The sequence below is a fragment of the Marinobacter halodurans genome, assembly GCF_004327985.1.
GTDB classification, from domain to species: domain Bacteria; phylum Pseudomonadota; class Gammaproteobacteria; order Pseudomonadales; family Oleiphilaceae; genus Marinobacter_A; species Marinobacter_A halodurans.
Map to the genome: position 1 here is coordinate 1 of NZ_SJDL01000007.1, position 57,456 is coordinate 57,456.

Sequence of the window (57,456 nt, forward strand, 5' to 3'; positions counted from 1 at the left end):
CGGGTCTTGCGCTTCTTGATCTGGTATTCGGCTTCGGAGAAGGTGATCTGATCCATGGCAACAATGAATTCTTTGCGGTTGACGAAGGCCGTATTATCGCTGATTTCGAGACTTATTCAGAGTCTCCTTAGAATCCCACTCTCACGAGTGAGTCAATGGATTGGCTCAGCCAGACAAACAAATGGACTTGACCCATGCCACGCAAGACACGGATGTATCTGCCGGGAATTCCCGTCCATGTGGTCCAGCGCGGCCATAACCGGGATGCCTGCTTCTTTGCGGAAAAGGACTTTCGCTACTATCGCCAGGTGTTAGGAGAAGGTATGAAGCGCTACGGCGCGAAGCTCCACGCCTATTGCCTGATGACCAACCACGTTCACCTGCTGATCACGCCGGACGAGACCGATAGCATTTCTCGGTTGATGCAGCATGTCGGTCGCCAATACGTGCAGTACGTCAATAGGACTTACCGTCGTTCGGGCACGCTCTGGGAGGGCCGGCACAAAGGTGCCCTTGTCGATGCCGAACACTACCTGCTGAGCTGTTATCGCTATATCGAACTGAATCCGGTTTCGGCGTGTATGGTGGAGCGGCCAGAGGAATACCCGTGGAGCAGCTATCGCTTCAATGCGCTGTTGGAGCCGGATAACCTGATCTCGCCGCACCCGCTGTTTGAGTCGTTGGCGAATGATAAATTCGAGCGCGCGTCCGTTTACCAAGACCTCTTTCGCTACCACTTGCCTGAAAAGACCCGTAACGATATCGCTGCGAGTGTCTCGGCGAGTCGGATACTGGGCAGTGGTCGGTTTAAGGACCAGGTTGAAGCTGCAATCGGGCGTAAGGTTGGGCAGGTCGCAAAATTAAATCGATCTGACCCCCGGGCGATGAACCGACAAGTGCGCTCGATCCGGAACTGGTCGGTGACGTGCTGAAGGTTATCCAGCGACTGGCCGAAGAGCATGACCTGACAATGTTGCTGGTGACCCACGAAATGGACTTCGCCAGGCGAATTTCCGACCGGGTCTGCTTTTTCGATCAGGGCACGGTGTGCGAGGAAGGTAAGCCGGAAGACATATTCACCGCCCCCAGGAACGATCGGACCAAGGAATTTCTGCACGCGGTCCTGCATCCAAACGAGTGATCTTCAGGGCGAATACTTGTTGATCAACTATGCTTCGCTGGGGCCTGACAGGAAACCGTCAGCTCAAAATCAACAAGGAGGATCCCGGTTTATGTCCCTGCGCGTTATCCAATATGAAGCCGCTGTTGAGCGTTTGTCCTGGCGCGATGCCATTGATGCGCTGCGTGCGGGCCATCGGGCGGAAAAGGCCGACGTTGACGATATCTTCCTGGGGCCGGCTAAAGGCACGCTGCTGAACCGTGCAGCCTATCTTCCGGGGCAAGGCTATGGCGTGAAGGCGGTGACGGTCTTCGACGAGAATCCATCGCACGGGCTCGATACCGTACAAGGTGCGATGCTGGTCTTCGAACCGGAGCACGGCACTTTGCGCGCCATTATCGAGAGTCGCCTGGTTACGGAATACAAAACGGCGGGGGACTCCGTACTCGGCGCCCAGCTGCTGGCCCGCCCGGACAGTCGCCATCTGGTCATAGCCGGCGCCGGGACCCTGGCGCGCGGCCTCATTCGGGCCTACACCGCCGGCCTGCCGTCGCTGGAACGGATTTCGGTATGGGCGCGGCGTCCTGAACAGGCGCAGCAGCTCGCCGATGAGATGCGCGATCATTCGATCGAGGTCGTGACCGCTGCGGATCTCGAATCCGCCGTTGCCTCCGCCGATATCGTGACCACCGCCACCATGGCGCGCAACCCGATCCTGAAAGGCGCCTGGGTGCGTCCGGGCACGCATGTGGATCTGATTGGCGCCTATAAAGCCGACATGCGCGAAGCCGATGACGCGTTGATCGCTGACCATTCACTCTTCGTGGACAGCCGTGACACGACCATCGGCCATATCGGTGAACTCAAGATCCCCATCGCCAACGGTGTGATCACCGCCAACGACGTCAAAGGGGATTTGTATGACATGATTCATGGCGGCATCGGTCGTGAATCCGATCAGGAAGTGACCGTGTACAAGAACGGCGGTGGCGCCCACCTGGACACCATGATTGGGATGTATATTGCGAGCGTGATGGATTAAAAGCGGTGCAACGTTTTTCCCGGGAGCGTTATAAGCGATTTTGGTTGAGAGGGGCCGCTACCCTATGGCGCTGTGCCGCTACATCGTGCCGAGCTTCATTCTCGCCGCGATGGTTAGGGCGCGTAGAGTTTTCACAATGTGTTCACCAATTTTTACAGCGTTTTTCTCGATTTATTGCAGGATTGAGCCACACTTTACGTCTAGAGCGGACGTTCGTTAGGGACTGACAGCGCTCCAAGCTTCTCCCATAACGTGATTTACATAAGAATGCGCTCAGTCAAAACCTATTTGTTTCAGTTTTCGCTCGTGGCCAGCGTATTGATCGTGGCCATTTTTGGGGCTTATCGATATTGGGGCGAGTACCCCCGGGAATTGGCTGCCGTCGAGGCGCACCAAAAACGTGAACTGGAGAGTTTGAGACAGGCCCTCGACCAGGATAAGCAACGGCTCCTTGCCAACGTCCAGGACTGGGCGCACTGGGACGATACCTACGAGTTTGTCCAGGCTCCGGCATCCCACGAAAGTTACGTCAAAGGCAACATCGTTAAAGGCACGTTTCTCGTCTTCAATCTTGTCGGCATCGGATATTACGATAAAGATCTGAATAAAGTGCTCCAGTGGGGGTTCGATGTCGGGAACGAGCAGTTTGTCCCTTTTGAACAGGTCCTGCCCAGGGAGCTTTCAGAGCTTATTGGGACTGGAGAGGATGTCGATCCAGGGGGCTCCGTTACGGGATGGGTTCGAACAAACCAGGGTCCGGCCGAATTTGCCATTGAGCCTATTACGAACTCTGACGAGACCAGTGCGCCGGCGGGCTACCTCCTGTTCGCGCGTCTGGTTTCCCGGGATCAGTTGGATGCGTTACAGGCGATTACGCGACTGACGATTGATATGCGCCCTGTTGAACAGGGGGATGCCATTACGGCAATACCTCTTCTTGAAAATAAAGAGCTTGTGGAGGGGGTCCAGACAAAACGCCAACGGCTGCTAACCGACCCGAGCGGTGCGCCTGTTGCTGTGTTATCCATCGAACATGACCCCATAGCAATGCCCAAAGCCATCGGCCCAGCGCAGATATTCCTGCTTGGAGGGTTGCTGATGGTGCCGGTCCTGGTCCTGACGGTTACTGAACGGACGCTGGTGAGGCCGCTGCGCCGGAACGTATTGCGGATAGAGTCGATGGTACGCGATGAGACTCTTGAGCTATTACCGGAGGTGATACCGATTATTGAGCTGGAGCAGATTCGCGGTGCTTTCAATCGACTGGTGCGGCAGGCGCAGAATCAGCAGGCGCACCTGACGGAGCTCTCAATGACCGACGCCTTGACGGGGATCCCAAATCGTCGTTCGTTTGACTGGACGGCAAACGGTCGCTGGCGCCAGGCCATGAGGTTGAGGCAGCCCTTTTTGTTCGTGCTGATCGATCTGGACTATTTCAAGGGGTACAACGATGAAAAGGGGCACGCGGAGGGGGACAGGGCATTATGGAACATCGCCCAGATATTGATGAAGTTTTCCAGGCGTTCCGGTGATTTTTGCGCCCGCCTGGGAGGCGAAGAATTCGTCGCTGTCGTTTTGGGACTCTCAGAGAGCGATGCCCGCTCCTGGGTAGAAGAGTTGCGTTTGGCTATTGAACAACTCGGGATTTCGCATCCCCGCTCCCAAGTGAGTGCTGTATTGACCGTGAGCATGGGCGCTGTCTATATCGCTTCACCTGACGGAGATGATGTCATAACACCGCTGTCCGACATCATTCGACAGGCTGACCTTGCGCTTTATGTGGCAAAAAAAGAGGGACGAAATCGCATTACATTTCGGATCCTTGAGTTGGACAGTCTCGTCCACCAGTGATGATCAGGGCCGGACTGATCACAATGACATCGATCTGACCGCGGCGACTCATTGTGCCGGCCAGAAGCGGGCATGAATAAGCCTCTCTACCTTGTTTGCAACGGCGCGAAAATAGGCCGGTTTCGCCACTTACTCCGGCAGCGTTTCACCAGACCCGCCCATTTCGGCGGGCACATCCTTCATTTTTGGCAGCCCGTCCCGGATCGGCAGCACCGACTCCTGGTAATGCACATGCAGCGCCGGCTCAAACTTCAGGTCCGGAAGGTTGGCAACGTATACATCCACCAGCCCCCACTCCGGGTGATCGGTGAAAACATGCCCGCCGCATTGCTTACACCATTTGCGGTAGCTCTTCTCGGTAAGATGGAATTCACCAACCTGGTCGGCACCCGACAGGATCTGGAAGCTCTCGTTTGGCCAGAGTGAAAAGGCGTTCACCGGTCCTGCGGACCAACGGCGGCAGGAATCGCAGTGGCAATACCCCATGGCCGCTGGCGCCCCGGATACTTGAAATTTAACGGTTCCGCAGAAACAACTCCCCTGATACTGAGTCATGATCGTTCTCCCAACGCTAACCCCTTAACGTATAGCCTACCAAAGGGCGGCATACATACCAGTCGTTCTGGGAGTTATGTTCCTGAGCGTCGTGAAAACCGGGACCGATTTATTTTCCGGCCAGGTGCAGTGAGCTATCTGGCCTGGACATTCGGGAGGCATGTCCAGGGCGCCTATTTATTCAGCAGTGATCGTATCTGAACTTCATATACGTGATCCCGGGGCTGAGAACGAGCCGCCACGCCAGCTCGACGTCGTCATGGTATTCGGGGTCGTAGGCTTTGACGGTTTCAATGAGGCATTCCAGCCAGAGGTCATAGAGGTGGGGTTTGATGTCCAGTGCACGGGCGCTGTGAATGTAGGCGGTTCTTCGAAGTACATCGTCAATGGCGCCGCTGGCGTAAAAGGCGACCAGGCCGAAAAACGATTTTTTCAGCATACGGCGTTGCCTGTCCATATCGGTATTCTGGAACAGTCGACGTACTTCGGCGGACGATCCGAGAAATCGCTGGTAGAAGGCTTCAAAGAACTCGGTGTTATCAGGCGTAAACGCGAGGACGCGGTCAAAGCTCTCGTCAAAGATGTCTTCGAAAGTCATGGCCGCCTCCGCTGATCGGTAAGGTTCATGCTCTCTCCTTAAAGCATAGCAGTCCGGTGGTCCCAGAACGATGCGTTCGGATGACAATCGACACGCCTGGTTTCTATCCCTGAGGCCTGCCGCTTCGTCGTGCTGTACTGTGTCCGCGCCGCACTGGTTCGACCGGCTGCGCAATGGGGCCCTGGCCAGTTACCGCTTAACCCTGATCGTTGCGGGTGCCCTCCAACTGCCCGGAATTCCGTTACTTGCGACGATCTCTCAGCCTTCTATGCTAAAGGAATACATTGAAAGCAAGTCTCACGGCTCCTGTTGGATGTACGGTGTAACAGGAGTGTATCGGTGCCTATTCGCTTGCAGTCCAGCCCAATCCACCTGGAGAGCGCAAGATGAAAGGGAAAGCGAGCAGCCGGTTGATCACCTTTCTGGCCGTTGTCCTGTTTGGTACGGCGGCACTGTTTTACGGGGTTGACTGGAACGCCTCGTCTTCGCAGGAGCCGGCCGATCAGGCCGCGCCTCTGCGCATCAGCACCTACTATTGGCCGGGGATGTTCTGGATCGATATTGCCCGGACCAAGGGCTGGTTCGAAGAGGCGGGCTTGAACGCCGAGTTGGTGGATTACAACGACGATTACTACGCCAGCCTGGACGACCTGCGGGCTGGCGGCATCGATGCCGCCGACCTGTGGCTGTTTGACCTGGTCCGGCTCAATCAACAGGGGGCCAACCTGGTGCTGGTGTTGGCTGCCGATGAGTCCAACGGCTCGGAAGGCATTGCCAGCCGCGAAGGCATCACGGCTGTGGAGCAACTCGAAGGCCAGCGCATTGGTGTGCCCCTGGGCACGGCCCTGGTTTACGAACTGGACGTGATCCTGGCCCGATTCGGCGTCAGCCTCGAGGACGTCACCCTGGTGGATGTGGCGGCGGAAAAGGCTGCCGAGGTGCTGTCCCAGGACAGGGCCGATGCCGTGATGACCTGGGAGCCCTACCTTAGTGAAGCCGGTAGGGTGGGCCGGCGGCTGTACGACAGCTCCAAGCTGCCAGGCCTCATGGCGGCCGGGATAACGTTTCGCAAGTCTTTTGTGGATAGCCGGCCCCAGGATATCCAGAAGATGGTCGAGGTGTGGCACCGCGCTACCCGTTTCATCAAGGACCATCCCGAGTAGGCGTTCGGCATCATCGCTGAACGCTACGGGGTCTCCCGGGAAGAGGTGGCGGAATTTGCCGGGGACAACCGTATCCTCGACCTGCGGGACAACCTCAATGCCTTTACCTACGCCTCCGGCCTGCAGTCCCTGTTCGGCTCCACACGCAAGATCAACCGTTTTCTGCTGAAGCGTTCCGCGGAAGGCGCAACGGCGGTGGAAAGCGGCAATATACTGAATGGCGAGTTCGTGCGTGAACTGGCGCGGCAAGAGCAGGTGGATTTTTGAACCGGCTACCCTTCGGACAAAAACTGGTACTGATCACGGCGCTGGCCAGTGTCACCGCCTGGCTGCTGTTCGGCGGTGCGCTGTTCTACGTGAGCCAGCAAAGCATCGAGGAACAGGTCGCCGAGTTTGACACCAGCCTGGCAAAAGATCTGATGAGCAAGATCGATCGCAGTCTCTTTACGGCCTACCAGGGGATACAGGTCCTGTCCCAGGACGCCAAGCTCAAACAGCTTCTGCTGCAACCCGATGGCCAACGGAGCGAGCAGTCCGACTATGAACTTTCCGACCACCTGGAATACCTGAGCCTGCTGACCGGGCCCTGGCGTACCGTTACGGTGTTCGATCGCCGCGGACGGGTGGTGACGTCGAACATGCCTCTGCAAGCCCAGCAACAGCTGCTCAGCCACCCCGAACTCGAGGAGGCGTTGCGTGTGGCACGGGGCGGCGCCATCTACAGCTCCAACCTTCGCCTCGTGGGTCCCGATAACGCCCCCTCCCTGATTTTCGCGGCGCCCATCAAATCCCAGGCGGTCGAGGGTGCCGAAGTCCTCGGGGTGATCGTGGGCCAGTATGCCTGGACGGTGATCAACCAGATCCTGGACCGGGTGAATCCCAAACTCAGCGTGCAGGTGATCCGCGACGACGGCACGGTGATCGCCACCCGCTCGCAGTCGAGCCAGCGCATCGGCAACCAGGCGCCGGCCTGGGCTCGGGCCACCGCATTGGACAACGGCGTCACCGCGCTGGAGACCTCACAACACAGCGACGGCCTGCAGATCGTGGCACGCCAGAATGGCTACCTGAGCTACGAAGGCAAACAGTGGCTGTTGGCGCTTCAGGTGCCCCGATCCGTTACCATGGCGCCGGTGCAGGCCCTGCTGGGTAAGCTGTCGTTGGTGGCGCTGGGCGGGATCGTGGCGCTTTGCGCCGTGCTGTACCTGGCCAGCGCATACCTCACCCGGCCGATCAAAGCCCTCAGCCGGGCCGTGGAATCGTTCTCCGGGGGTGACATCAGCAGCCGCGCCCCGATCACCAGCAACGACGAGCTGGCCGACCTGGGGCGCACCTTCAATCACATGGCCGAGGACATCGGCTTCTACATTGAAGAGCTCCGGGAGAACAACCGCGAGGTGCGGGCCTTCGCCTACATGGTCTCTCACGACTTGCGCAGCCCCCTGGTCAACCTGCAGGGCTTCTCGTCGGAGATCGCCTACTCCCTGGAGGAATTGCAACCGCTGCTGGAGCCGGCGCTTACCCAACTGCCCGACAACGACCGCCGCGAGGCCGATGAGATCGTCAAGCGCGACATCCCCGAGGCCCTCCAGTTCATCCGCAGTTCGGTCACCCGGATGGACAGCCAGATTCAGGCGGTGCTGACACTCTCGCGCATGGGGCGCCGGGAAATGAACTGGGAAGAGGTGGACACCCAGGCCCTGGTCTCCAACGTGCTCGAATCGCTACAGCATCAACTGGAAGCCAAGGACACCGAAGTCACCGTGGACCGGTTGCCGGTCGTGGAAGCGGATGCCATGGCCCTGGAGCAGATCTTCGGAAACCTGGTCGATAACGCCGTCAAGTACCTCGACGCGTCACCCGGGCACATCGAGATCTGGTGCACCCAGGAGCGGGACAAGGTGACATTCCATATCCGCGACAACGGCCCCGGTATCGACCCGGCCAACGTGCCCAAGGTCTTTGAACTGTTCCGGCGTGTCGGCAACACCGAGGTGGCCGGCGAGGGGATGGGGCTGGCCTACGTGAAGACCCTGGTACGCCGGCACGGCGGGCGCATCCAGTGCAAGTCGCAGTTGGGTGAGGGCACCCATTTCAGCTTCAGCCTGGCCAGGCGGCCGAGCGCCCTGGTCCGTAAATTTGAATAACCCCGCGGCAAGGCCCGGGAACAGGAGCCGAACCATGAACGCATTGACGATTGCCATCGTAGAGGACGATGAGGGCCACGCCCGGCTGATCGAGAAGAACCTGCGCCGCGGAGGGTTTGCCAACCCCACCGAACGATACCCCAACGGCCGCGTATTCTGGGACTATCTGACCACCGTTGCTTCCCAACCCTCGCAGTACCTGGTGCTACTGGATCTGAACATGCCGGAACTGGACGGTTATGAGGTGCTCAAGCGCATGAAGTCGGACCCCCGCTTTCACCGCATTCCCGTGATCATCCTGACCACCACGGACGATTCGCGTGAGATCGAACGCTGCTATGAGGCCGGCTGCAACGTCTACATCACCAAACCGGTGGAATACGAACGCTTCTCCGAGGCGGTACGCGAACTGGGGCTGCTGCTCAACGTGATGGCAGTACCGGAAAACAGGCCCGATACGGGCCAGTAGTATTACTGACGGTGATTCAAGACCCCATGCAAGATTTCAAGGCAAGCATCCTCTACATCGAAGACGACGAAGGGCTGGCCCGGCTGCTGGAGCGCCGCCTGCGTCGGCAGGGCTATAGCCTCGAGTGGGTCACCAACGGCCAGGCCGGTCTGGAGCGGATAGAGGAACAGGCGTACGACGTTGCCGCCATCGACTACGAACTGCCTGGCATGAATGGCCTGACCATCCTGGAACGCATGCAGGTGATGCCGAATGCCCCGCCGGCAGTGATGATCTCGGGGGCCGGCGACATGCAAACCGCCATCTCGGCCATGAAGATGGGGGCGGCCGATTACGTGGTCAAGACCGTGGACGGCAACTACCTGGACCTGCTGCCCGGCATCATCGACCGCATTCTGGACAATCGCCGTCTGCAACAACAGGCCCAGGCCATCCAGAGGGAACTGGAGGAAGAGCGCAACCTGGCCGCGGCCGTGTTCCATACCTCCGCCGATCCCATGCTTATCATCGATGCGCAGACCCATATCAGCCGCTGCAACGGCGCCTTCGAAGCCCTTTTCGGCTACACCCCGGATGAGATGGTCGGCCGCCCGTTGGATGCCATCGCCTCGGAACATCACGACGCGGCCTTCTTCGAGGCCCTCTGGCAGGCCGTTGCCCGGAAAGGCTACTGGCGAGGCCCCCTGTGGACACGCCACAAGGACGGCTCCCTGTTGGCCGAACAGATGACCGTGTCTGCCATTACCGGCGCGTCCGGCCAGGTGGGCCACTATGTGGCGGTCTACTCGGATATGACCGAGCAGATGCGCCGGGAAGAGCGGGTTCGCCACCAGGCCTATCACGACGTGCTCACCGGCCTGGCCAACCGCCACTTGTTGATGGACCGGCTCAAGCAGGCCATCGAGGCGGCCAAACGCGACGATCAAGGGTTCGCCCTGATGTTCATCGACCTGGACGGCTTCAAGCCGGTGAACGACAACTACGGTCATCGCACCGGCGATGAAGTGCTCAAGGCCCTGACCCGGCGACTGACGGAGCGCTGTCGCTGCAGCGATACCGTGGCCCGCTACGGGGGCGACGAATTTGTCGTACTGCTCCGCAATACCGTCGACCGCGACATCGCCGCCGCCCTGGCCCGGGAATTTATCGACCGGCTGGGCCAGCCGGTTTCCGTAGTGGGTACGGAACACCAGGTTGGCGCCAGTCTCGGCATCGCCTTCTTTCCGGAAAGCGCCCAGAACGCCACTGACCTGCTCAAGGCGGCGGATGAAGCCATGTACCGGGCCAAGGACGCCGGCAAGGCCTGCTTCCGCTTCGCTACGCCAGGTCCATGAACGGGGTAGCGGCCACTTCCCGGCAATGGCCGTCCGGATCCCGGAAATAGCCCGAGTAGCCGCCCCAGAACACCTCCTGCGCCGGCTTGACGGGTCCGGCGTCGGGCCATCTTGCGGTTTGCCCCCGCCTTGCCATTTTTATCGGATAGAGAAGAAAATAAATCTGTTCCGGTTTTAAAGAATATGCGATCGGGTATCGTTTAGTGTGAGCGCGGCTCCATTGTATTAAAAATATCTGATCGCATATAGAATTGACAAACGACCACCTTTAACCGAAGAATATATCAGTTCTAATATTTTTTGGGTTGCTGCTGTGAAGGTAAATATTTCAAGTGTTAAAGAAGCTGGCATGCTTGTCCGCGCCGTCCGTAAGAGTGAACGAGTCCGAATGGATGACTTGGCCGGAGCCGCCGGGGTTGGCTATGTCTTTGTCAGTGAGGCCGAACGTGGAAAAGAGACGATTCAGTTCGGTCGATTCCTCCGGCTCCTGGATGAACTCGGCATTCGGATGGAGTTCGATGTGCCCGAATCGGCCATGCCAATCTACCGCAAGCTGCAAGAAAAAGGTCGGAAGGCGTCGTCCATAGAAGATAAAGGGCCGGCCAGCAGGTCCGGTATATGAGACAGCTGAACGTTTTCTTTAATACGTTCCTGGTGGGCATCCTGAAGGAGGAAAACGACCTTTGGCAGTTTCAATATACAGAGGAATGGTGCGACCACTCCGACGCATTTGATCTCTCTCCGGCTCTCCAGAGGCCCCAGGGTCTCATTCGGGATGGTGCTTCGGATCGGCCGGTCCAGTGGTATTTTGATAATCTCCTGCCCGAAGAAAGGCTTCGGGACATCGTGGCGAAGGAAGCCAATATCCCCTGGGAAGATTCGTTTGGCCTATTGGCACACTACGGTGCTGAATCCGCCGGGGCTTTGGTTTTCTTACCGCCGGATGTGGATAACGCCCTGCCAACCGGCAAAAAACTGTTGACCTACGAGGCGCTCAGTCAGCGCATTCGATCCTTGCCCCAGACTTCGCTTCAGAAGGATTCACCCAAGCGGATGTCGTTGGCGGGTGCGCAGCACAAGATGCTCGTCATTGTCGAGGGTGAGGCTATCTATGAGCCGGAGGCGGGGACGCCTTCGACTCACATTCTCAAACCCGATCATCCGGATCAGGACGGGTACCCTGCCTCCGTCTTGAATGAGTATTTTACGATGCGTCTGGCGGGGGCGTTGGGCCTTGATGTGCCTCCCGTTAAACTGCTTTGTGTGCCGGAGCCGGTATATATTGTCGAGCGCTTTGACCGGCGGAGGGGGGCGCAAGCATCCACACAACGGGTTCACGTCATCGATACGTGCCAACTCCTGAACCGCGCTCGCAGCTTCAAGTACAGTGGTGCGAATATCGAATCCCTGACGCGCTCGATATCGCAGTGCCGCTCGAAAATTGCTGCGCGGCGGGATGTGTTCCGGTGGCTCGTTTTCAACGTGTTAACCGGCAACAGCGATAACCACCTCAAGAATCTCTCCTATATCGTGGATCAGGAAGGTATCGGGCTTGCCCCTGGGTATGACCTGCTGGCTACGGCTGTGTATGACACGCCATCGATCGCCGACAACCGGGCCCAATGGCCCAATACCGAGCTCGCACTTCATGTCAGCGCCGCTCACCGCACGTTCGGACAAGTGACGCGTGAGGATGTGTTGAGCGCGGGCGAGACGATGGGGTTAGCCCGGAAAACGGTCGAGAGAGAACTGGATCGGCAACTGGATGCTGTTTTACCCAGCGCAGATCGATTATTGGAGGAGATCGAAGCTGAATATAGGCACTTGGCAACACAGTCGCCGGATCCAGAGATCGCTCGTCGGCACTGGGGCATACAGGAAAAAGTTCTGCGCAGTATCCGTCACATCATTATCAAGGACATGCACGAGCGGTTAAGTTGAACCATTCATGAACGCTCCCTTTAAGCTGCGGCCCTACCAACAGGAAGCGGTCGACGCCACGTTGCGGCATTTCCGCCAGTCCGATGAGTCGGCCGTGATTGTGTTGCCAACCGGTGCCGGTAAGAGCCTGGTCATTGCTGAGCTGGCCCGCCTGGCCAAACGCAAGATCCTAGTGCTGACCCACGTCAAAGAGTTGGTGGAGCAGAATCACGCCAAATACCAGAGCTATGGGTTAACGGGCGGCATCTTTTCCGCCGGGCTGAAACGCAAGGAGAGCCGGCATCAGGTGACCTTTGCCAGTGTGCAGTCCGTCGCGGCGAACCTGGATCGGTTCCGGGGCGAATACTCGTTGATCATCATCGATGAATGCCATCGGGTCAGCGGTGACGACACCAGCCAGTATCAACGGATCATCGAGCTGCTGCGGCAGCAGAATGATGCCCTCAAGGTGCTCGGACTCACCGCCACCCCCTATCGCCTGGCCATGGGCTGGATCTACCGCTATCACTACCGGGGCTTTGTCCGCGGAGGCGAGGATAAGCCGTTCCAGCATTGCATCTACGAGCTGCCGCTGCGCTACATGATCAATCGGGGCTACCTCACCAGGCCTGAGCTGGTGAACGCGGCGGTGGCGCAGTACGATTTCTCCGCGCTGCCACAGGACCGCTTTGGCGAATACGCCGAGAAGGACGTCAACCAGCTGCTTCGCAAACATCGGCGTGTGACCCGGGCCATTATTGAACAGGTGGTGGAACTGGCCGGGGAGCGCAAGGGGGTGATGATCTTTGCGGCCACGGTCGATCATGCGCGGGAAATCACCGGCTACCTGCCGGCACACCAGACCGCCCTGGTTACCGGAGCGACCGATCTGTCTGAACGAGCGTCGCTGATCCAGCGTTTCAAGCAGCGCCAGTTGAAGTACCTGGTCAACGTGTCCGTACTCACCACGGGCTTTGATGCGCCCCATGTGGATTTGATCGCCATTCTTCGCCCGACCCAGTCCGTCAGCCTGTACCAGCAGATCGTGGGCCGTGGTCTGCGCCTGGATGACGGCAAGCAGGATTGTCTGGTGATTGATTACGCGGGCAACAACGTGAACCTGCATCACCCGGAAGTGGGGGAGCCGAAACCGAACCCCGACAGCGAGCCGGTGCAGGTCTTCTGCCCGGCCTGTGGGTTTGCCAATATCTTCTGGGGCAAAACAGACTGTGACGGCCATGTGGTCGAGCATTACGGCCGCCGCTGCCAGGGGCTGCTGGAACCTGCGGAAGCCGATGGACCGGCCGCGCCGAACGGGCGCCCGCAACAGTGCGACTACCGTTTCCGGTTCAAGGCGTGCCCCTACTGCGGTGGCGAGAACGACATTGTGGCCCGCAACTGCCAGCAGTGCCGGAAAGCCATCATCGACCCGGATGATCAGCTCCGGGATGCCCTGAAACTCAAGGATGCCATGGTGATCCGTTGTGCCGGGATCACGTTAAGCGCCTATAACGGCAACGCCGACAGCAAGAGTGAGAGCAAACTGAGGATCACCTATCACGGTGAAGACGGGGAGGAACTCAGCGAGTCGTTTGATTTGAGCAAGCCGTCCCAGCGCTACATCTTCAACAAACTGTTCGGGCGCCGGGTAGCCAACAGCCAGGCCCCGAGAGAGTTCAGCACGACGGGTGAGGTGCTTGAGAGCCAGGCCCTGTTGCCGGCACCGGATTTCGTCATTGCCCGTCATCAGAAGCGGTATTGGCAGGTGCAGGAGCGGATCTTTGATTATCAGGGGAGCTATCGGAAGGCGAATGAGGTGTAAGACCTGTAAAAGGTGAAGCTTGCAACAACAAGCTGCCTACGGCTGCTTGATTACAGGCGTAATCAGTGGGGCCAAGCGCATATTGATTGACCAACGTTGATCCGCTGCCCTGTTTGAAGCCGGTGACGGGCGACCGCCAATCATTGCGAACGACCCTCAACGAACGCCTCTCATTCCAAACAATTATTTCCTGCTTGGCATATGATGGATGTTCGACGTTGGTGAATAGGCCAACGATTAACCTGGAGTCCATGATGAGCAAGAAACCCGTAAGAGCGACGTTAACGAGTGCCATGATCGAGGAGCAGACGGCCGCTTTTTTGAAGTCCGGCGGGACGGTTGAGTATGTCGACAAGGGTAAGAGCGGGCGATTCGACGCTAAGGGATCAAAGCAGATTGATCTGAAGGCGAACTGATCATCGCGGGGCAGGTCGATTCAATGAACCGGGCCGGAGAATTAATGGGGCGGAACCTCATGCCTGCTGCCTGATGACCAGCCCTGTGTCCTAGTGTCCCGTTTGGTTAATTCGTTGACCTATTGCGCACCAGCAGTGCGCCCTTCGGGAGCGCCTGAACGCTTTGATAGCGGTGTTGCGGCAGCTCGATTTGGAACCACCAAACCTTCGCTACCGCGCCTTGCTCTCAAAGCGTTCAGGCGCTCAGTAGATCAGCGAATTAACCAGACGGGACACTAGGGGCTTTTGATATAAACGATGTTCTTGTCCCGGACGCTTATCTCGAACAGTTCACTGGCCCGGATGAGGTCACTCAGCTTTTTGTACCCGTAGTTCACCGGGGAGAAGGAGCTGTTGTTGGAAATGTACTGGCCCACCTTGCCGAGATGCGCCCAACCGTCGTCATCCGCTGTCTGTTCCACGGCGGTCCTGAGCGTCCGCACCAGGACGGAGTCGCCCCGGAGCTGGTTGCGCCCCCATTTGGTTTCCACGGTTGATTTGGGGATGCCGTCGACGTTGACGTGATCGGCTACCTCGCTGTCTTCGCGCAAATTTTCCGTGTAGATAAACTGCGAACAGGCGTTGACGAAAGGCATGGGTGTTTTGCGCTCACCGAAGCCAAACACAGGGAGTCCGGCCTCAAGGATGCGCATCACCAACGGCGTGAAATCGGAGTCGCTGGTCATCAATGCGAAGGCATCGACATTACCGCTGTAGAGCAGGTCCATGGCGTCGATGATCATTGAGGCGTCGGTGGCGTTCTTGCCGGACGTGTAGGCAAACTGCTGAACGGGCCGAATGGCGTTGGCGTGCAGCTTGTCGATCCAGCCACCCAGTTGCGGTCCATTCCAGTTTCCATGGGCATGACGCACATTCACAGCGCCATACTTGGCCAGCTCCTGAAGCACCCCTTCGATGGACTGGTGGCTGACGTTGTCACAGTCGATCAGGAGGGCGATTTTATAGTTATTGTTCATGGTTCCTGAGCTTTCCCTATCCCGGATGGTGTCAGTGCATGGTACCACGCGAGACCAGGCCATGGCCCGCGCATGGGCCGGTGGGTGTTGTCGGGCGTGCCAGGGGTGAAAACAGCGCAGTCGTCATAAAAGGGTCAAATCCGGGCCATATTCCGGTCATCTGCGTTTTCCATAGTAGGCGCGACTTTTTGCGTCCCATGGAGAATGTCATGACCGGATGGAACCGATTTCGCTCGTTGTGTGTCGTCGTTCTGGCCTTGCTGTCCACCAGCGTGCCGGCTGCCCCCTATACCTGGAATTATCCCGCCCCTCTGAAAACGCCGGCCGCCGGCACCAGCAACGGCAAGCTGGTGATGTTCGATGTCTCGCACGGCGGCACCGAAGGGAATGCCGACTGGGTCATCGATGGCGGTTTCTCGGACTTCGCCGATGCCCTGGTGGCTGAGGGCTACACGGTGCAGGAGTATCGGGGTGTCGACAAGAACGGCGATGGCGTGATCCAGTTTGTCGACGATTACACAACGCCGGACAGCGCCGCCACAAGCGCCAACGAAGCCGTTATTACGGCGGCGGGTATCAGCGCGGCGGATGTGCTGGTCCTGGCCGAGAGCAATCGACCGTTTACCCGGGCTGAACAGTCGGCATTGGCGGATTTTGTAGCCAGTGGCAAAGGCGTGTTCTTCATTGCTGACCACTACAACGCCGATCGAAACCTCAACGCCTGGGACAGCACGGAAGTGTTCAACGGCTACAACCGGGCCACCGTCAGTCAGTTCAACGTGAGTGGTGCCTATGGTGACCTGCGTAATCCCGGCCAGGCGGGGAGTGGCTGGTTGGCACAGACCTTCGGCGTGCGGTTTCGTTTCAACGCCATCGACTGGCTCTCGGGCGTCAGCGGTATTGTCGGCAGCAGTCAGGGGGAGGGGATTACCCAGGGTGTGAGCCCGATCCTGATGGCGGGAGGATCCACCCTGGCGATTACGGACCCCAGTCGTGCCAAGGGGCTGGTCTATTTCTCGAACGCGGACAGCCCGGCACGTTGGAGTCACGCGGTGGATTCCGGTGTCTATTTTGGCGGCCGTGACGAAGGGCCCTACGTGGCCATCTCCAAGTCCGGCGCCGGTAAGGCGGCGTTTATTGGGGATTCCAGCCCCATCGAGGACGATTCACCACGGTATCGGCGGCAGGACTCCGGCTCCAGCAAAACCACCTATCCCGGCTGGACCGACGCTGGCAATGCGGCCGTCCTGGCTGTCAACCTGGTGAACTGGCTGGCCCGGCCGGAGAGCTACACCCACTTCGACAGCAGTGCCCATCCGGCCGGCGAGGCGACACCCCATCCGATGGCCACTGAAGAACAGACGGATCCTGACGGTGGCCAGCCCTGGAGCACCCCATCCGGGGGCTACAACCCCTGGGACCCCGCCACATTTGCCGACGGCGCCTACGGCGCGCCGGATCCCACCGGCGGCGGAACCTCTGAACCGGGCGGTAACGCCATCAGCGTGACGGAGGCGCTGGCCCAGCCCAATGGCACGGCGGTGACAGTGGCCGGTACGATCACCCAGGCCATCAACGGTGAGTACGCACTGGAGCTCGCCGATCCGCAGGATGCCGCAGCCACCCTCTACGTCAAGCTCGATAGCCCGTACCGGGAGACCTTCAGCCCGCAGAACGATCCTTCGCTGGTGGGCCAGACCCTGCAGGTGTCGGGAACCCGCGACGATTACATGTCCCTGCCGAGTATCGAGTTCGTGTCTGACATGCAGCTGGTGAGCGGCAGCAGCGGCAATAACGCCGGCTGCGGCTCTGCCGATGCGGTGTCGGTCGATACTGCATACGCCAGCGCCATCGGTACACCCCTGACGGTGATCGGCACCGTCGTGCGGGGCATCAACGATCCCTACGCCCTGGAATTGGCCGATCCGGACGGTTCCACCTCGGTTTACGTCAAGCTGGAGTCCGACCAGCGCGCCTACTACAGCCCGGCGAACAACCCGGCGGTGGTGGGCCAGGTGCTGGAGGTGGAAGGCCAGCGCGACGAATACATGAGCACGCCAAGCCTGGAGTCGGTCACCCGGCTGACGTTGCCCAGTGGCTGTAACTGACAGCCTTCTATGGGGCGCTCTCTCCTGAAGCGGGCCTCAACCTGAAAGTCAGCATAAAAAGGAACTTGAATGCGTCACTTTGTCCGAACTCTGTCTTTGTGCCTGATCGCCAGTTCCGCAGTGCTAAGCGGCTGCAATTCTGATGATGAAACTGTGGCCGGCGACGCCACCGTCGATCTGCGTCTGATGGAGACGACGGATATCCACGCCAACGTCATGGACTACAACTACTACAGCGATGTGCCGGATCCCAAGATCGGCCTGGTGCGCACGGCCACGCTGATCCGCCAGGCCCGTGCGGAGCTGAGCGAGCCCGGCAACAGCGTGCTCGTCGATAACGGCGACCTGATCCAGGGCAGCCCCATGGGCGACTGGCGCCAGGCGGAAGGGCTTGCGCCGGGCGAGGTGCATCCGGTCTACAAGGCGATGAACCAGTTGGACTACACCGTCGCCAACTACGGCAACCACGAGTTCAACTACGGCCTCGACTACCTGGCGGAGAGCGTCAACGATGCCGACTTCCCGTACATCAGCGCCAACATCTTCAGGGACGACGGCGACGACAATCCGGACAACGATGAGCCCTATTTCAGTCCCTACAGGCTGGTCGATAAAGCGGTCCAGGATCGCGAGGGCAATGTGCATGAGCTGACGGTCGGCTTTATCGGCTTCGTGCCGCCCCAGATCATGCAGTGGGACAAGGCCAACCTGGACGGCCATGTCACGACCCGGGACATCAAGGCGATGGCTGAGCGCTACGTGCCGCAGATGAAGGCTGAAGGCGCCGATGTGGTGGTGGCGATCGCCCATTCCGGCATCAGCACCAAGCCATACGATCCCGCTGCAAAGACGGAGAACAGCAGTTGGTACCTGGCTGACGTGCCGGGGATCGACGCGATCATGATGGGACACAGCCACCTGGTGTTCCCGTCCGGGACCTTTGCCGATACACCGGACGTGGACATCGACAAGGGCACCATCAAGGGCGTGCCCGCCGTTATGCCGGGGTATTGGGGCGATCACCTGGGTGTGATTGATCTGACGCTGGCCTACAGCGCGGACGAGGACCGCTGGACGGTGACCGACAGCCAGGTCGAGGCGCGCCCGATCATGGTGGATGGCCAGTCCGTTGTGGAAGCGGACGGCACGATCACCGCCGCCGTTGCCAGCGACCATCAGGCCACGCTGGACTACATGAGCACGCCGATCGGTTCGTCGACCGATGACATGTTCAGCTTCCTGGCCCTGGTGAAGGACGATCCGTCGATCCAGATCGTCAGCGACGCCCAGAAAGCCTATGTGGAAGACCTGATCCAGGGCGATGTGAACCTGCAGGACCTGCCCGTGCTGTCAGCGGCGGCCCCGTTCAAGGCCTGTGACCGTAACGGTGACTGCAGCGAGGAAAGCAGCTTTACCACCGTGCCCCAGGGGCAACTCACGCTGCGCAATGCCGCGGACCTGTACCTGTACCCGAACACGCTGGTGGCGGTGAAAGTCAACGGGGATGAGTTGCGGGGCTGGCTGGAGTGCTCGGCGTCACAGTTCTACCAGATCGATCCCAACAGCAGTGCGCCCCAGGAGCTGGTCAATTACACCGGCTTCCCGACGTACAACTTCGATGTGATCGACGGCGTCACCTACGAGATCGATGTGACCCAGCCGCCCCGGGATGACCGGGACTGCAATGTGATCAACGACGGAGCCCATCGGATCCAGAACCTCCAGTACCAGGGCGTAGCCGTGACGTCCGATCAGGCGTTCATCGTGGCCACCAACAACTACCGCGCCAATGGCGGCGTTTTCCCGGGCACCGGCAGCGATCACATTGTGATCAATTCCCCGGACGCGAACCGCACGGTCCTGGCCAACTACATCCGCAACAACAGCCCGGTGACCCCGACCGCCGATGGCAACTGGTCCTTTGCCACGATCAGCAGCGGTACGTCGGTCAAGCCGGTTTTCCGGGTGCCCAATACCAACCGGGCACTCAATTTCGTGGCGGATAAGGCGCCGAACGCGACCTTCCTCGAGGTGAATGCCAACAACGAGCGTGTCTACGAGCTCAACCTGCAGTGAGCCGGGGCGTGGCGTCCGTCAGACAACCCGGGGCGATGTGGCTCCGGGATGTCTGCGAGCCCCAGCTCCCGGGGTGGGTTAACGCTGTCCGGGCGCTGGGGGATTGGCAGGGCTGCCACCCGGACAGGCCGAAGTGGCAGGGTGCTTCCGACCGTCTCAGCCGCAGGCTTTCTCCAGCGCCTGGGTCACGTCGGCGATGATGTCGTCCACATGCTCGATGCCGATCGACAGTCGTACCAGATCCTCGCTCACGCCGGCGCTGGCCAACTCCTCGGGGGTGAGCTGGCGGTGGGTGGTGCTGGCCGGGTGGCAGGCCAGGGATTTGGCATCGCCGATGTTGACCAGCCGGTAGATCAGTTGCAGGGCATCGATGAAGCGTGCGCCGGCATCGCGGCCGCCCCTGATGCCGAAGCTGAGTATGCCCGAGGCACGCCCGCCGCAGATCTTCTGGCAGGTGGCGTGGCAGGGGCTCCCGGTCAGGCCGGCGTAGTTGACCCATTCCACGTCGGGGTGCTGCTCCAGGTATTCCGCCACCTTCTGGGCGTTTTCGCAGTGTCGCTCCATGCGCAGGGCCAGGGTTTCCAGCCCCTGCATGATCAGGAACGAGTTGAACGGTGACAGTGCGGCGCCGGTGTTGCGCAGCGGCACCACCCGGCAACGGCCGATAAACGCGGCCGGCCCCAGGGCTTCGGTGTAGACGACGCCGTGGTAGGACGGATCCGGCTCGTTGAGCATGGGGAACCTGTCCTTGTGGGCGGCCCAGTCGAACTGGCCGGAATCCACCACCACGCCTGCCACGGTGGTGCCGTGACCGCCGATGTACTTGGTCAGGGAATGGACGACAATGTCCGCGCCATGTTCGAACGGACGGCACAGGAACGGCGTCGCCACGGTGTTGTCGACGATCAGCGGGATGCCGTGCTTGTGGGCAATCTCGGCCCAGCGCTGGATGTCCACGATATTGCCTGCCGGGTTGCCGATGGATTCGCAGAACAGCGCCCGGGTGTTGTCGTCGATCGCCTTTTCCACCGCGACGAAATCATCGTGCGGGACGAACCGGGTCTCGATGCCCTGGTTCGGCAGCGAGTGGGCAAACAGGTTGTAGGTGCCGCCGTAGAGCTGGCTGGTGCTGACGATGTTGTTGCCCACTTTGCAGATGGTTTGCAGGGCGTAGGTGATCGCCGCCATCCCGGACGCCACGGCCAGCGCGCCCACACCACCTTCGAGTTGGGCCAGTCGCTCTTCCAGCACCCCGTTGGTAGGGTTCATGATGCGCGTATAGATGTTGCCCTGGACCTTCAGGTCGAACAGGTCGGCGCCATGCTGGGTGTCGTCGAACGTGTAGGAGGTGGTCTGGTAGATCGGCGTGGTGGCCGCGTGGGTTGTCGGATCACCGCTGAAGCCGGCGTGCAGGGCAAGGGTTTCGGGTTTCATTTGTTCTTCTTTTTTTCCTGGCTTGAGGAATTCCTGATCGTTGTCGTGGGTCAGTATGGCACGGTCCGGAAGAAGTCCTGAAAGGCGGGATCGTTTCTGTGACCACGATCCTGATAACACCAGGACATCGGGGGGAGGGGCGTTCAGTGTGGTTCGAGAATGGGGCTCCCCGCCCTCATCCTCAATAGACATCCTCCAGGTAGCGCCCCTGCGCCTTGAGTGTCCTCACGTCCACGTCGAGGGGCGCCAGTATGTCATCCAGCGCTTCCATAACCCCCGATGCCATGTCCCGCCCGCCACAGACCAGGATCTGGCCGCCGGACGTCATGAGATCGCGTAACCGTGAGGCGTCGGCATGGAGTTTATCCTGCACGTAGCACGCCTGTTGCGTCCTGGAAAATGCCGTGTTCAGCGCGTGCAGCCGACGGTCGGCCAGGTAGTCGTGGAGCGCATCCCGGTACAGGAAATCCGACTGGGGATTGCGGCCGCCCCAATACAGGTACATGGGTTGGTGCGACCGGTTCCTGCGGATAAAGCCGGCCAGCGGGCCGATCCCGGTGCCGGCTCCGATCAGGACCACCGGCGATTTGCCCGTGGCCGGGCGAAACTGCGGGTTGTGCTGAATGAAACTCTCGACCGTGTCGCCCACCGCGAGTTGCAGAAGGTGGCCGGAACACAGGCCGTGCTCATGCTTGCGAACGCAGATTTCGGCAACGCCATCTTCGGTTGAGGAGGCCAGTGAGTAATACCGGGGCAACTCACTGCCGGGAGGCACGATGCCCATCAGGTCGCCCGCCTCGAAGGTGCCGGAGCGGGACCGGTCACCGGAAGGTGTGATGCGATCCGACGGCCTGAATCGCAGTACGCTGATGGGGGCGTCACTGTCTTCGCCATAGTCCTCCCGCTCAATCAGCGTCATGGGGCGCGTCGGCGGGCGTACGGCGGTATGGGTGAGTTCCAGCCCTATGCCCAGGGCCAGACCGAGCCGGCTCCCCCAGCGGCTGAAGGCCTGGCTGTTCTGTCGGTCGATCCATTCCGGGGCCATCAGTTGCGGCCAGCCTTTGCTGGATAGGGCATCATCAACAGTGCGGGCATACTGGCAGAAGTTGGGGAATTGGCGATCTCCAAAACCCAGCACGGCATAGGGCAGTCGGCGGTGCTCCGGCACTTTGTCGAGTCGCTTGAGAAATTCCGAGGCTGAATCCGGCGCATCGCCGTCGCCATAGGTTGCGGTCAACAGGAACAGGCGTTGTGCGTTCGGGTAGCCGGGCTGCAGGCCGTTCATGGTGGACAGGTGCACCCGGTAGCCTGCCTGGGCCAGTGATGCCTGCAGGGTTCCCGCGAAACCCCAGGTGGTGTTGCCCTGGCTTCCCACCAGGATGATGGTGTCCGCTTCCTGCGCGGCGGTGCTGTTCGGCCGTTTGGGGTGTGCCCGTCGACGACGCCACCAGGTGAAGGCTCCGGTCATGGAGAGTACCGGAACGGTCAGTGCGCCGAACCCGAGTAGCAGTCCCAGCCACCAGAGGCCTTCACCGGTATGCAGTCGGTAAATGAGCGCATAGACGGACGACGGCAGTGGCGGCTCTTCAAAGCGCATGAGCGAGCCGGTTACCGGATCGACATACCCGGTCCCCGCCGTGGTCGTGATGGAGTAGACATCCTGGGGATCGTCCGGGTAGGGGAAAACGAGGTCCTGAAGCTGGTTGAAATCCATGCGCTGCAGGGCTGCGAGATCGCCTACCGGTGCCCGGTTGCCGTCACTGACGCGGGACGGAAAAGGTGGCTCCGACAGTGAGGCGTCTGGCAAGAGTCCGAAGCGAACGGCGGACATATAACCGCCAGTCACGGCGGACAACAGCAAAGCGAGCACCGCGATGCGGCCCAACTGGCTGTGTAACCGCTGGCCGGCTGAACCCCGGATGGGCCGCATCAGGTTGCGCCAGCCCCCCATTCGTTTCACCAGCAGCCAGACGCCGGAAAGACAGAGAAACACGAGAACCGCCGCGGACAGGCCGGCCACGCCCCGTCCGGCGTCCCCGGAGAGGAAGGAACGGTGCAGGTCTTTCACCCAGCGGAAGAAGGCGGATGGCCGGTAGGGCTCAATCCCGTCGCCCGTGACGGGATTCACCAGAACGGCATCCGGTTGTCCGTTCCGGGTGAAGTAGACGATCGTCGACCCGGACGCGGTCCGCTTGATCTGGTCGGTACCGGGGTACTGGGCAACGATGTTCTGGGCGGCTCGAGCTACGCTGAGCTGGCCGTCGTCAGGCAGGACGGCCTGGTGGTGCTCCAGGGCAGGGTGCAGGGACATGATTGCGCCCGTTACCGCCAAAACCATGACCAGGACACTGACGACGAGCGCCGGTAGGGTATGCAGTTTTCTCAGCATGGCTCAGCTCCTGCCGGTAGACGGTCTATCGGAAGTCGTAGCGAAAGCTGTCGACGAAGCCTCGTCCGGCGACCGGTTGGCCAGCGCCATCCCGCGTCAATGGTGTGACCACATCGGAGGGCGATTCCCGGAAGTCCTCCACCGCGCTGTCTATGCGGACGTCGTAACCGGCGTCGATCAGACTGTCCGGCAGGTCCGCAGTGACTTTCAGGATGTGGCCGCTCTGGACACTGGCCCCGGTCCGGCCGTCGTACTCAGACCGGGACTGCCCGCCCGCGCGGGCCCATTGCCGGAGATGCCGGTAATACTTGGCGTGCCGCCCCGCCACCCAGAGTGTGCGCTGGTATTGACCGTTCCTGTCGGTCAGATACAGCGCCAGATAGGCGTCGTTTCCGTAGTAGTTGTTGAGCTTCGCGGTGAACGTGACTTCGGTGGCACTCGCCGGCGCGCTCATGCCCAGGGCCGGCACCGACAGGGTGGCGATGACCAGCAGCGCTCCGTATCGCGTGCCCAGGCGAGCACGTAGCCTTTGGAAAAGAAGGCGTATCGTCATGCGGTTTGAACCTCTCTCAGGAACGGACCATTCAGTCGTCGGATTCATGTTTCTCATCCTCTCCTTCGTCGTCGCCCTCGATACCCAGCAGTTTCAGGGTCGATGGTGAGAAGCGGGCCTCGACCCGCTTGCCCTGGTCGTTGCGGCCTTCGACCTCATAGCAGCCGTCATCCACCTTGATCCGTTTCACCTGCCAGCCCCGGCTCTGCAACGCCTCACGAAGTTGGGACTTGGGTTGCCAGTCGGTCACCGGTTCAAAGCAATCTTCATCGGCGACGACGTGGGCGCTGGCGAACGCTGTGGCCAGCAGGGCGCAGGCAAGGAGCCGTGGTTTCATGGTCGTTCTCCGGGGCAAAAAACCGTCTGGGAGTGCTTATGACGGAGCAGTGTAGGGGGGCAACCTGACAGTGACCTGAACGGCTCCACCCACCCATTAAGGTTATGGTCAGGTTCGGGAGGCATCCTGCTCGTTGACTGTTGGCCACCCGGCCGGCATTGGCGGCCTGAGTGTCTTGATGGAGAGAGATCTTTTATGCGCATCCTGCTGGTGGAGGATAATCCGACCCTTGGCGAGGCTGTCCGGGATCAGTTGGTCGACGATGGCCATGCGATCGACTGGGTGCAGACTGTCCGTGAGGCTTCGGCCGGTGCCCATACGACCGGCTACAATCTCGTTTTGCTGGACCTGATGCTGCCCGACGGCCATGGGCTCGACTTCCTGTGTGAGCGACGTCGGGCCGGTGACGTGACGCCGGTGATTATCCTGACGGCCCGGGACCAGGTGACGGATCGCATTGAGGGGCTGAACGCCGGTGCGGACGACTACATGGTCAAACCGTTCGACCTGGATGAACTCTCGGCGCGGGTGGCGGCCGTGGCGCGCCGGTACAACGGAAATCCGAATCCGATCATGGAAGTGGGGGCGCTGGTGGTGGATCTTTCCGCCCGTCGCATTTGTCGGGATGGGCAGGTTGTGGCGCTGACTGCGCGCGAATGGGCCCTGTTCGAAGGATTGCTGTATCGCCCGGGTATGCTGCTGACCAAGGGGCAGTTGGAAGAGCGCCTCTATGCGTTCGGTACAGAGATCGAAAGCAATACGATCGAGGTCTACATCAGCCGGATCCGGAAAAAGCTGGGGCGTGAGACCATCGAGACGGTCCGCGGTATGGGATACCGTCTGGGGTGTTCATGACGACATCGTCCCGAAAGCGGCCGGTGAGTCTCCAGCGACGACTGGGGCAGGGGCTCACCCTCTGGTTGGCACTGCTTTGGCTGACGGCGTCGGTCGCTGCCGGTTTTGTGGTCCGGGACGAAATGTACGATGTATTCGACAGTGCCCTGCAGGAAACGGCCGAACGGATCATGCCGCTGGCGACCCTGGAGATTCTCAACCGTGACGATGCCAGCCTGGTGTCGGCCCCTCAGGACATTGCGCCGCTGAATGATGCCAAGGAATACCTCACCTATACCGTGCGCGATGCCCGGGGCAATGTGCTGCTCCAGTCCCATGAAGTCACGCCTGACCTCTTTCCTGCCCGGCCGGAAGTGGGTTTCCACAACGCCGGTGACTATCGGTTCTACGGCGCCTCTGCCGTCAGCAATACGCTGTTTATTGAAGTGGCCGAGCCACTGGAGCATCGTCGGCGTGCGCTCTTTGAGACGGTGATGACCCTGTTGCTGCCGCTGGCGCTGGTAATTCCATTGAGTTTTCTGGGGATCTGGTTCTACGTCAGACGCAGTCTGCGCCATGTGGTGGCCTATCGCGATGCCATCGAGGCCAGGGGAGAGGGCGACCTGACCCCGGTTGACAGTGAGGGCCGCCTGCCCGCCGAGGTGGAGCCGGTCGCCCATGCGGTGAACCAGTTGATGGACCGACTGAGACGTGCCCTTGAGGCCGAGCGCAGCTTTACCGCAAACAGTGCCCATGAACTCCGCACACCCGTTGCCGAAGCTTTGGCCCAGGTGCAGCGGTTACGGCGGGAAGCACCGGACGGTCCGCTTCAGGAACGGGCGCAACATATCGAGTCGTCGCTTCGGAACCTGACGACGCTGTCGGAAAAGCTGATGCAACTGGCAAAAGCCGAGGGCGCCGGGCTGTTGAGCCGTCAGCCCCATGATCTGGTGCCGACCTTGAACTATGTCCTGATGGATTTCCAGGCGCATTCAGAGCGGATATCGCTTGACCTGCCGGACAATGAGCCTGTGCCGTCCCGCTTCGATCAGGACGCGTTTGCCATTCTCGTCCGGAATCTCATCGAGAACGCCCTCAAGCACAGTCCGCCCGATGAACCTGTGGCGGTTCGACTGACCGCTACCGAGCTTCGCGTCATTAACGGTGGTCCGGTCGTGGACGGCGACTGCCTGGACACACTCACCGACCGCTTTATCCGCGGAAAGACCGACGCATTGGGCTCGGGTCTCGGTCTGGCTATTGTCCGGGCGATCGCCAATGGCGCCCATGCGCGCCTGGAGTTGCGGTCACCCGCGGCGGGGCGCGCAGATGGCTTCGAGGTGCGGGTCCTCTTGCCCACAGCTTCCAGCGAGCACCAGGATTGAAGATCGGTCGAATCCATTCCGATGACCGCCCCCCGGACCTGGGGCCGAAATCAAGGGTAGTCCCCCGCGCCCATTTCACGATACGTGAGATCCGACGGACATCGGGCGGTAGGCGATGTATTGACATCCTGATGCGTTGGTTTAGTATCGCCGTCAGGCTGCGAGGGCGCCTGTACCCACAAAAGAGCATCTCACCTCGTTTCAAAACTCATATAGTCAATCCAGTAAAATGGACCGAGCAGTGTTGGTGGGTGGCTGCATAAAAGGTACATTTTATGAAGCGACTAAGCCTCACCCGATATCGTCATCAGGCGTCCATTCTGTTGAAGGGGATCCGTAACGGGAACCCTGAAGCAATGCGCCGCATCCGGCAACTCGCATTCTTTTCCTCCCGCAACGCATTGGACTTGCAGCATCAGGCAAAGCTGAAACACTGTCTGAATGTGATTGCACTCGAACAGGGGTTCGAGCTGTGGGCGGTCTTCAAGTCAGACTTCGAAGTCTGTGTGATGGGCGAGATCGCATCCCGTTACGTCGGCGGCTATCTCAATCATTGGTATGCCCGCTACGCCGATGCCAGACATCACCTGAATCTCCACCAAGGTTACCTGCTGCCCTACAAAAAAGGGCCCCAGCAGCAGTACTACGTCTGCGAACACGCTTACATCGCCAGTTTCGGCTTTGACCCGAAGGCCAAGGAGTGGGGGATGATCGGTTACGACCTGGTACAGCCGGTGGACAGGAAAGCACGGCTGGCGCTCCCGAAGGGCGCACCGCTGACGCCTCTGGACCTGCGTTGCCAACCCTTGATGTGGAACCACCACACCGGCGGGCTGGCGCCTTGACCAGAGACGTCAGCGGTACGCAGTAGGTCAACGAATTAACCAGACGGGACACTAGCCAGGAGGTGTGAGGAGGAACGCTCATGAGAGTCCATTCGGCAACCCCGTTCCTTGACGGTATTTTCAAGGCGCAGCATGACGAGATCACGCTCGCCAGCGTGAAGATCCCCCGGGGAATTGAAAGGATGTTTCGTCCGTAACAGTCCCCAGGATTAAATCGATCAGGCCCCGGGCCAGGACTACCTGACCCGGGCCAGACCGCAGCGACTCCGGCCCCGTTTGGGGGCCACCGTCAAATCGCACGCCGCAGGTAACGCCGGTACCGGGGGCGCCAGAAATTCCTTTCGATGTCCCGGTGGATGGTGTCGTCGTCGGAGCGTAAGGCGACGCCGTCCTCCTGCGCCTGTTTGGCGACATCGAAGGCGATCACCCGACTGATTTCCTGGATATCGGCCAGGCCCGGCAGCAGGCGTTCACCGGTTTGCTGGACGATGGGGGCCTGTTTCGCCAGGGCGTTGGCCGCGGCCATCAGCATGGTGTCGGTCACTCGGGTGGCGCCGGCGGCAATGACCCCGAGGCCAATGCCCGGGAACACATAGGCGTTGTTGCATTGGGCGATGGGGTAGGTATGGCCACCCAGTTCCACCGGTTTGAAGGGACTGCCGGCGGCCACCAGTGCTTCACCGTGGGTCCAGGCCAGGATGTCAGCGGGTGTCGCCTCGACGCGGGATGTGGGATTGGACAACGGCATTACCAGGGGCTTCTTGCAGCCGGCGTGCATCGTTTTGATCACGTCTTCGGTGAACAGCCCACGTTGGCCGGAGACGCCAATCAGCACCGTTGGCCTGGTTTCTTTCACCACATCGATCAGTTCTCGCCCCGACCAGTCCTTGATCCGGGCCGGGTCCTGGGCAAGCGCTGTCTGGAAATCCTGCAGGCCGGTCATGTCCGTGGTCAGCAGACCGTCACGGTCGACCATGCAGACCCGTTGTCGCGCTTCGCGCTCCGGTAACCCCTCGTTCGTCATGGCGACGACGATCTGCTCGGCGATGCCGCAGCCGGCGGAACCGGCGCCTAGGAAGGCAACCGTCTGGTCGCTGACCTTTTCGTTCTTCACTTTGCATGCCGCCAGCAGCGTGGCCAGGCAAACCGCGGCGGTACCCTGGATGTCGTCGTTGAAGCAGCAGGCCTGGTCGCGGTATTGCTGCAACAGGCGCATGGCGTTGTTTTGCGCAAAATCCTCGAACTGCACCAGGGCTTTGGGCCAGCGGCGCTTCACCGCCGCCATGAAGTCCGCTACGAAAGCATCGTATTCGTCCTGGCCAATGCGTTCGTGGCGCCACCCCATGTACATCGGATCGTCCAGCAGCGCCTGATTGTTGGTGCCCACATCGAGGACGATAGGCAGCGTATTCGCCGGGCTGATTCCGCCGCAGGCGGTGTACAGCGACAACTTGCCGATGGGGATGCCCATGCCGCCGATGCCCTGGTCGCCCAGACCCAGGATGCGCTCGCCGTCGGTCACCACGATGACCTTGACGTTGTCCTTGGTGGCGCTGCGCAGCAGGTAGTCCATGTGCTCACGATCGGGGTAGGACACGAACAGGCCGCGATGGTTGCGGTAGATCTTGGAGAACTCCTCACACGCCTCGCCCACGGTGGGGGTGTAGATGATCGGGAGCATCTCTTCCAGGTGGGCTTCCAGCAGGTGGAAGAACAGGGTTTCGTTGTCGTCCTGCAGGGCGCGCAGCGTGATGTGACGGTCGAGATCGGTCTGGCACAGCTCGTATTGCCTGTAGGCCCGTTCCGCCTGTTCCCCGATGGTCTCCACGTTATTGGGCAGCAGGCCGATCAGGTTGAAATCCATGCGCTCCCGGTGCGAGAAGGCGCTGCCTTTGTTCAGCAACGGCATTTCCAGCAGGGAGGGGCCGGCATAGGGAATGTACAGGGGGCGTTTTTCACTCTTGCTCACAATCACCTCGTCGATCGAGCGGGTTACGAAGGAACCAGACACAGGGGGACATTGTTAATCCCGTTTTAAAGAGTAGTTGATGTCGGTCTTCTCCGCTGTCGAGAACGAGAGTGCCCTGAGGAAACACAATCCGGTATGGCCGGGTGCGCCGATAAGCACGGCATTTGTGAGGATGGCCGCTTCACAAATGCCGTTGTGACGTTTCGGTCTATCGCATGGGCCCGTATGTCGTCCGTCGATTAAGCCGGTGATTGACCCGGCTCAAGCATGCCTTCCCAGAAGGCCCGCCACTGTTCGGGTTGGCGGTAGAAGTGGCTGACCGTCACATTGCGCCATTGACCGTTTTCCTCAATCAGCATGGAAGGGAATCCTCCCAGGTTGAACCGCTGCATCATGTTGCGCGTGCGCTGGATCTCCGCTTCGACTTTGCTTTCGGCTTCGTCCATCGCCGCGCTCCAGGCCTGCACTTCGATATCCAGTTGCCCGGCCAGTTCAGCCAGGGTCTCCGGCTGGCTTACCGGCAGACCTGACTGGTAGTGGGCCCGCTGGATCTTTTCCAGCATGTCGACAGCGCTGTAACCCAGGTGTTGCGTCGCCATAATGGCCTGCGCCGTGATGTAGGAATCCAGGATCAAGGGATCACCGGCGGCGACCTTCTTCAGGTAGTCCTCGCCAAAAACCTGCCCGGTCAGTTCCGCAATGCGCTGATCCGACGCCAGTATGTGTTGACGAAAGTCCTCACTGATGGGCGTTCTCTGCATCATGCCGCCCGGATGAAGTTGGAGGTGAATACCTTTTATTTGGTCAAGCTGACCGATAAGAGAGGAGGCGCCATAGCACCAGCCGCACATCGGATCGAAAATATAGTGGGCGTTTACCATTCCATTTCTCCCATATGGACCTTTGCACCGATCTCCAATGCGACGGGTAAGCCTGCCTGTGGATACTTTTGAGTCATGATATCCATAAGCTGTGCACTGTTATTACTGTCGGCTTTCGCTTCGGCAAAGTCCGCCAGGTAGTGCTGGGAGAAGGTAATGGCCGTGCTATCCATTTGGGTGCCTGGCGTCATATGGCCCGGGATCACGACCTCCGGCTTGAGCGCCTTCATTTCGTTGAGCTCTTCGGCCCACGCCTTGCGCTCGCTATCCGTTTGCGCATCGGCCATCCACAGGTGCACATTGCCGTAAACCGCGACGTTGCCGAGAATCGCCTTATTTGCCGGGATCCACAGGTAGGGGCGATCTTTCAATTCACCATCCGTGCCGTGGATCTCTATGGTGCGACCATCGATGGAGAGCGTCTTCCCCGGGTAGGCGGTAGGCACGATCGGATTAACGGGGGCGTTTGCGCCCATCTTGGGGGCCCAATAGGCCAGTTTCCCCTTCAACCTGGACTGGATGGTATCGCGAACGCTGGGAGTCGCCAGTACTTCGGCGTCCGGAAACAGCTCATGCAGCACTTCGGCGCCGAAGTAATAGTCCGGATCCGCCTGACTGATAAAAATGGTCTTCAGGGTTTTACCTGAGTCGACAACGTTTGCCGCGATGCGCAGGGCGTCGGCTTTGGTAAATCCCGCATCGACCACCATGGCTTCGGTTTCACCGTAAACCAGTGTCGAATTGACGTAGAAGCTGTGATCGTCCGCGTTATACACATCCAGGGTGAGCGGCTCGGGCTGGGTCGCCATGACCGTGCCGGACAGCGTAAGCGCTGCGGTTAATAGTGCGTACTGTTTCATGTCTGTCTCTCCAGGCAGTCGGTTGCGTTTGTCAGGACGCACTCTATCCCTTGTATTTGTCATGATATACAACTAATAATTGGCATCATTGTTTCTTTATTCGAGCAAATCGTGGATCGCCTAACCGCTGCAAAGGTTTTTGTCGACGTTGCAATCACCCGAAGTTTTACGGCAACCGCCGAGCGCCTGGACATGTCCCGGCCCATGGTGACGCGCTATGTTGATAGCCTGGAGAACTGGCTGAACGTCCGCCTGTTTCATCGGACGACGCGTAAGGTGTCACTAACCTCGGCGGGGGAAACCTGTTTGCCCGAGGTGCAAGGCTGGATAGGGCAGGCTGAAAAGTTGCAATACCAGCTTATGGTCCGCGACGAGCTTGTGGGAAAAGTTCGGATTGCCGCGAGTATGTCGTTTGCCTTTTCACAGCTCATCCCGGCTGTGGAGGCGTTCATGGACAAGCATCCGCGCGTGGAAATCGATGTCGATGTCCAGGAGAGCGCGGTTGATTTGGTGGCCGAGCGCATCGACTTGGCCATTCGCATTACATCGGATCCGGACCCTGCATTGATTGGCCGTTCTCTGGCGAAATGTGAATCGGTACTGGTCGCCTCGCAAACCTACCTGGATTCCGCCCCGGAAATTAAACGGCCTGCTGACCTTGGCAAGCACAAATGCCTGGGCTACAGAAACTTTGAACACCATATCTGGCATCTTGAACGCGACCGGCATCAGGAGTCTGTGGAAGTCAGTTGCGTACTCACCTCGAATGAAGCGACGACCCTGCTGAGTGCCGCCCATTACGGCATGGGCATCAGTCTTCAGCCAACGTACTTGGTAAGCGGCGCACTGGCGCGCGGAGAGCTGGTGCAGGTATTGCCCCGGTGGCGGCCGAAAAGCCTGGATATCTATGCGCTGTATTCATCGCGCAAGCATTTGCCCCCCGCCGTACGCGCTTTGATTGACCACCTGGTCGCGTTTTACTCCGACCGGGAGTGGCAGGACATTCGACTCTGATCCCCCGGGCGTACCAGTGCCGACGGTGTCCGTCGGGCGCCCGGGAAGGCCGTAGGGAAACGATAGCAGGAGGCCCCATCAGGCCGGGCCGGTTACCATCCCCAGAACAGTAACCACCAGGCCCATACGACCACGGCAATGGCCAGTGCACCGAACCCGGTGCCCAGGCATCGGCGCACGGCGTGATCGTTGTACTTGCCACTGATCTGCCAGAATAGTCCCAGCGACCAAAGCGCTGTACTGCCCAGAAGCACGGCGCGAACCGAGCCTACCCAGAACAGTGGCACGTGCTCGGCCCGCAGCATGGAGACGGTCAATGCCGAAAGCCCCAGGAACACGCCACAACCGGCGATGGGAATCAGTGCATGGGCCAGGTGGTACAGTGCACCGTGGGACGCCGGCGCCAGGCTGCGCCGGGCGGCAAACAACAGGCCGGTCAGGACGCTGCCCAGGACGAGACCGGTAGTGCCGATGTAGGCCAACAGCAGGGTGCCGTCCAGGAGGTTGAAGACGTCGTTCTGGCCGGGGTAATTGGTAAAGATCCACCAGGGCGCGTGGGTCTGGAGCGGCCACATCCAGTCCGCATCGATAAGCCACAGGGCGATCCACTGTTTGGCCTCGATGAGCCAGGGGCTGGCGGACCAGTGAAATGCACCTACGGCGATACCGCAGAGGCCAAAGGTGATCAGGATCAGCTCGCCTGCGGTGGCGCGATAGCGGCTTTCGTGAACCACTTCGGAACCCGGCGCGCGGAAGCGCAGGTCGATGGCATCGCGGTGACCCTGGCAGCGGCCGCAGGAATGGCAGTTACTGGCGCTTTGCAGGTCCTTGAGAGGCAGCAGGGTGGGACAGTTGACCGCTTCAGGGCGCTCGCCCCGTGCCCGGCTGGCCTGCCACTGTTGCGGATCCGTGCGGAAACTGACCGGCGCCAGCTTGGACAGCAGGCCGAACACGCCGTTGACCGGACACAGGTAGCGGCACCAGACACGGACATTGCGGCCGTAGAGATAGCCGACGATGAGCGCCCCCACCGTTGAGCCGCCGAGAATCAGCAGGGTTGCCTTGGGGTATTGGTAGACGCTCAGCATCTGCCCGTAAACCGTGGTGCCGACAAAGGCGACGAAGGGCCAGCCACCCCAGCGGACCCAGCGCGGGATTGCGCCATGGCGGCCATGCTTGCTGGCCCATTCACTGATGGTGCCTTCGGGACAAAACACACCGCACCAGACCCGGCCCAGGAGGACCATGCTCAGCAGCACGAACGGCCACCAGATGCCCCAGAACAGGAACTGGGCAAACAGGGTGACGTTGTCCCAGATATGCGCGGAATGCGGCGGCAGGGGGTGTACTGCAGGCACGATAATCAGTACGGCATAGAACAGGACCACCGTCCACTGGATGCGCTGAATGACATGCCGGTTCTGCTGCATTAAGCGCCCAAAGCCGGCCAGCATCCTGCTGGCGCGGCTCCGGTTGGTGTCCGTGGCAATAATCGAGCTCATGGTGTGGCACGGCCCCGGTTTAGCCGGTGGCAGGAACCGGCAGTGGGTGTCTTCAGCACGGCGCCGCCGATGCCGAACCGGAAGCCGCGGATTGCGCCTACCGCTTCGATCCGCTTCAGCCAGGATTTGAGGACGCCGACGGCCTGTACCACGAGACGCTCCTATTCCGCGACGATGCGGCCCTTGGCATCCGGCAGGTGGAACTCATCGATAAAGTCGTATTCCCCCGGCTTGAGCGGGTGAATCACCACGAACGAACTCGCCCCGGGCGCCAGCACTTTCTCCTGGCGCAGGCGCTGGCTTTCAAATTCCACAGGCCCCTGGCCGGTATTACGGATGTTCAGTTTGAAACGCTCTCCAGCCTTGACGTGGATAACCTCGGGGTTCAGCTTGCCATCCTGCAATTCCAGGTCATAGGAGGGCAGCCCCGCCGCGGCAGGGAGGGACGTGGCCAGCGCCAGAAACAGGGTGGCCGCAGACAGCAGACGTTTGGTCATCGAGCGATCTCCTCGGATCAGCGGCGGCCCGATAGGCCGCCGCGCGACGCGACATTTGAAGTGGAAGGGGGCTGGCGCACAGGCCGGTCACTCCTTCCCTTGAGAGAAACTCAGTAGCCGCCTTTCTTGCCGGTGCCGGCATAGGCGAAGTCGTACTCCAGGGTGAACGGCTCGAACCATGCCCCGACGCCGGTTTCCCGGTCCACGTGTCGCATGAACGGCTGACCGTTGTAAGTCGGCGGATGAATGGTGTACTCGAGGTGATACTTGCCGGGACCATCCAGCTTGACGTTGGCGCCATAGTGGGTGCCGTCGCTGGCAATCATGGGTACGAAGGTGCCGCTGATGGTCTTGTCGCTGCCCTTGCGCTGGAGGCTGTAGTCCACCGTCAGGTAGGGGATCCAGGCACCCGGGGCAAAGCCGTTGGGATTGTCCTCCAGGGCCATGATGTCGGCCTCAAGGTGTACGTCTGCCTGATCCGCCGGTTTCTGACCGGCCGGTTCCATAGTCACAGGCTGCAGGTAGACGGCGCCCACTTCCATGCCATTTTTCTGCTGGGGCTTGCCAATGGGGTACTCGGCGGCCTGGGCGGAAGCGGCAGAAACCAGGCCGATGGTTGTGAGGGCCAGGGCCGCGAAGTTGAACGGTTTGAATATCATGAACGGGTATCCTGCAAGATGTGATGCGTTTGAAACCACAGGTTTGTTTAAGCTGCGCCATACTCTAAACGTAATTATTCGCATTTGTATTTTTATGAGTTGATCCAAATCAAATTGCGCTTAATCGGATGTCTGCGGAGGCGGTGGTCGGGCGGATATCCCGGCTTGGTTTCGGTCCGAATCTGACCTTGTCCGGTCGTCATAGGAAGGGTTTTGGTGCCGCTGTTGCCTATTTTGCAGGGTTTGTTGCCCAAAAACGAGCATGTGGTCGTGTTCGCCTTGCCTGTCGCTATACTTTAATGGCATAGTGGAGCGTCGTGTCGGAATCGAACCCGATAGGGGGTTGCCGTAAGATTGTTCCGGACGCTGAAATACTCACTGAACGCGTGAACACTCCTTGATGGAGGACAATAAGAATGCGGTGCGTTGGAGTCGGTGTGATTCGGTTGAAACTGGGGAGTATCGGCCTGCTTCTGGCCCTGTTTGCCCAGGCTGCTTTTGGCGAGCGTCTATACCTGTACACGGTGGATTATCCGCCTTTAATGACCTCAAAGACTGGTCATTACTACGCCCACAGAAGGGAAGACATCGGGGGCGCTTGCACGGAAGTCGTGAAAGCCATGATGGCCAATACCAAGTATGAATACGTGATGAAGATGCGGGATTGGAGCCTGGCTTACGACCGCGTCAAAGCCAAGAAGAATCACGGACTTTTCTGCACGGTCCGGAACGACGCACGCGAGAATGATTTCCAGTGGGTCGGGCCGTTGCTTCCTCTTCGCTGGACCCTGTTCGCGGCGCCCGGCTCCGATATCAAGCTCGATTCCCTTGAGGATGCCCGGAACCTCAAGATCGCGGGCTACCGGGGGGACATCATGACGGAGACCTTGCTGAAAGAAGGTTTCAACGTCACGAGGCCGGTGAGTGACAGGGGGAATGCGCGCAGCCTGGAGATGGGGGTTGTTGATCTGTGGGTGACTGATCGCTTGGTCGGGCCGGCACTGGCGCGCTCGGCGGCCAACCTGACTGGGATGCGGCCCGTGCTTGAGTTCCGTGAAACCCAGACGTACCTGGCTGTCAGCAAGTCCACGGACGCATCCGTCGTTGCCGGCCTCCAGGCGGGCCTGGACAAAGCCATAGCCGACGGTACGGTCAAAGCCATCATGGCGAGTTATGAAAAGCGTGCTGAACAGGAATAACGAAAAACGAAAAACAGGGACACTAGACAAGAGTTAAATGCCCACCAATAAAAGCGCCCAATAAGATATCGAGCGTTTTTATTGGTGGGCCCTGTACATATTCAGGGATGGCTCGTGCAAATAGGTTTGGCTGATTATCTGATCCAAGCATTCTGCTTCAGTTGGTCTACAAATAAGGTGACCAGTTGTTCGGCTTGCTCTTGCTGGTAACCTGCGGATTGCACTGCGATGTCGGTCAGGTATTCCTGGGTCACAGGCTGGCGTAGCGCTTGAAGCAGAATGAGAGCCGATTCGTTGACACGAGCCGAGACAAATGTCCGGTCATCGACAACCAGTGCGCCACCATCTTCGTCGTTCCGTAAGTGAATGGAATCTACCAATTGTATCGTTGGCAAAGTGTCGTCAGCATTGTTTATGGCGGGTGGCAAGGGCGGGGCTGCTGGATCCAGAAGTTGTGCTTGCTGTGAAATAAAATCAAAGTGTACGCCGTTGAGGCCATTGCCGACACCAATATGCACTCCGGTAGCACCTTCGTTAAAAACTGTATTCAAACTCCAGTCTACTTTGTCTAATGGTACAACCCCCGTCCCTATCGCCACTTCGGTTAGGCTGCGGTAGGCATCATCTGGCCCGCACATGGCCTGTAAGCGATCAGACCACTGTTCTAATCCACGGACGATTCGGCTATTTTCCACAGTGACTTGTAAAGGGCAGGCCTGCCTTATCTCGTCAGCCAGTTGATTTATTTCTTCAGAGGTTGCAGTGCCTTGGAATTCTCGATGGGTAGCGGCCAGTATGCTATCGATACGGAATGTTCCTGACACCGTCATCTGGCTATCAACCTTACCAGCCAGATCTGTTGGCGATACAGCGACCTCAAAATAGTTTCCCAGAGCGACGTGCTCGTCATCCATCAGCTTGATACGAGTACGTCCCAAGAGTTCCAGGGTGTCCGGAAGACCGATGGTCAATTCTGTTCCAGGCCCTCGGAGGGTCACTTCCTGATCTGCCATGAGAAGTTGGGCAACCACTTGGCGGTTCTTGTAGACGGTGGCAACAATATCGCTGTAAGCAAACATCTCCAGTGAGTATTTGGCAATATCAAGGTCCGGAGAAAAGGAAGCCAACGGATACCAGAGCACGCTGGAGTTAGCGAAAATTTTGCGCAAGACGTGTCGCAATGGCAGGCTGTTATAATTTAATGGTACGGCCAATACATGAGAGAGTGCTTGTTCACTCGCCTCTATTTGCGCAAATGTTGTTGCTTTTATCTCTTGGCCAGTCAGCCAATCAACCAGTTGCTGGTTATCACTGACGACTATTGCATCCTTATCACCAAATAGCGCTTGCATGTTTTGTTCGAATTGTTCACGCACCTGTCTACCTCGTCATGTGGTTACTTTGATGGCATGGCAGCTGATATGCAGGGGCAGGATGGGATATCGCCCAGATTCGCTTTTATTACGATTGCCTGTTTTCGTTCAACGCCACTGCTCACTGGTGCAGCGCCAGCTTCCTTACCGGGGATTTGCAAAGAGCGGCCATATACTTCGCCATCACTTGCGTACCCTTCTGCAATCCATATGCGTCTTTCCATGATAGTGACTCCGTTGATGTCTAAAATCCTTTGCCCCGCGACGTAGATTGATCAATATGTTAACAGGCCAATAATCACCTGAAACAGGGCTTTGTAGGGCTCGGGAAACTTGTGGAAGAGCCGCCCCAAGTACGCGAGAGGCCCTTCCTTTTTGGCCTCTATAACAACGGTTAAATGGGGTTATAGATGATCGCTAAAAATGGCTTCGGTGCCTCATTTCCAAGCCCGAAACCGTCCGTCCCGCGCTCGTCGTCAAGTGATCCAAGGAAGGTGATTTGTGGGGCGTCCAGCGTTCCCGCCATACGTGGTTGCTCGGACAGTGTTTGAGTGGTTTCTAGGCGATATGCATTGTTCATAAGTTAAATCCTCTTTAATAGTTTAGTCTGGATTTTTCTTAATAGTACAAAAGCCAACGGCTGGCAACGTTATAATTTCAGCATGTTACACCGATTGCCGACATCAACAGCCGTCATTCACTATAGGAAGGATTTGAGGGGTGCTATTGCTGATTTTGTCGATGTTTCTGTCCAGAAACGACATATTCCCGTGTTTGTCTTGACTGCGGTTGTATTTTTACGGATTAGCGAGCCACGCCACCTGCCCCACTGTCGAGAACGTCACGGCCCACTGGAGTCAGCGCCACGGCCGGCTATAATAGCCTACCCCGAACCGGCGCGGAGAACCCTATGCCAATCGAAAAGAACCAAGTGGTCCTGTTTCACTACAGTGTCAGTGACGAACAGGGCAATGTCGTTGAAACCTCCCGTGACGGCGAACCGAACGCCTACCTGCATGGCCACGGTGGCATTATCAAAGGTCTGGAGGAAGCACTGGAAGGTCGCGACGTCGGCGAAACCTTCAGCGTCACCGTGGCTCCGGAGAAGGGCTATGGTCCGCGCAAACCGGATGCCGTCCAGCGCGTGCCGATCAAACACCTGCGCGGTGCCAAACGCTGGAAACCGGGCATGATTGCCCAGGTGCAGACCGAGCAGGGCCCGCGCCATGTGGTCGTCGCCAAGGTTGGCCACAAGTTTGCCGATGTGGACACCAACCACCCGATGGCCGGCAGGACCCTGACTTTTGATGTTGAAATCGTTGAAGTACGCGCCGCCGATCCGGAAGAGATCGCGCACGGCCACGTACACGGACCGGGTGGGCATCACTGAGGGTATGCCGGGTCGCTGGAAAGTGGGGTGACCCGGCCGTCATGCCTATTGATAGACTGTCAGTTATCTGGTGGGATAGCGCTCATGAATCCCCGGTTTTGACAGTGGTTTGCGCGTCCCTTAAGGCTTGTCGTTTGCCCACGAAGCAGACTGAAGCATGCAGCTCGGTATCATCGCAGACACCCACGGCAAGATGCGTCCCGAAGCCCTGGCGGTTCTGGAAGGCGCGGACCTGATCCTTCACGCCGGTGACGTGGGACGTGACGAGGTCCTGGATGCGCTGGAAGCATTGGCGCCAGTCGTTGCCATTCGCGGCAATATCGATAAGACAGGCCGTGCCGCGGACTTGCCCGATGTGCAGGAGTTGGATTTCTTCGGCCAGTCTCTCTACATGCTGCACGACGTCAAAGCCCTCGATTTTGATCCGCGAGGCCGCTACCGCGTCGTGATTGCCGGCCATTCCCACAAGCCCCGTAACGAATGGATCGACGACGTGCTTTACTTCAATCCCGGCAGCGCCGGGCCCCGGCGCTTTACGCTGCCGATCACGGTCGGGCGGCTGGAGGTGACCGCAGACGGGGTGACCGGTGATATTATCGAGTTGCCGGTTTGATTGGACGTTGGTCTAAAGGCGTTTCGACACCTTTCGGGCGGAAAAGCATCCCGAAGATCCTGCCAGGCCGCGCTTCCCAATGCGCTCAGATCGTAGGGGCTCGCGAAGCTCCGAGCCTGGCCTGGACATGTGCGTCTCAAGACAGGCCTGGCCTTCAGCGCTGTGATCGCAGACCGCCTCGACATCTCCCGGAGCTCCACCATAATGGAGGGTAAGCAATCGTAGGACGAGCATTCCACGCGTCGGGCGTCATGACCCGACCGCAGGCAGTGATACCTCCGAAGGCCGTGTGCTGCGGCATGCGCAGATTTTTCGACAGAAGAGCATGGTTGTGTCCCGAATCGTAACTTTCGTCATCCTGTTGTGGCTTGGGGTTATGCCGGCCTGGGGCCATTCCCGTATGGCCCTGTTCCTTCCTGACGATACCCCGTTCTGGAATCGCGTTGCGCTGTTTGCCCGGGCGGCAGCAGGGGACCTGGATGTCCAGCTCACCGTGTTCGATGCGGATGCCGATCGCCTCAAGCTCCTGCGACAACTCGATCAGGTGTCGGGAACGCCGGATCGTTTCGACGCCTGGCTGTTTCCCAATTTTCTCCGCACGGCAGAAGATTTCCTGGTTCGGTGCCAACGCCTGGAGACAGCCTGCATCCTGTTCAATAGTGGGTTGGCCGATGATCGTCCCGGTACCCCGCGTCATCCCAACCCCCACTGGATTGCCCAGTTGATTCCCGACGATACCGGTTCCAGCATGGCCGTGACCCGGGAACTGATCCGGCAGGCGCGGCAAGGCAACACGCAACGGCCGATTACGATCGCCGGGGTCAACGGTTACCAGGCAGACGCACCAGCCATCAAACGGGAAGAGGGGTTGCGGAAGGTGGTCGCGGAAGCTCGGGGAGTCAAGCTCAAGCAGGTGTTCTACACCGATTGGGGGGCTCGCCAGGCCTATATCCGCACCACCGGACTGCTGCATCGGTACCCCGACGTCAACGTGATCTGGTCGGCCAACTATCGCACGACGAATGGCATACTCAGGGCCCTGGAAGACAAGGGGCTCTCGCCGGGGCGCGACGTGCTGGTGAATGCCTACGACATCAATCCGCAGGCCCTGAATCAGGTGAGCGAGGGCCGGGTGGCGGTGACCGCGGGAGGACACTACGTGGAAGGGGCCTGGGCGGTGATCCTGGCCCATGATTATCTGGCTGGCAGGGACTTCCAGGACCAGGGGCTGGTGTTCCACACGCCGCTGCTGATCGTGACGCGCGACAATGTGGAGACCATCCGGGCGGTGTTGGGGCGCATCGAACAGGAGCCGGAAAGCCTGTATCGGGTGGATTTCTCCCGTTACTCGCGTGCGGCCAACCCGGATCTGGAGGACTACGATTTTTCCCTGCAGGACCTTCTCAGGGATTACCAGGAGGTGTGGGCCCTGGAGCCGGGCAGCGAGTGAAAACCGGGACGGACCTGTTGAGGCCTGATGTCCCGGTTTTCGGTCTAGACGTTCGTGCGGCGGTTACTCAACGCCGTAGACGTCAATGATGGTGTTTGCCAGTTCAAGGTCGTCCTGATTATTCAGGGCAAGCTGGTTCAAGGCTTTGGTCGTTGTCGCTTTTTCCGACTCTTCGATGTCGAGCAACCGGAGGATAACATCGACTTTTTCGCCGCCGCCGCTTGCCAGTTGGTGGCGGAGCTGACCGCTGAATGCAATGATCATTTCCTTGATCTGTCTTGGTTTGGAGGTTGAAATCCCCGTTGGCGTATCCGGCGTCAGCGTGACGAAGTACTGATCCGGGGAATACTCGTGGATGGCTCCGGAAACGCCATCCGTTGTCGAGCCCAGCAGACCGCCGAACACGATGTTTCCAAAGAACCAGGGGTTGGTGGTGGTTGAAAGCTGGGCCGTATAGGTCTTGTAGCCTTCCTTTTCAAAGGTGATGGACTGGTTCGAATCCCGGTCGACGTCAACGGTGATCGGTGTCTTGCCCAGGACCCTTCCGGACACGGTGACGACGGCCTCGTCGGGTTCGCTGTTAAACGTCATTTTCTGATCGGTTCCGGAGACGATCGACGCGCAGCCCGAGGACAGTAGGGCGGTGGCGGTCAGTGTCAGCAGCAGCGGATACTTCATTCTTCATCCTTGTTTCTTGCGTGCTCGCTTGGGGTATCTGGTCGAGCAGGTGGGGCTTTGAGCGCCGCGCCCATGCGTGCCGGCAGGGAGTTTCCCCCGGGAACATGGGTGCGGCGCACTTGGACAGATCGCGGGCGCCCTACTGGTTCAGGGAGATTTCGCCGGGCTGGATCTGAAGTTCGGAGAGTTTATCGAGCAGGGCTGCGATGTTGGCTTTGCCGGATCCTTCGTTGGCCAGTCTCAGGCGCTTGATGGCCACAAAGGCATCGCCAACGGTGGCGGTGTACGGGGCGACAATGGTCTCGTCCAGGACAACCGCACCGTTGTTCTCGCGGTCGGTCAGGACGTATTTGACGTGGGTGCTGACTTCAAAGTCCAACCCGAATACGGGTTGATCCACTTCGAGCAACCGGGCTTCCAGCTGGTATCGTCCGGCCCCAGACAGCAACCCCTGGTTTCTCAGGCTTTGCTGGAGTGCCCCCGCGAACGAATCGTTGCTGATCTCGGAGGTCCATGCGGGGTTGGTTTCTTCGCCACCGGAGACGTTGGCAACCTCGACATTGCTCTCCAGGGCCGTATCGAATGTCTTCGTCGGCCCGTCGTACACCATATTCCCCATTTTTGCCCCTGAGGCGCAGCCGGAGAGATAGAGTACCGCCGCCAGAACCATCAAAATCCTTGAATGCCGCACAGTCGATTCCTTCTTGTTCGTGTGATTGTCCCGGGACTCGCCCGAAGATGAACTTTTGTTCATGTGAGCGCGCAATGGTATCTGAGGGGGCACGAGCGTGCTACGCGATAAGCCGCCGGAAAGGTAAAGCTTCGTTAAATCGTTGGAGGTGTGGGGCTGGAAAATGGGCTTTGTAGAGTGCAGCGGGTTCGTGAAACGTTTTTTTAAGTGTATGATATTAAAATAGATTTACTGGTCTTGTTAGGTGGGGGAACAGCTCGGATCAGCCCGACCCATGCTCTTGTTAATCAAACCTCAATCCTTTATAAACCATCGATAAAGTCAACATATATTGACCAGATCAAGGAAGATCCATGGCAGTTATCGGCATTGACCTGGGTACCACCAACAGTCTCGTCAGCGTCTGGCAAAACGACGAAGCGACGATCATTCCGAATGCTCTTGGCGATAAACTGACCCCCTCCGTTGTCAGTGTCGACAAGAATGGCCTGGTTCTGGTGGGCAAGGCAGCCCGGGACCGACTTGTCACCGACCCGCAGGCGACGACCTCCCAGTTCAAGCGACTCATGGGCACCTCGGAAACGGTTTCCCTGAACGGAAAACGGTTCTCCCCCGAGGAGCTTTCAGCCCTGGTGCTCAAGCAATTGAAGGCCGACGCCGAAGCCTACCTGGGGGAACCCGTCGACGAAGCGGTCATTAGCGTGCCAGCCTACTTTAACAACAACCAGCGCACGGCAACCATGAATGCCGCGCGACTGGCCGGCCTGCATGTTGAACGCCTTATCAATGAACCCACCGCGGCAGCGCTTGCTTATGGCCTGAGAGAGCATCGCGACGAGAGCACATTCATCGTCGTTGACCTTGGCGGTGGCACGTTGGACGTATCAATCCTGGAAAAATTCGACGACCTCCTGGAAGTTCATGCCACCAGCGGCGATAGCTTTCTGGGAGGTGAAGACTTCACGCAGTCGATGGTGGCGGGTGTCCTGTCCCGCTGGGATTTGGGCAATCATCGCCTGAGCCGTGAAGAGCGGGCCCATGTCTACCGGGTTTGCGACCAGGCCAAGAAGGCGCTTTGCGAATCGTCCAGCGTGGAGGTCAGCGCGAAGATTGCGAATCAGACTCAGGTCACCACGGTCAGTCGGGATGATCTGATGGATTTCAGTGCCACCCTGCTTGAACGCCTTCGTGTGCCTCTGGAGCGGGCGGTGCGCGATTCGGGCCTTGGCCGGGACAGCTTCGATGATGTGATCATCGTAGGTGGAGCGTCACGCATGCCGATGGTCAGGAATGCTGTGGGCCGCCTGTTTGGCCGTATTCCGTCGGCCAATCTTGATCCGGACCTCGTGGTCGCGATGGGCGCCAGCATTCAGGCCGCCCTCAAACAGCGTAACGAAGCCCTGCGTGATACGGTTCTGACCGATGTGTGTCCGTTCAGCCTGGGGCTGGAGTCTGCGCAAAGCTTCGAGCAACGAACACGCACGGGTTTTTTCTCCGTGCTCATTCCCCGCAATACGGTGATTCCGGCCAGCCGGGTCGACCGTTTCTACACGGTCTCGGATAACCAGCAAGCGATGGAAATCAACGTCTTTCAGGGCGAGCAGCGGCTGGTCAAGAACAACATAAAAATAGGCGAACTCAAGATGCCCGTGCCTCCAGGGCCGGCTTCGAAGGAAGCGGTAGACGTTCGATTTACCTACGACATCAACGGCATTCTGGAAGTTCATGCTGAAGTGCTCAGTACGGGGTTCAAGGATCGCCTCGTTATCCGAAACACGGATACACAACTGTCTGACAAAGACATCGAGCGAGCGCTAAGCCGCCTTGAGACGCTCAAGTTCCATCCCCGCGAAGACACCGCCAACATAGCCGTCATGCAGGAAGCCGAGCGGATGTTCGCCGAAGCCCTTGGAGAAGAGCGCGACGCGATCAGCCTTTTGATTTTCGAGTTGGAGAATGCCATGGATTCCCAGGATCCTGAGCGCGTCTCCGCCGTCCGGGCCAAGGTGCAATCGCATCTCGAGGCGATTCGATCGCGGTGGGGGATGTGGTGAACGCTTGGGAAATCCTGGGAATCGAGCCTGGTAGCGACAGACGGGCGATCAAGAAGGCTTATGCCCGGTTAGCCAGGGATTGTCATCCGGAGGAGCGGCCCGAAGCGTTTATGGAGCTGCGGCAGGCCTACGAAGTGGCGCTGGAGCAACTGGCCGGTGCCGAGCCTGGCATCATGGAGGTGCCCCCCGCCGGTGTCGAACCGATGCCCGTATACCCTTCGGAGAGCGAGCCCGTACCGGAATGGGAACCGGAATATGAGGATGGGGCACAGACGAACGACCATGTCAGCGCGAGTCCCGTGTTTGACAGTCGTGCCGTGGAGACGCTTTGTGACGATCTGGCGTCTTTTGTCAGGCGCCCCCTGGACGAGCAGTCTCCGGAGGAACTGGAAGCGATACTGGGGCACCCGTTGCTGGAGCACATGGAGGTCCGGGATTGGGTGGGATTGCGACTGCTAACCCCCTTCTGCGTGGAAATTCACGAGGCGTCCTTCAAGCAGTGCCCCTTCAGTCGGAATACGTTATTGGCTTTGGATCGGGTTTTTCATTGGAGCGCCAACTACCAGATGATGCCGGGGCTGCCGGTCGACGATTTTCACGTTCTTCTGGATGGTGCCTATGAGAGCCAGCATTCGGCCAATCAGCGGTACGGCTGGAAATGGCTGGCCAACCTGCTGTTGGGGTTCAAAGGCAGTATTACCCGCAGAGAGTGGCTGCTCGGCTTCGTTTGCATGATTCTCTGGGTGATTACGACACTGAATATCCTGCAGGGAATCATCAACCTGGTGCCGCCGCAGCCCTACCACTCACTATTATTTCTTGGTGTTGGTTTGGTGGGGCTGTACAGCTTTATCTGCCTGACGATCAAACGCGCCGTCGACGCCGGTGTCAACCGTTTGGGGGCACTGATAATGGCAACGTTATTCCCGTTCGTGATTCCGTTGTACATCGTCGGTGCGCCGCAACAACGGGCGGATGTCCCGGACCCTCGTCTCCAGTTCATGGACCACCTTGATTTGGCATATTGGGATGTGCGTGACCAGCTTCCCCAATCCGGCTTCATGCAGAAGGTGAAACAGTTCTACCGAAGGTTATCCGGAAGGGTGTTCGGAAAGTTGGGTATCGTCTTTGTCGTCGGCCTGGCGCTGACTCCCTGGGTGAACTAGCTGAAAGCGATGTGATTCGAATCAAGGAAGTCTGACTCACACACTTTTAGGCAATAATGCCGACACAGGAATCGGAAGTCGTGGTGGTTACTAGCTCAACCCCGACCGAATCACGTCAAACATGTCCAGAATCCGGGCCACATACGGATCCTTGGGGTGGAAGCTGCTTTGGGTTCGGATCTTCACGTCTCTTTCCAGGTGGTCCAGTAGTTGGTTCAGGCGCCGCCGGTGTATACCGACTGCGGCCTGAATGGGATCCGAGATCACACCGGACAAAGCCGCCAGCGCCGCCAGTGCGGCCATGACCGCCACCATGACGCCCGCTGTGGTCGCCAGCGACGGTTCCGGTGGAAACCAGCTGTAGTACCACTCGCCAATCGTTTCACCCAGGATGAAATCCCGGGCCGCCATGAACTTGGCCAGCATGGACGCGAGCACCACCCCGATCCCGATGCCACCAGGGGTAAACTTCTGGAATGCAAACGCCCCCAGCACGGTGCATGAAATGCTGTTGGTGATATCGGCGGAAGCCGTTCGGGTGATCCGGTACTGGTTGAGAGCGTCGGCGACCAAAGGCTCCATCAGGGTGGTAAAACGCCGATGATCGACCGGCTCACCGGCATGGCGCGAATAGGCGGCCTCCAGGGCATCAATCACGTAGTCCTCCAGCAGCGGGTCGGCCCGACCATCGTTCAGCAGGTCCGTCAGGATCAGGTCCGAGATATGCTGCTGGACCCGAGTGGTAAAGCCGGCGGGCACCCGATCGGCCCAATCATGCAGCCACTCCAGTCCGCGACGATGTCGAACCAGGACCCGGACCAGGCACGCCAGGGCATAGACCGGAGCCCAGAGCAGGTTGATCGGCGCCCGGAGCATATCCCATCCCAGGGCGATCCGGTTGGTCTCGATGGCACCGGGGTAATGGAAGTGACGATCCACAAACGCCGGCACCCGTGCTCGGCAGTCATCGAAATAGCGCGCAATACCCGAGTGGATGGCATGCTCGATCTCGGTTTCGGAGACATTCGGCACGGACGATAGGGTATGGAGCATATGGTCGGTGTCTCTGAAGGTCGGTGTGTGGCCGGTGCATTAGACAGCAATGGAAAGCCCGAGGACAATGTTTCCGGACAGCACTGAACCATTCGCTGAACGGTCATAAAATACGCGGTGTTTTCCGGCCTTGGGTGTCGGTCGGGCTGACAGGCGCACTGTAGTGACCAACGGATCCGGACCATTGGGACGGTGGAAGCGTTGTCTATACTGCAACTACCAGACAGGGAGAGTGATACGCCTATGCCGAAATCCCTTTCCGGACAACGTGACAGGGAAGAAGCGACGCGGAATCAGGAAACCGCGGCACGGTTGCGTGAAGAGCGTCGTAGGGCGGCTACCGATGAGCACCGACAGGCTGCAAACAGAATACTGCTTTTTATCTTCGTCGACCTCGTGCTGCTCAGTGGGTATTTGATGACGGGGGCTGTCAGCGTAACCGAAGTCACTGTGTTCGGTATTCTGGGCGTTTGTGAAGTGGGTTTCTTCCGGTTTGCCATCGCGCGTGGATGGCATCTTCTGAACGCCGGCGTAGGCCTGTCTTTTGGGATAACCTGTTTGTTCTCGGCACATATATTGGGGTTTGCCTTTTACGTGCCACAGGTGGGGGTGTTGATGCTGATGCTCCTCATCACGGTGATTGCGATGACCGCCCTGACACTGCCAGTGAAGTACACGGCTATGCTGTGCACGGTGATCGGGTTGTGCGCTGCCGTGCTAATGCATGTGCGCAATACCCGACTCACTATGCCGATGGGCAGCTGGCCTGAACAGGTGCTGAGCGCTTTGTGGTTCGCTTTGCTTCTGGGGCGGGGCGCCTTGCTCAATCTGAAAGGGCGGGAGTTGAGGGTGGCGCTGGGTCGCGAGAGTGCTGCCCTGGCCGAGGCATTGGATCAGCTGGAGCACTCCGCCACTCGAGATGAACTGACCGGCGTGCCTAATCGTCGCGCTGCGATGAATGTGCTCTCCGAGGAACTGGCCCGGTCCCGGCGTACCGGGCGCCCTTTCAGCGTCGCTTTGTTCGATGTTGACAAATTCAAACAAATCAACGACCTGTTGGGCCATGGTGCGGGCGATCAGGTGTTGATGCAGTTTGCCTCTGTGGCCAGCGCGGCCGTCCGCGATACGGATTGCTTCTCACGTTTTGGCGGGGAAGAGTTCTTGCTGATCATGCCCGAACAGCTCAACCCGGACAGCGCGGCACTGGCTGCGGATCGTTTGCGTCGTTTAATCGAGCAGTATCCATGGAGCACCATAGATCAGAACCTGGTGGTAACGGTCTCGGCCGGTGTGTCGACCTTGAATGGCTTGGAGAGCGCGGAGCAGTTGATCGCGCGAGCGGACAAGGGGCTATACGTGGCCAAGAATGAGGGGCGGAACCGGGTGTGTATTGGCTGACCATTCCGGTCAATCCCGATCGTTGGCGGCCGTTTGAATTTTTCCCGCACCCGGCGGTGCAGCGAATTGTTCTCCAGTGCCCGGTGCTACTGCATGAGAAGAGCCTGGAGCCCAAGCCACTCGGTGGCGGCGTTTTACCGAGTGTGCCGGTACTGGCGATACCGCGCGAGTACGGCATTTAACGATGTTTTCCCGGTCTCTTAAGACACGCTCCAAGCCCCGGGTTTTGAAAGGCTTGGGACTGATCCATCACGCCGTCGTCCCGGTTTCGAAAGATCTGGTCTTCCAGACCCTGGCCCGGTAGCCGGATCATAAGGGATGTAACAACCGCTAACCCTCCTGCCTTGAGGCCCAGATTGCCAGCTTGTGCTGAATCGACTTCTGGGAGACCTGGTCCTCCGGTAATGCCTGAATCAGCTTGTCGTGCACCAGGAGCCGGTAGATGTATTCACACTTTGCAGTTGCCGAATCAGTGGGTTCAAATTCCACAACACCACGTTTCTCGCCATAGGCTACGCCCAGTGCGATGGCCTTTTTCACCAGTTCTTTTTCATTTTTGAGTTTCTTCATGGCTGTTCTTCCCCCTGGTACCTGGCCGTCTGTGCTAACCATCATAGTCCACTGTTCGCGGAGGCAGATCTATTTTCTGTCTTGCCATTTTCATTTGAGTTCTAAAGTTGGCCGCCCCCAGCGTGCGACTCTCACTCCAAACAAACTTTTCACTTTTTCGGGAACACCACGACTTCCCATATACGGTCTCCGAAAACTCGAAAATGATGTCGCTGGAATCCTCGCATTTCAGGTTGCGAAAGTGCCCGGTCGTATAGCGCGCCAAGTCTCACGCCGTCGAGTCCGCTGGCCCGGTCCGGGAAGCAGGACATCATCGTAAGCAAAAGCGCATGGCCTAACAGTCGCGCTTTGCGCGTTGCTCACAGCCGCCTGCGGTGGTGGATGAGGTGAAGAGGAAATAGTGGGCGAAAACGTCCCCCAGAGCATGCAAATCCAGGGATTCGAGGGGCTGCTCCTGCGGTACGGACAGCTCCGGCAGGGCAATCACCCGGCGCTTTGCCAGGTTGATGGGCGGTTCGAAGACGGCGCGGTAGTGCTTTCTCGCCAGGGTGTGGATGAGCCCGGTGCGGCTGGCCTCTGGCATCAGCCTGTTAAGCGTGCGGTACAGCTCCTCATCCCGGGGAGATATGTAGAGGACGTGATCCTTGTTATACACCAGAACCAACCGCTGCTCGACATCCAGGTTCGGATGTTCACGCCATTCCGAGGCCATTTCCTGAGCGCCCCTGGGTAAATAGTCGATGCCCCGGTTACCAACTGCGACCATGTCGTACAACCGCCGCCATTCACCAGGCATTCCGATCACCGGCAGTTTATTGGCCAGCCAGATCTGGTAGTCAAGCCATGAACTGCCCATGCCTCCGACCACGCCCAAGGCTCGGAAATCATCGAGGGATTTAACCTGGTTGTATTGGTCTTGCTGGCCTTTGGGGATGAAGAGGATGCGCTGATTCATCAGGTTATCGGTCATGGCCACCCGCACGGCCCGGAATCGAGCGTTGCGTGAGGCTGTCTCGCCCATCATCATGACACTGATCATGCCCTGTTCCAGAAGCCACTCCAGGCGGGCGGGGGAGACGTCCGATACCTTTACAATGTCTACATCATACCCGTCCGCTTCCAACACGCGCGTCAGCAATTCAGACAGGTAGTCGAATTCGGTCAAGTCACCCAGCCTGAGCGTCAGGTGCATGCCAGCCATGGCCGGCGCAGACATCACAAGGACCGCAAGGGCTGTCAGTACAGTCCGCCAGAAGGACTTATGAAGACGTGCGGTCCTGTGGGGCATCACGGGGCACCCGAAATACCGTTGCGCCGGGGCGATACATTAAGTTTATGGGAGAGTTTGTATACCGGCAAGCCTGAGCGTCAGCTTCTGCCCGGCCATCCGCATCATCTGCGCCGCGCCACCTTAATGGCTGCCATGTTGGTTCTGCCCATCTGCTGTTTCCCCCAGAAACTACAGATCCGGTCTCCGGGCTGGTCCCTTTGGTCGCCGTGCCACATCCGGAACGTATACAATAGGTAGCCATATTGGATAAACCAGAAGGGGGTTGTTGATGAGTCAGAGCTGGGCAGCGCCAGAATCCACTGCTACCGGCCATGAACCAGCTACACCCAAGCGGCAGAAAAAGCGTGGTGACGGGGCTGAGCGCCTGGATACGATCTATCGTTCGATCAGTGACGCGGTTATCGAGCACAGGCTTAAACCCGGTGTTCGTCTGCGTGAGGACGCGCTCGCCGAGGTCTTCGGTGTCAGCCGCACGGGCATCCGCAAAGTGCTGCAACGGCTGGCCCTGGAGCAGTTGGTCACACTGACGCCCCGTCGTGGCGCCAGCGTTACCCGGCCGTCGGTGGATGAAGCAAAGGACGTTTTTGAGGCCCGCCAGATGGTGGAATGCGGTCTCATGGAAGCGGCGGCCCGGCGTATAACCGCGGCGGATGTCAAGAGCCTGCGTGACATGGCGCGGCGGGAGCGAGAGGCGTTGCGCAACCGCGAGCAGAGGGTCGCCATTAAGTGCTCGGCGGCGTTTCACGGACGCCTGGCTGAGCTTTCAGGGAACAAAACCCTGGCCGATTTTGTTGGCCAGCTATGCTCCCGGTCGTCGCTGATCCTGGCTGTTTACGGCAATACCGGCCACCTGGGCTGTGAATCCCATGACCACGATAACCTGATTGAGCTTCTCGCGGCCGGTGAGGGCAGAAAGGCCCGTGATTTCATGGGGCGCCACCTCAAGTCTATAGAGGCTTCCCTGTCGATTGTCGAGGAGCCTGAGGCGGCTCCTGACTTGCGGGATATTTTTTCCGTCAATCCGTAACTGTTCTGGTAGGGTGCCCCGGTTGACCAGCGACCGGGGCATCTCAAGGGCAGGCAAGTGCTCAGCTTTTCGGCTGGGCTGGCGCCATCGGTTCGCTGCTGAGCATCAGGAGGCGATAGAGCCCGCCACCCAGTGCCGCACCGATCAGCCAGCCGTAACCGCTCAGCTCACTCAAGGCGGGGACCAGGACCGTTGAAATGGAAAAGATAGCGGCCACGCCAAAAGCCATCAGCGCCCTGGTGTTCCAGCCTTTCACGTAGTGGTAGGCGCCACCGGGATCGGAAGAGAACAGCTGTTCCATATCGAGGTGTTGGCGTTTTACAAAGTAGTAATCGGCAACGATGATGCCATAGAAGGGGGCCAGTATAGCTCCGAGTGCATTCACGAAGCCCGGCACGCCAATCTGGCTGATCACTGAAAGCCACAGCGCCCCCACGAAGAAAGCGATCGTTGCGGTGATGAGCCCGCCCACCTTGAAGCTGATCTTGCCGGGAAAGAGATTGGCCAGGTCATAGGCTGGAGGGATAAAGTTGGCGACCAGGTTGATACCGACGGTGGCCGCGAAGAAGGTCAACGCTGCGACAATGGTCAGTGGCACGGAATCGACGCGTTCAACGATCTCGGCAGGATTGGTCAGGGCTTCGCCAAACAGCACGATGGTGCCGGCGGTGATGATCAGGGCGATAAAGGAGAAAAACGCCACGTTCACCGGTAGCCCCAGCAGGTTGCCGAGTTTCATGTCACGTTCGCTACGGACAAAGCGTGTGAAGTCGCCAAAATTGATCACCACCGCTGCGAAATAGGCGACCATCGTGCCGACAACGGCCAGGAAAGCCCCGACCGGATTTCCGGACTGCTCGCCACCGCTATTGAAGATTGAGCCCACGGCGGGCAGCAGGTCGCTACCCGCCTGGTACCAGACGACGAGCATGAGCGCCATCATGACCACATAGACCAGTGGTCCGGCCCAGTTCAGGAAGCGCTTGATAGGCTCGATTCCCTGCCAGAAGATGGCAATCTGGAAGACCCAGACGATCACAAATGACAGCCAGGCGACGCCTGACAAACCGAGGAACGTTGCCCCGTCGCCTGGACCATACATGGCGGTGATCAACAAGGCCACGGCGGTAGAGGCAAAGTAGGTCTGCACGCCGTACCAGAAAATGCCCACGGTAGCCCTGAGCATGGCGGGGAAGTTGGCGCCCCGTATCCCCATGCTGGCACGGATCAGTACCGGGAAGGGGATGCCGTATTTAACGCTGGGCTTGCCGGTCAGGTTGACCAGGAACATTACGATGAAGCCGGCCAGGATAATGGCCGACATCACCGCCCAGCCGTTTAGCCCGTAGGACAGGAAAAGCGAAGCGGCCAGGGTGTAGCCGAACAGGCTCTGGATGTCGTTGGACCATACATTGAAGATTTCAAACCAGCCCCAGGATCGTTTGCTGCGCTGAATTGGTGCGAGGTCCTTGTTGTAGAGAGTGGGGTCGATCTGGCGAATGTTCAGTTCGCTGTCTTTCATGGGTGTCACCACTGTGTCGGTAGTTTTCATCCGTTGCGAAAACGCTGGCAGGGAGCCCAGTGTTGCATGAGCAGGTAGTAGGTCAGGCCTGCGGGAACCAGGCTGGCGTACCAGGACACCGCCGAGAAGCTTAATGCGACGACAGCCCCGATGGCCGTCGCAATCAACGCCGCATAGTTGACGCCCTGGTATGGGCCCTGGGTATCGTACAGCTTGCCCAGGTCCAGGGTGCGGCCGCGGATCAGGTAATAATCGACGACCAGGATGGCAAAGATGGGGCCGAGGAAGGCGGAATAGGTCTGGACAAACAGTTGCAGACCAGCGGCGGATCCATCCTTGACCAGCTCCCACGGGAAAGTGGCAAAAGCCAGCAGGCCGACAATGACTGTGGCTGGACGAAAGCTCAGCTTGAACACATCCATCAACACGTAGGTCGGGGGAACGACGTTGTTCAGGACGTTCGTCGTGACCTGTGCGAAAGCAATGAACATCAGGGTGGTCATCAGCAAGGGCGTGTTGTCGACGGCATTGGCAAAGACCTGGATCGGGTCCGCAATGCCGGTGGCTTCGGAAACCATGAAGCCTATTAACCCCATAAAGAGGGTGCAGGGCAGGATTGACATGGAGTAGAGGGTGGTCAGCAGCCCCGGACCCGTACCATGTTTGTGCTCGCGGACGTAGTCGCTGACGTTCAGGATCATGGTGCTGTAGATGCCCAGGAACAACATGGTGGCGCCCCAGAAGGGCAGGCCCCAGGATCCCTCCATGTCCAGCAGGTTGGCCGACAGGACAGCCCCGTAGCGCTGCACCGTGCTGTAAAACATATACACCAGTGATGCCAGGATAAACGCGCTACCGACATTCTCCAGCCACTTGATGCCCTGGAACCCCATCACCGACAGGCCAATCTGCAGGAACTGGAAGGTGATGAAGTAGAAAACCAGGTTGTCGAAACCGAAAAGCGTTGTCGACACCATGTTCAGGGCTCCCGCGCCAATCCAGCTCTGGAAGCCGTACCAGACGATGGCCGGCACGGCGCGGACCAGGCCCGGCAGACGGGTGCCGGAAAAACCGAAGGCGCTGCGGGCCTGGACCATGAAGGGTATGCCGTACTTGTAGCCGGCGGCCCCGTTGAGCGTCAAAGCGGCGCCGATCACGAAGCAGCCTATGGCAATGGCCAGGGTGGCCTGCAACAGGTTGAGGGTGCCGACCACACTTGAGCCCATGGTGAATGTGCCGATCGAAACGCAACCTCCGAACCAGGCCAGAAGGTAGGAGGTGCGCCCCATAATGCGAGTTTCCTGAGGGGCCAGGGATTCGTCACCGGGTGCCTTGACCGATGTGTCTGGGTCGCCTGACGGCATGGTGCGAGTTGCTGACTGTACGTTTTGGTTAGTCATAGTTGTTCTCGCCGTGCATGATGTTTCACTGTCTACTCCGCTTCCGCTGTAGATATGACAATCCCCAGGGGTATCGGGGGGCTTGGGTCAGGACGACATCAGAATCGGTTGGCTGTGTTTTTTTATTTGTGTTCCAGGAGCTAATCAGAGGCTCCCAGGTTAGAAAGACCTTCAAAACGGCCTGTGAATGTTTTGGGGCGGGGAAACGCCAGGTCGCCGTGTTTACTCGTGCCAAGGCCCAGGCCGACCAGCGCTTCCGCCAACTTGATGGCGGCTGTTACCCCTTCGATGACCGGCAACCCGACCTCGTCTGTAAGGCGGGCGGTGAGATCGGCCATTCCGCCACAACCCAGCACGATAGCGCCAATATTGTCCTCTTCCTTGGCCCGCCGACATTCCGCGACCAGGCGTTCCAGTGCGGCTTCCGGCTTGTCTTCCAGATCCAGTACCGGAATTTCCGCAGCTCGCACACGGCGGCAATGATGGCGAAATCCATAGTTCTCCAGTAGATGCTCGGCGATGATCCCCGTTCGTCCCAGGGTTGTGACGATCGAAAATCGCGTACTGACAAGCGTCGCCATATGGAAGGCCGCCTCCGCAATGCCAATCACGGGGGCTCGGGTCAGCTCCCGGGCGGCGAGAAGTCCCGGGTCGCCAAAGCAGGCAACGATATAGGCATCAACGGGATCCTCTCCCTGTTCGCCGGCGATAACCTCCTCCGCAACGCCGACGGCGCTAACGACCTCATCAAAGTGGCCCTCGATGGACACCGGGCCACTGGCGGGCTGGGTTGCCGTGATGCGCGTGCCTGCCGCGGCGATGCGCCTGGCTGCGGTTCCGATCGTCTCCGTCATGGCGCTGGTGGTGTTGGGGTTGATGACACGGATATGCATTTCTGGCTCCGCTAGCATACTCAATGTGAACAATGTAATCAGTGATTGTACACAATTTAGAACGTATGACGCTTTCACAGCAAGCGATTACTTCACAACCAGGGTGATTGATGGTCACTGGAGTATGAGGGGAAAGGGGATTTTCTAGCGATAAATGCGGCGTCATTGGGGATATGGCACCGCTTGCAAACGGGATGAACACTCATTACTTTGTTAATTCTGTATACAATATTGGAGTCTGGTTGATGACGCTAATGGCAACCAATCGATTGGAGTCCGGGGAGGGTCTGTTCTCATGAGCATCGCCGCCAACTATTCCCGTGACCTGATCGGATACGGCCGCACCCCGCCGGAGGCCAACTGGCCTGGCCAGGCCCGCATAGCGGTTCAGTTCGTGCTCAATTATGAAGAAGGGGGCGAGAACTGTGTCCTGCATGGCGATAGCCATTCCGAACGGTTCCTCTCCGAAATTGTCGGTGCCGAGGCCTACCCGGACCGCCACATGAGTATGGAGTCCATCTACGAGTACGGTTCCCGGGTTGGGGTATGGCGCATACTCAGTGAGTTCGAGCGGCGAGGCCTGCCGCTGACCGTCTTTGGCGTGGCGATGGCGCTACAACGCCACCCGGAAGCGGCCCAGGCTTTTCGCGAGTTGGGCCATGAGGTGGCCTGTCACGGTTGGCGCTGGATTCACTACCAGAATGTGCCGGAAGACATCGAGCGCGAGCACATGCAACGTGCCATCAGCATCTTCCAGCAGTTATACGGCGAAAAGCCCCTGGGGTGGTACACCGGTCGCGATAGCCCCAATACCCGACGCCTGCTGATGGATGAGGGGGGCTTCCTCTATGACAGCGATTACTATGGTGATGACCTGCCCTTCTGGACCCGCGAGAACGACAGTAAAGGCGAGTCACACGACCACCTGATCGTGCCCTATACGCTGGATACCAATGACATGCGTTTTGCCACGCCCCAGGGGTTTAATACGGGAGAGCACTTCTTCACCTACCTGCGGGATGCCTTCGATGTGCTCTACGCCGAGGGTAAGGACACGCCCAGGATGCTCTCCATCGGTCTGCATTGTCGGCTCACCGGCCGCCCGGGGCGCTTCAGGGCCCTGCAGCGTTTCCTGGATTACATCGAGGCCCACGACCGGGTCTGGGTCGCGCGGCGAGTGGATATTGCCCGGCACTGGGCAGAGCACCATCCTGTTGAGTCCAGGGAGCTTTAATGGCTAACCAATCGAAAGGAAGACAAACCTACTACGCCCCGACGGGCGGCCACCCGGCACAGACACAACTGCTGTCGGACCGGGCCGTCTTCACCGAAGCCTATGCGGTGATTCCCAGGGGCGTCATGCGTGACATTGTCGCCAGCTATCTCCCTTTCTGGGAAAAGACCCGTCTTTGGGTGCTCTCGCGGCCGCTGTCCGGATTCGCGGAAACTTTTTCACAGTACATCATGGAAGTCTCGCCCGGCGGTGGCAGCGAGACACCGGAAGCGGATCCGGGCGCTGAAGGGGTTCTTTTTGTGGTCGAGGGCGAGTTGACCCTGACCCTGGCGGGAACAACGCATCGCATGCTGCCTGGAGGGTATGCCTTCATACCTCCCGGAAGCGAGTGGCGGGTACGGAATGAGTCGTCGGCGGCGGTGCGTTTCCACTGGATACGCAAAGCTTATGAACACGTGGACGGCATCGAAGCGCCCCCGGCCTTCGTCACGAGTGAGACCGAGGTCGAGCCGGTCGAGATGCCCGATACCAACGGCTGCTGGGCGACAACACGCTTCGTCGATCCCCAGGACATGCGGCACGATATGCACGTCAACATTGTCACCTTCCAGCCAGGAGGGGTGATCCCGTTTGCCGAAACCCATGTCATGGAGCACGGTCTATACGTCCTGGAGGGCAAGGCGGTCTATCTCCTCAACCAGGATTGGGTGGAGGTGGAGGCGGGCGACTACATGTGGCTGCGGGCCTTCTGTCCCCAGGCTTGCTATGCGGGTGGTCCCGGCCCCTTCCGCTACCTGCTGTACAAGGATGTTAACCGCCACATGAAGCTGACCGGCTTCGGTTCCCGCTGAGGCCCTGGGAGGAACCCGACGATGTTGAGCCTCAAGGCCCGGCCGTTGACAGAGGACGCCTTCGCAACCTTTGGGGATGTGATCGACCGGCGGATCGCCAAGTCATTTACCATCAATGGAGGCCGCACCCAGCGCTACCATGACCTGGCCAGGGTTGAGACGCTGGGCGAGGGCGCCAGGGCCCTGGTCAGCCTATTTGTAAGCCAGCCGGTGCCAGTGCCACTGGACGTTGATTTTCTCGAACGCCATCCTAAAGGCAGCCAGGCGTTCATCCCCCTGCATGGCGAGCGTTTCCTGATCGTGGTTGCCCCACCGGGGGAAACGATCGACCCCAATAATGTGCAGGCTTTCGTCACCGATGGCCGGCAGGGCGTCAACTACCGCGCGGGCACCTGGCATGCCGTCCAATCCGTTCTGGACCGCGAAGGCGAGTTTCTGGTCATCGACCGTGGCGGCCCTGGCCACAACTGCGACGAGTACCCCCTGAAGGTTCGCGTCACCCTCGATTAGCGCTCACACCCATTGGGTAGAGTACCTACTGGAAGCTATTGTCGCTCCAGCCCTGCGGGGCGCGGCTGGAAACCTGCCTCTGGGCGTTGTCCACACGAACACGGTGTGACCTGGTTCACATTCCCGCGACCATTATCATTTGGTGCAAGCCTGCCTGCCGGGTCAGTCCTAGCATGGAAGGAACTCGGGGCAATAGGGGTTATGCACTCCGTATTTCCCCGTCAACGGACGTCACAGCGCGTCGTTGGCATCTCCCCGATTTACATTCTGACCACAAACACAAGAAAGGAATGCCTG

53 protein-coding genes and 1 pseudogene are annotated in these 57,456 nt (G+C 59.1%); 31 read left to right on the forward strand and 23 right to left on the reverse strand.

The window, feature by feature from the left end; translation table 11 throughout:
- The first annotated feature begins 194 nt into the window (after positions 1–194).
- The 4 genes and pseudogenes from EZI54_RS05940 to EZI54_RS05955 all read left to right on the forward strand — a co-directional run bounded on the left by EZI54_RS05940 (position 195) and on the right by EZI54_RS05955 (position 4,013).
- Positions 195–932 (forward strand): transposase, encoded by a 738-nt coding sequence (locus EZI54_RS05940; RefSeq protein WP_242674357.1) that lies wholly within the window; start codon positions 195–197, stop codon positions 930–932.
- Positions 884–1,141 (forward strand): annotated as a pseudogene (locus EZI54_RS05945) (ectoine/hydroxyectoine ABC transporter ATP-binding protein EhuA); the annotation flags it as partial. The gene EZI54_RS05940 and the pseudogene EZI54_RS05945, both read left to right, overlap by 49 nt.
- A 91-nt stretch (positions 1,142–1,232) precedes the next feature.
- Positions 1,233–2,162 (forward strand): ornithine cyclodeaminase family protein, encoded by a 930-nt coding sequence (locus EZI54_RS05950; protein WP_131480030.1) that lies wholly within the window; start codon positions 1,233–1,235, stop codon positions 2,160–2,162.
- Positions 2,163–2,429: 267 nt separating this feature from the next.
- Positions 2,430–4,013, forward strand: coding sequence for a sensor domain-containing diguanylate cyclase (locus EZI54_RS05955; RefSeq protein ID WP_131480032.1), 1,584 nt, complete (start codon positions 2,430–2,432; stop codon positions 4,011–4,013).
- A 129-nt stretch (positions 4,014–4,142) separates the two neighbouring features.
- Here EZI54_RS05955 and EZI54_RS05960 read toward each other — a convergent pair whose 3' ends face one another.
- Both EZI54_RS05960 and EZI54_RS05965 read right to left on the reverse strand, forming a co-directional pair.
- Entirely contained in the window at positions 4,143–4,568 is a 426-nt protein-coding gene (locus tag EZI54_RS05960; RefSeq protein WP_131480034.1) for a GFA family protein, read from the reverse strand.
- A 181-nt stretch (positions 4,569–4,749) separates the two neighbouring features.
- The gene (locus EZI54_RS05965; RefSeq protein WP_131480036.1) at positions 4,750–5,166 is read right to left on the reverse strand and encodes a globin family protein; all 417 of its coding nucleotides are present in this window, start codon (positions 5,164–5,166) and stop codon (positions 4,750–4,752) included.
- Between the two features lie 386 nt (positions 5,167–5,552).
- Here EZI54_RS05965 and EZI54_RS05970 point away from each other — a divergent pair, with 386 nt between their 5' ends.
- The 9 genes from EZI54_RS05970 (at position 5,553) to EZI54_RS24375 (ending at position 14,437) form a co-directional block, all read left to right on the forward strand.
- Complete coding sequence (locus EZI54_RS05970) at positions 5,553–6,329, forward strand: ABC transporter substrate-binding protein (protein WP_131480038.1); 777 nt, start codon at positions 5,553–5,555, stop codon at positions 6,327–6,329.
- Positions 6,330–6,374: 45 nt separating this feature from the next.
- On the forward strand, positions 6,375–6,596 hold the full coding sequence (locus tag EZI54_RS05975) for a hypothetical protein (protein ID WP_131480040.1): 222 nt from the start codon (positions 6,375–6,377) through the stop codon (positions 6,594–6,596).
- The gene (locus EZI54_RS05980; RefSeq protein WP_131480042.1) at positions 6,593–8,476 is read left to right on the forward strand and encodes a sensor histidine kinase; all 1,884 of its coding nucleotides are present in this window, start codon (positions 6,593–6,595) and stop codon (positions 8,474–8,476) included. The genes EZI54_RS05975 and EZI54_RS05980 overlap by 4 nt, the downstream gene beginning before the upstream one ends.
- 34 nt (positions 8,477–8,510) lie before the next feature.
- A complete protein-coding gene (locus EZI54_RS05985) occupies positions 8,511–8,945 on the forward strand; it encodes a response regulator (RefSeq protein ID WP_131480044.1) in 435 nt (144 codons plus the stop codon).
- Positions 8,946–8,971: 26 nt separating this feature from the next.
- Complete coding sequence (locus EZI54_RS05990; protein ID WP_131480046.1) at positions 8,972–10,279, forward strand: GGDEF domain-containing response regulator; 1,308 nt, start codon at positions 8,972–8,974, stop codon at positions 10,277–10,279.
- A 388-nt stretch (positions 10,280–10,667) separates the two neighbouring features.
- On the forward strand, positions 10,668–10,901 hold the full coding sequence (locus tag EZI54_RS06000) for a helix-turn-helix domain-containing protein (RefSeq protein ID WP_242674358.1): 234 nt from the start codon (positions 10,668–10,670) through the stop codon (positions 10,899–10,901).
- Positions 10,898–12,220, forward strand: a complete 1,323-nt coding sequence (locus EZI54_RS06005) for a HipA domain-containing protein (RefSeq protein ID WP_131480048.1) — start codon at positions 10,898–10,900, stop codon at positions 12,218–12,220. Before EZI54_RS06000 ends, EZI54_RS06005 begins: the two co-directional genes overlap by 4 nt.
- A gap of 7 nt (positions 12,221–12,227) precedes the next feature.
- Entirely contained in the window at positions 12,228–14,021 is a 1,794-nt protein-coding gene (gene radD / locus EZI54_RS06010; protein ID WP_131480050.1) for a DNA repair helicase RadD, read from the forward strand.
- Between the two features lie 254 nt (positions 14,022–14,275).
- Entirely contained in the window at positions 14,276–14,437 is a 162-nt protein-coding gene (locus EZI54_RS24375; protein ID WP_165495687.1) for a hypothetical protein, read from the forward strand.
- A gap of 275 nt (positions 14,438–14,712) precedes the next feature.
- Here EZI54_RS24375 and EZI54_RS06015 read toward each other — a convergent pair whose 3' ends face one another.
- On the reverse strand, positions 14,713–15,453 hold the full coding sequence (locus tag EZI54_RS06015) for an NYN domain-containing protein (RefSeq protein WP_131480052.1): 741 nt from the start codon (positions 15,451–15,453) through the stop codon (positions 14,713–14,715).
- Positions 15,454–15,662: 209 nt separating this feature from the next.
- On the opposite strand from EZI54_RS06015, the gene EZI54_RS06020 reads away from it, so the two are divergent.
- Both EZI54_RS06020 and EZI54_RS06025 read left to right on the forward strand, forming a co-directional pair.
- The gene (locus EZI54_RS06020) at positions 15,663–17,561 is read left to right on the forward strand and encodes a hypothetical protein (protein ID WP_131480054.1); all 1,899 of its coding nucleotides are present in this window, start codon (positions 15,663–15,665) and stop codon (positions 17,559–17,561) included.
- Between the two features lie 69 nt (positions 17,562–17,630).
- Positions 17,631–19,637 (forward strand): bifunctional 2',3'-cyclic-nucleotide 2'-phosphodiesterase/3'-nucleotidase, encoded by a 2,007-nt coding sequence (locus EZI54_RS06025; RefSeq protein WP_131480055.1) that lies wholly within the window; start codon positions 17,631–17,633, stop codon positions 19,635–19,637.
- Positions 19,638–19,793: 156 nt separating this feature from the next.
- On the opposite strand, the gene EZI54_RS06030 is transcribed toward EZI54_RS06025, so the two are convergent.
- The 4 genes from EZI54_RS06030 to EZI54_RS06045 form a co-directional block, all read right to left on the reverse strand.
- The gene (locus EZI54_RS06030; protein WP_131480057.1) at positions 19,794–21,071 is read right to left on the reverse strand and encodes a bifunctional O-acetylhomoserine aminocarboxypropyltransferase/cysteine synthase; all 1,278 of its coding nucleotides are present in this window, start codon (positions 21,069–21,071) and stop codon (positions 19,794–19,796) included.
- A 181-nt stretch (positions 21,072–21,252) separates the two neighbouring features.
- The gene (locus EZI54_RS06035) at positions 21,253–23,460 is read right to left on the reverse strand and encodes a PepSY domain-containing protein (RefSeq protein ID WP_131480059.1); all 2,208 of its coding nucleotides are present in this window, start codon (positions 23,458–23,460) and stop codon (positions 21,253–21,255) included.
- 25 nt (positions 23,461–23,485) lie between these two features.
- Entirely contained in the window at positions 23,486–23,914 is a 429-nt protein-coding gene (locus EZI54_RS06040; RefSeq protein ID WP_131480292.1) for a DUF2271 domain-containing protein, read from the reverse strand.
- A 130-nt stretch (positions 23,915–24,044) separates the two neighbouring features.
- Complete coding sequence (locus tag EZI54_RS06045; protein ID WP_131480061.1) at positions 24,045–24,350, reverse strand: PepSY domain-containing protein; 306 nt, start codon at positions 24,348–24,350, stop codon at positions 24,045–24,047.
- Positions 24,351–24,545: 195 nt separating this feature from the next.
- Between EZI54_RS06045 and EZI54_RS06050 the strand changes: the two genes are divergently transcribed.
- The 3 genes from EZI54_RS06050 (at position 24,546) to EZI54_RS06060 (ending at position 27,414) form a co-directional block, all read left to right on the forward strand.
- Positions 24,546–25,205 (forward strand): response regulator, encoded by a 660-nt coding sequence (locus EZI54_RS06050; protein WP_131480063.1) that lies wholly within the window; start codon positions 24,546–24,548, stop codon positions 25,203–25,205.
- Positions 25,202–26,569: a sensor histidine kinase gene (locus tag EZI54_RS06055; protein WP_131480065.1), complete on the forward strand. Its 1,368-nt coding sequence runs from the start codon at positions 25,202–25,204 to the stop codon at positions 26,567–26,569. The genes EZI54_RS06050 and EZI54_RS06055 overlap by 4 nt, the downstream gene beginning before the upstream one ends.
- 275 nt (positions 26,570–26,844) lie before the next feature.
- Positions 26,845–27,414, forward strand: coding sequence for a hypothetical protein (locus EZI54_RS06060; protein ID WP_131480067.1), 570 nt, complete (start codon positions 26,845–26,847; stop codon positions 27,412–27,414).
- A gap of 289 nt (positions 27,415–27,703) precedes the next feature.
- Here the strand turns inward: EZI54_RS06060 and EZI54_RS06065 are convergent, their stop codons facing one another.
- The 3 genes from EZI54_RS06065 to EZI54_RS06075 form a co-directional block, all read right to left on the reverse strand.
- Entirely contained in the window at positions 27,704–29,389 is a 1,686-nt protein-coding gene (locus EZI54_RS06065; RefSeq protein WP_423226989.1) for an NAD-dependent malic enzyme, read from the reverse strand.
- Between the two features lie 233 nt (positions 29,390–29,622).
- A complete protein-coding gene (locus tag EZI54_RS06070; RefSeq protein WP_131480071.1) occupies positions 29,623–30,264 on the reverse strand; it encodes a DsbA family protein in 642 nt (213 codons plus the stop codon).
- Positions 30,258–31,124 (reverse strand): MBL fold metallo-hydrolase, encoded by an 867-nt coding sequence (locus tag EZI54_RS06075; RefSeq protein WP_131480073.1) that lies wholly within the window; start codon positions 31,122–31,124, stop codon positions 30,258–30,260. The genes EZI54_RS06070 and EZI54_RS06075 overlap by 7 nt, the downstream gene beginning before the upstream one ends.
- A 111-nt stretch (positions 31,125–31,235) precedes the next feature.
- Here EZI54_RS06075 and EZI54_RS06080 point away from each other — a divergent pair, with 111 nt between their 5' ends.
- A complete protein-coding gene (locus tag EZI54_RS06080) occupies positions 31,236–32,138 on the forward strand; it encodes a LysR family transcriptional regulator (RefSeq protein ID WP_131480075.1) in 903 nt (300 codons plus the stop codon).
- A gap of 92 nt (positions 32,139–32,230) precedes the next feature.
- Here the strand turns inward: EZI54_RS06080 and EZI54_RS06085 are convergent, their stop codons facing one another.
- The 3 genes from EZI54_RS06085 to EZI54_RS06095 all read right to left on the reverse strand — a co-directional run bounded on the left by EZI54_RS06085 (position 32,231) and on the right by EZI54_RS06095 (position 34,796).
- Entirely contained in the window at positions 32,231–33,640 is a 1,410-nt protein-coding gene (locus EZI54_RS06085; RefSeq protein WP_207389157.1) for a 4Fe-4S binding protein, read from the reverse strand.
- Between the two features lie 161 nt (positions 33,641–33,801).
- Positions 33,802–34,137 (reverse strand): cupredoxin domain-containing protein, encoded by a 336-nt coding sequence (locus EZI54_RS06090; RefSeq protein ID WP_131480076.1) that lies wholly within the window; start codon positions 34,135–34,137, stop codon positions 33,802–33,804.
- A 110-nt stretch (positions 34,138–34,247) separates the two neighbouring features.
- Positions 34,248–34,796, reverse strand: a complete 549-nt coding sequence (locus EZI54_RS06095; protein ID WP_131480078.1) for an iron transporter — start codon at positions 34,794–34,796, stop codon at positions 34,248–34,250.
- Positions 34,797–35,233: 437 nt separating this feature from the next.
- On the opposite strand from EZI54_RS06095, the gene EZI54_RS06100 reads away from it, so the two are divergent.
- Positions 35,234–35,995, forward strand: a complete 762-nt coding sequence (locus EZI54_RS06100; protein ID WP_165495688.1) for a substrate-binding periplasmic protein — start codon at positions 35,234–35,236, stop codon at positions 35,993–35,995.
- Between the two features lie 134 nt (positions 35,996–36,129).
- Here the strand turns inward: EZI54_RS06100 and EZI54_RS06105 are convergent, their stop codons facing one another.
- Both EZI54_RS06105 and EZI54_RS06115 read right to left on the reverse strand, forming a co-directional pair.
- Complete coding sequence (locus tag EZI54_RS06105) at positions 36,130–37,371, reverse strand: CgnE/CgnB domain-containing protein (RefSeq protein WP_207389158.1); 1,242 nt, start codon at positions 37,369–37,371, stop codon at positions 36,130–36,132.
- Between the two features lie 391 nt (positions 37,372–37,762).
- Entirely contained in the window at positions 37,763–37,948 is a 186-nt protein-coding gene (locus tag EZI54_RS06115) for a hypothetical protein (RefSeq protein WP_131480084.1), read from the reverse strand.
- Positions 37,949–38,278: 330 nt separating this feature from the next.
- Between EZI54_RS06115 and EZI54_RS06120 the strand changes: the two genes are divergently transcribed.
- The 3 genes from EZI54_RS06120 to EZI54_RS06130 all read left to right on the forward strand — a co-directional run bounded on the left by EZI54_RS06120 (position 38,279) and on the right by EZI54_RS06130 (position 40,821).
- Complete coding sequence (locus EZI54_RS06120) at positions 38,279–38,758, forward strand: FKBP-type peptidyl-prolyl cis-trans isomerase (protein ID WP_131480086.1); 480 nt, start codon at positions 38,279–38,281, stop codon at positions 38,756–38,758.
- Positions 38,759–38,915: 157 nt separating this feature from the next.
- Entirely contained in the window at positions 38,916–39,371 is a 456-nt protein-coding gene (locus tag EZI54_RS06125) for a metallophosphoesterase family protein (protein ID WP_131480087.1), read from the forward strand.
- A gap of 331 nt (positions 39,372–39,702) precedes the next feature.
- A complete protein-coding gene (locus EZI54_RS06130) occupies positions 39,703–40,821 on the forward strand; it encodes an ABC transporter substrate-binding protein (RefSeq protein WP_165495689.1) in 1,119 nt (372 codons plus the stop codon).
- 63 nt (positions 40,822–40,884) lie between these two features.
- On the opposite strand, the gene EZI54_RS06135 is transcribed toward EZI54_RS06130, so the two are convergent.
- The gene (locus EZI54_RS06135) at positions 40,885–41,499 is read right to left on the reverse strand and encodes a PEGA domain-containing protein (RefSeq protein ID WP_131480092.1); all 615 of its coding nucleotides are present in this window, start codon (positions 41,497–41,499) and stop codon (positions 40,885–40,887) included.
- A gap of 139 nt (positions 41,500–41,638) precedes the next feature.
- The gene (locus EZI54_RS06140) at positions 41,639–42,169 is read right to left on the reverse strand and encodes a hypothetical protein (RefSeq protein WP_131480094.1); all 531 of its coding nucleotides are present in this window, start codon (positions 42,167–42,169) and stop codon (positions 41,639–41,641) included.
- A gap of 374 nt (positions 42,170–42,543) precedes the next feature.
- On the opposite strand from EZI54_RS06140, the gene EZI54_RS06145 reads away from it, so the two are divergent.
- Both EZI54_RS06145 and EZI54_RS06150 read left to right on the forward strand, forming a co-directional pair.
- On the forward strand, positions 42,544–44,244 hold the full coding sequence (locus tag EZI54_RS06145) for an Hsp70 family protein (protein WP_131480096.1): 1,701 nt from the start codon (positions 42,544–42,546) through the stop codon (positions 44,242–44,244).
- Positions 44,229–45,410: a DnaJ domain-containing protein gene (locus EZI54_RS06150; RefSeq protein WP_207389159.1), complete on the forward strand. Its 1,182-nt coding sequence runs from the start codon at positions 44,229–44,231 to the stop codon at positions 45,408–45,410. The genes EZI54_RS06145 and EZI54_RS06150 overlap by 16 nt, the downstream gene beginning before the upstream one ends.
- A gap of 90 nt (positions 45,411–45,500) precedes the next feature.
- Here the strand turns inward: EZI54_RS06150 and EZI54_RS06155 are convergent, their stop codons facing one another.
- Positions 45,501–46,463: a DUF6635 family protein gene (locus EZI54_RS06155; RefSeq protein ID WP_131480098.1), complete on the reverse strand. Its 963-nt coding sequence runs from the start codon at positions 46,461–46,463 to the stop codon at positions 45,501–45,503.
- A gap of 243 nt (positions 46,464–46,706) precedes the next feature.
- Here EZI54_RS06155 and EZI54_RS06160 point away from each other — a divergent pair, with 243 nt between their 5' ends.
- Both EZI54_RS06160 and EZI54_RS06165 read left to right on the forward strand, forming a co-directional pair.
- Positions 46,707–47,861 (forward strand): GGDEF domain-containing protein, encoded by a 1,155-nt coding sequence (locus EZI54_RS06160; protein ID WP_131480100.1) that lies wholly within the window; start codon positions 46,707–46,709, stop codon positions 47,859–47,861.
- Positions 47,849–48,043: a hypothetical protein gene (locus tag EZI54_RS06165; protein ID WP_131480102.1), complete on the forward strand. Its 195-nt coding sequence runs from the start codon at positions 47,849–47,851 to the stop codon at positions 48,041–48,043. Before EZI54_RS06160 ends, EZI54_RS06165 begins: the two co-directional genes overlap by 13 nt.
- Positions 48,044–48,191: 148 nt before the next feature.
- On the opposite strand, the gene EZI54_RS06170 is transcribed toward EZI54_RS06165, so the two are convergent.
- Both EZI54_RS06170 and EZI54_RS06175 read right to left on the reverse strand, forming a co-directional pair.
- Positions 48,192–48,431 (reverse strand): DUF5062 family protein, encoded by a 240-nt coding sequence (locus EZI54_RS06170; RefSeq protein ID WP_131480104.1) that lies wholly within the window; start codon positions 48,429–48,431, stop codon positions 48,192–48,194.
- 334 nt (positions 48,432–48,765) lie between these two features.
- Positions 48,766–49,623: a hypothetical protein gene (locus EZI54_RS06175; protein ID WP_131480106.1), complete on the reverse strand. Its 858-nt coding sequence runs from the start codon at positions 49,621–49,623 to the stop codon at positions 48,766–48,768.
- A gap of 367 nt (positions 49,624–49,990) precedes the next feature.
- On the opposite strand from EZI54_RS06175, the gene EZI54_RS06180 reads away from it, so the two are divergent.
- On the forward strand, positions 49,991–50,749 hold the full coding sequence (locus tag EZI54_RS06180) for a GntR family transcriptional regulator (protein WP_131480108.1): 759 nt from the start codon (positions 49,991–49,993) through the stop codon (positions 50,747–50,749).
- 61 nt (positions 50,750–50,810) lie between these two features.
- On the opposite strand, the gene EZI54_RS06185 is transcribed toward EZI54_RS06180, so the two are convergent.
- From EZI54_RS06185 to EZI54_RS06195, 3 genes are all read right to left on the reverse strand, one after another.
- Positions 50,811–52,271, reverse strand: coding sequence for an NCS1 family nucleobase:cation symporter-1 (locus EZI54_RS06185; protein ID WP_131480110.1), 1,461 nt, complete (start codon positions 52,269–52,271; stop codon positions 50,811–50,813).
- 26 nt (positions 52,272–52,297) lie between these two features.
- Positions 52,298–53,671 carry an NCS1 family transporter gene (locus EZI54_RS06190; RefSeq protein ID WP_207389160.1) on the reverse strand — a complete coding sequence of 458 codons (1,374 nt, stop codon included), beginning with the start codon at positions 53,669–53,671 and terminating at the stop codon, positions 52,298–52,300.
- A gap of 140 nt (positions 53,672–53,811) precedes the next feature.
- Positions 53,812–54,564: an aspartate/glutamate racemase family protein gene (locus tag EZI54_RS06195; protein WP_131480112.1), complete on the reverse strand. Its 753-nt coding sequence runs from the start codon at positions 54,562–54,564 to the stop codon at positions 53,812–53,814.
- Positions 54,565–54,865: 301 nt separating this feature from the next.
- Here EZI54_RS06195 and puuE point away from each other — a divergent pair, with 301 nt between their 5' ends.
- Genes puuE through EZI54_RS06210 form a run of 3 tightly spaced genes read left to right on the forward strand, consistent with a single transcriptional unit; the run spans position 54,866 to position 57,159 of the window.
- Complete coding sequence (puuE, locus tag EZI54_RS06200) at positions 54,866–55,798, forward strand: allantoinase PuuE (RefSeq protein ID WP_207389169.1); 933 nt, start codon at positions 54,866–54,868, stop codon at positions 55,796–55,798.
- Positions 55,798–56,649 carry a bifunctional allantoicase/(S)-ureidoglycine aminohydrolase gene (locus EZI54_RS06205; RefSeq protein ID WP_131480116.1) on the forward strand — a complete coding sequence of 284 codons (852 nt, stop codon included), beginning with the start codon at positions 55,798–55,800 and terminating at the stop codon, positions 56,647–56,649. Before puuE ends, EZI54_RS06205 begins: the two co-directional genes overlap by 1 nt.
- 21 nt (positions 56,650–56,670) lie before the next feature.
- Positions 56,671–57,159 (forward strand): ureidoglycolate lyase, encoded by a 489-nt coding sequence (locus tag EZI54_RS06210; protein WP_131480118.1) that lies wholly within the window; start codon positions 56,671–56,673, stop codon positions 57,157–57,159.
- Positions 57,160–57,456: the final 297 nt, after the last annotated feature.

Coding starts and splice junctions, on each gene's coding strand:
- EZI54_RS06015 (WP_131480052.1), bottom strand. CDS start 15,453: ATGAACAATAACTATAAAATCGCCCTCCTGATCGACTGTGACAACGTC.
- EZI54_RS06025 (WP_131480055.1), top strand. CDS start 17,631: ATGCGTCACTTTGTCCGAACTCTGTCTTTGTGCCTGATCGCCAGTTCC.
- EZI54_RS06170 (WP_131480104.1), bottom strand. CDS start 48,431: ATGAAGAAACTCAAAAATGAAAAAGAACTGGTGAAAAAGGCCATCGCA.
- EZI54_RS06090 (WP_131480076.1), bottom strand. CDS start 34,137: ATGACCAAACGTCTGCTGTCTGCGGCCACCCTGTTTCTGGCGCTGGCC.
- EZI54_RS06005 (WP_131480048.1), top strand. CDS start 10,898: ATGAGACAGCTGAACGTTTTCTTTAATACGTTCCTGGTGGGCATCCTG.
- EZI54_RS06020 (WP_131480054.1), top strand. CDS start 15,663: ATGACCGGATGGAACCGATTTCGCTCGTTGTGTGTCGTCGTTCTGGCC.
- radD (WP_131480050.1), top strand. CDS start 12,228: ATGAACGCTCCCTTTAAGCTGCGGCCCTACCAACAGGAAGCGGTCGAC.
- EZI54_RS05950 (WP_131480030.1), top strand. CDS start 1,233: ATGTCCCTGCGCGTTATCCAATATGAAGCCGCTGTTGAGCGTTTGTCC.
- EZI54_RS05940 (WP_242674357.1), top strand. CDS start 195: ATGCCACGCAAGACACGGATGTATCTGCCGGGAATTCCCGTCCATGTG.
- EZI54_RS06205 (WP_131480116.1), top strand. CDS start 55,798: ATGGCTAACCAATCGAAAGGAAGACAAACCTACTACGCCCCGACGGGC.
- EZI54_RS06210 (WP_131480118.1), top strand. CDS start 56,671: ATGTTGAGCCTCAAGGCCCGGCCGTTGACAGAGGACGCCTTCGCAACC.
- EZI54_RS05985 (WP_131480044.1), top strand. CDS start 8,511: ATGAACGCATTGACGATTGCCATCGTAGAGGACGATGAGGGCCACGCC.
- EZI54_RS06060 (WP_131480067.1), top strand. CDS start 26,845: ATGAAGCGACTAAGCCTCACCCGATATCGTCATCAGGCGTCCATTCTG.
- EZI54_RS06070 (WP_131480071.1), bottom strand. CDS start 30,264: ATGGTAAACGCCCACTATATTTTCGATCCGATGTGCGGCTGGTGCTAT.
- EZI54_RS06085 (WP_207389157.1), bottom strand. CDS start 33,640: ATGAGCTCGATTATTGCCACGGACACCAACCGGAGCCGCGCCAGCAGG.
- EZI54_RS06175 (WP_131480106.1), bottom strand. CDS start 49,623: ATGCACCTGACGCTCAGGCTGGGTGACTTGACCGAATTCGACTACCTG.
- EZI54_RS06045 (WP_131480061.1), bottom strand. CDS start 24,350: ATGAAACCACGGCTCCTTGCCTGCGCCCTGCTGGCCACAGCGTTCGCC.
- EZI54_RS06055 (WP_131480065.1), top strand. CDS start 25,202: ATGACGACATCGTCCCGAAAGCGGCCGGTGAGTCTCCAGCGACGACTG.
- EZI54_RS06035 (WP_131480059.1), bottom strand. CDS start 23,460: ATGCTGAGAAAACTGCATACCCTACCGGCGCTCGTCGTCAGTGTCCTG.
- EZI54_RS06000 (WP_242674358.1), top strand. CDS start 10,668: ATGGATGACTTGGCCGGAGCCGCCGGGGTTGGCTATGTCTTTGTCAGT.
- EZI54_RS06155 (WP_131480098.1), bottom strand. CDS start 46,463: ATGCTCCATACCCTATCGTCCGTGCCGAATGTCTCCGAAACCGAGATC.
- EZI54_RS06120 (WP_131480086.1), top strand. CDS start 38,279: ATGCCAATCGAAAAGAACCAAGTGGTCCTGTTTCACTACAGTGTCAGT.
- EZI54_RS05970 (WP_131480038.1), top strand. CDS start 5,553: ATGAAAGGGAAAGCGAGCAGCCGGTTGATCACCTTTCTGGCCGTTGTC.
- EZI54_RS06160 (WP_131480100.1), top strand. CDS start 46,707: ATGCCGAAATCCCTTTCCGGACAACGTGACAGGGAAGAAGCGACGCGG.
- EZI54_RS06190 (WP_207389160.1), bottom strand. CDS start 53,671: ATGACTAACCAAAACGTACAGTCAGCAACTCGCACCATGCCGTCAGGC.
- EZI54_RS06140 (WP_131480094.1), bottom strand. CDS start 42,169: ATGGTTCTGGCGGCGGTACTCTATCTCTCCGGCTGCGCCTCAGGGGCA.
- EZI54_RS06125 (WP_131480087.1), top strand. CDS start 38,916: ATGCAGCTCGGTATCATCGCAGACACCCACGGCAAGATGCGTCCCGAA.
- EZI54_RS06195 (WP_131480112.1), bottom strand. CDS start 54,564: ATGCATATCCGTGTCATCAACCCCAACACCACCAGCGCCATGACGGAG.
- EZI54_RS05955 (WP_131480032.1), top strand. CDS start 2,430: ATGCGCTCAGTCAAAACCTATTTGTTTCAGTTTTCGCTCGTGGCCAGC.
- EZI54_RS06075 (WP_131480073.1), bottom strand. CDS start 31,124: ATGAAACAGTACGCACTATTAACCGCAGCGCTTACGCTGTCCGGCACG.
- EZI54_RS06095 (WP_131480078.1), bottom strand. CDS start 34,796: ATGATATTCAAACCGTTCAACTTCGCGGCCCTGGCCCTCACAACCATC.
- EZI54_RS06145 (WP_131480096.1), top strand. CDS start 42,544: ATGGCAGTTATCGGCATTGACCTGGGTACCACCAACAGTCTCGTCAGC.
- EZI54_RS06135 (WP_131480092.1), bottom strand. CDS start 41,499: ATGAAGTATCCGCTGCTGCTGACACTGACCGCCACCGCCCTACTGTCC.
- EZI54_RS06185 (WP_131480110.1), bottom strand. CDS start 52,271: ATGAAAGACAGCGAACTGAACATTCGCCAGATCGACCCCACTCTCTAC.
- EZI54_RS06030 (WP_131480057.1), bottom strand. CDS start 21,071: ATGAAACCCGAAACCCTTGCCCTGCACGCCGGCTTCAGCGGTGATCCG.
- EZI54_RS06115 (WP_131480084.1), bottom strand. CDS start 37,948: ATGAACAATGCATATCGCCTAGAAACCACTCAAACACTGTCCGAGCAA.
- EZI54_RS24375 (WP_165495687.1), top strand. CDS start 14,276: ATGAGCAAGAAACCCGTAAGAGCGACGTTAACGAGTGCCATGATCGAG.
- EZI54_RS05960 (WP_131480034.1), bottom strand. CDS start 4,568: ATGACTCAGTATCAGGGGAGTTGTTTCTGCGGAACCGTTAAATTTCAA.
- EZI54_RS06180 (WP_131480108.1), top strand. CDS start 49,991: ATGAGTCAGAGCTGGGCAGCGCCAGAATCCACTGCTACCGGCCATGAA.
- EZI54_RS05965 (WP_131480036.1), bottom strand. CDS start 5,166: ATGACTTTCGAAGACATCTTTGACGAGAGCTTTGACCGCGTCCTCGCG.
- EZI54_RS06040 (WP_131480292.1), bottom strand. CDS start 23,914: ATGAGCGCGCCGGCGAGTGCCACCGAAGTCACGTTCACCGCGAAGCTC.
- EZI54_RS06050 (WP_131480063.1), top strand. CDS start 24,546: ATGCGCATCCTGCTGGTGGAGGATAATCCGACCCTTGGCGAGGCTGTC.
- EZI54_RS05990 (WP_131480046.1), top strand. CDS start 8,972: ATGCAAGATTTCAAGGCAAGCATCCTCTACATCGAAGACGACGAAGGG.